At 59.8% G+C, this 54,088-nt stretch carries 59 protein-coding genes and 4 tRNA genes (1 of these 63 only partly in view); 5 read left to right on the forward strand and 58 right to left on the reverse strand.

The window, feature by feature from the left end; translation table 11 throughout:
• The 3 genes in view from pilO to pilM are tightly spaced (each overlapping or abutting the next) and all read right to left on the reverse strand, a layout consistent with a single transcriptional unit that may run on beyond the window.
• Window positions 1-870: the 5' portion of a type 4a pilus biogenesis protein PilO gene (gene pilO, locus JMY24_RS29775; RefSeq protein WP_128595932.1), read on the reverse strand. The gene continues 75 nt to the left of window position 1, outside the view; the window shows 870 of its 945 coding nt (coding positions 1-870); the start codon lies at window positions 868-870; its stop codon lies beyond the left edge, outside the window.
• Entirely contained in the window at window positions 867-1,619 is a 753-nt protein-coding gene (locus tag JMY24_RS29780; protein WP_128595933.1) for a fimbrial assembly protein, read from the reverse strand. Before JMY24_RS29780 ends, pilO begins: the two co-directional genes overlap by 4 nt.
• The gene (pilM, locus tag JMY24_RS29785) at window positions 1,616-2,608 is read right to left on the reverse strand and encodes a type IV pilus biogenesis protein PilM (protein WP_128595934.1); all 993 of its coding nucleotides are present in this window, start codon (window positions 2,606-2,608) and stop codon (window positions 1,616-1,618) included. Before pilM ends, JMY24_RS29780 begins: the two co-directional genes overlap by 4 nt.
• A 254-nt stretch (window positions 2,609-2,862) precedes the next feature.
• On the opposite strand from pilM, the gene JMY24_RS29790 reads away from it, so the two are divergent.
• Entirely contained in the window at window positions 2,863-5,256 is a 2,394-nt protein-coding gene (locus JMY24_RS29790; RefSeq protein WP_128595935.1) for a penicillin-binding protein 1A, read from the forward strand.
• A 93-nt stretch (window positions 5,257-5,349) separates the two neighbouring features.
• Here the strand turns inward: JMY24_RS29790 and cyaY are convergent, their stop codons facing one another.
• On the reverse strand, window positions 5,350-5,667 hold the full coding sequence (gene cyaY, locus JMY24_RS29795) for an iron donor protein CyaY (RefSeq protein ID WP_027800384.1): 318 nt from the start codon (window positions 5,665-5,667) through the stop codon (window positions 5,350-5,352).
• Window positions 5,668-5,702: 35 nt separating this feature from the next.
• Here cyaY and JMY24_RS29800 point away from each other — a divergent pair, with 35 nt between their 5' ends.
• Window positions 5,703-6,059 (forward strand): lipoprotein, encoded by a 357-nt coding sequence (locus JMY24_RS29800; RefSeq protein WP_128584680.1) that lies wholly within the window; start codon window positions 5,703-5,705, stop codon window positions 6,057-6,059.
• A 9-nt stretch (window positions 6,060-6,068) separates the two neighbouring features.
• Window positions 6,069-7,331, forward strand: a complete 1,263-nt coding sequence (lysA, locus tag JMY24_RS29805) for a diaminopimelate decarboxylase (protein ID WP_128595936.1) — start codon at window positions 6,069-6,071, stop codon at window positions 7,329-7,331.
• Window positions 7,332-7,415: 84 nt separating this feature from the next.
• Here the strand turns inward: lysA and msrQ are convergent, their stop codons facing one another.
• From msrQ to JMY24_RS29830, 5 genes are all read right to left on the reverse strand, one after another.
• Window positions 7,416-8,117 carry a protein-methionine-sulfoxide reductase heme-binding subunit MsrQ gene (msrQ, locus tag JMY24_RS29810; protein ID WP_193425178.1) on the reverse strand — a complete coding sequence of 234 codons (702 nt, stop codon included), beginning with the start codon at window positions 8,115-8,117 and terminating at the stop codon, window positions 7,416-7,418.
• Window positions 8,118-8,128: 11 nt separating this feature from the next.
• Window positions 8,129-9,124, reverse strand: coding sequence for a protein-methionine-sulfoxide reductase catalytic subunit MsrP (gene msrP / locus JMY24_RS29815; RefSeq protein ID WP_128595943.1), 996 nt, complete (start codon window positions 9,122-9,124; stop codon window positions 8,129-8,131).
• Between the two features lie 183 nt (window positions 9,125-9,307).
• Complete coding sequence (ccsB, locus tag JMY24_RS29820; protein ID WP_128595938.1) at window positions 9,308-10,519, reverse strand: c-type cytochrome biogenesis protein CcsB; 1,212 nt, start codon at window positions 10,517-10,519, stop codon at window positions 9,308-9,310.
• 4 nt (window positions 10,520-10,523) lie between these two features.
• A complete protein-coding gene (locus JMY24_RS29825; RefSeq protein WP_201703411.1) occupies window positions 10,524-12,722 on the reverse strand; it encodes a cytochrome c biogenesis protein ResB in 2,199 nt (732 codons plus the stop codon).
• A 116-nt stretch (window positions 12,723-12,838) separates the two neighbouring features.
• Complete coding sequence (locus tag JMY24_RS29830; protein WP_201703413.1) at window positions 12,839-13,492, reverse strand: c-type cytochrome; 654 nt, start codon at window positions 13,490-13,492, stop codon at window positions 12,839-12,841.
• Window positions 13,493-13,709: 217 nt separating this feature from the next.
• On the opposite strand from JMY24_RS29830, the gene yihA reads away from it, so the two are divergent.
• Window positions 13,710-14,363, forward strand: coding sequence for a ribosome biogenesis GTP-binding protein YihA/YsxC (gene yihA, locus JMY24_RS29835; RefSeq protein ID WP_201703415.1), 654 nt, complete (start codon window positions 13,710-13,712; stop codon window positions 14,361-14,363).
• 264 nt (window positions 14,364-14,627) lie between these two features.
• Window positions 14,628-15,626 (forward strand): porphobilinogen synthase, encoded by a 999-nt coding sequence (gene hemB / locus JMY24_RS29840; RefSeq protein ID WP_128595939.1) that lies wholly within the window; start codon window positions 14,628-14,630, stop codon window positions 15,624-15,626.
• A gap of 163 nt (window positions 15,627-15,789) precedes the next feature.
• On the opposite strand, the gene dsbD is transcribed toward hemB, so the two are convergent.
• The 49 genes from dsbD to JMY24_RS30085 all read right to left on the reverse strand — a co-directional run bounded on the left by dsbD (window position 15,790) and on the right by JMY24_RS30085 (window position 53,872).
• Window positions 15,790-17,649, reverse strand: a complete 1,860-nt coding sequence (dsbD, locus tag JMY24_RS29845; protein WP_128595940.1) for a protein-disulfide reductase DsbD — start codon at window positions 17,647-17,649, stop codon at window positions 15,790-15,792.
• Entirely contained in the window at window positions 17,642-17,974 is a 333-nt protein-coding gene (gene cutA, locus JMY24_RS29850) for a divalent-cation tolerance protein CutA (protein ID WP_128595941.1), read from the reverse strand. Before cutA ends, dsbD begins: the two co-directional genes overlap by 8 nt.
• A gap of 367 nt (window positions 17,975-18,341) precedes the next feature.
• Entirely contained in the window at window positions 18,342-18,734 is a 393-nt protein-coding gene (rplQ, locus tag JMY24_RS29855) for a 50S ribosomal protein L17 (RefSeq protein WP_006052227.1), read from the reverse strand.
• A gap of 169 nt (window positions 18,735-18,903) precedes the next feature.
• The gene (locus tag JMY24_RS29860; RefSeq protein ID WP_006052226.1) at window positions 18,904-19,881 is read right to left on the reverse strand and encodes a DNA-directed RNA polymerase subunit alpha; all 978 of its coding nucleotides are present in this window, start codon (window positions 19,879-19,881) and stop codon (window positions 18,904-18,906) included.
• A gap of 124 nt (window positions 19,882-20,005) precedes the next feature.
• Window positions 20,006-20,629, reverse strand: a complete 624-nt coding sequence (gene rpsD, locus JMY24_RS29865; protein ID WP_020070587.1) for a 30S ribosomal protein S4 — start codon at window positions 20,627-20,629, stop codon at window positions 20,006-20,008.
• Between the two features lie 156 nt (window positions 20,630-20,785).
• Entirely contained in the window at window positions 20,786-21,190 is a 405-nt protein-coding gene (gene rpsK / locus JMY24_RS29870; RefSeq protein ID WP_006052224.1) for a 30S ribosomal protein S11, read from the reverse strand.
• A 28-nt stretch (window positions 21,191-21,218) separates the two neighbouring features.
• Window positions 21,219-21,584, reverse strand: a complete 366-nt coding sequence (gene rpsM / locus JMY24_RS29875) for a 30S ribosomal protein S13 (RefSeq protein WP_012434566.1) — start codon at window positions 21,582-21,584, stop codon at window positions 21,219-21,221.
• 41 nt (window positions 21,585-21,625) lie between these two features.
• The gene (gene rpmJ / locus JMY24_RS29880) at window positions 21,626-21,742 is read right to left on the reverse strand and encodes a 50S ribosomal protein L36 (protein ID WP_004199844.1); all 117 of its coding nucleotides are present in this window, start codon (window positions 21,740-21,742) and stop codon (window positions 21,626-21,628) included.
• Window positions 21,743-21,762: 20 nt separating this feature from the next.
• Window positions 21,763-21,981: a translation initiation factor IF-1 gene (infA, locus tag JMY24_RS29885; protein ID WP_004521905.1), complete on the reverse strand. Its 219-nt coding sequence runs from the start codon at window positions 21,979-21,981 to the stop codon at window positions 21,763-21,765.
• Between the two features lie 8 nt (window positions 21,982-21,989).
• Window positions 21,990-23,336 (reverse strand): preprotein translocase subunit SecY, encoded by a 1,347-nt coding sequence (gene secY / locus JMY24_RS29890; RefSeq protein ID WP_128584688.1) that lies wholly within the window; start codon window positions 23,334-23,336, stop codon window positions 21,990-21,992.
• A 46-nt stretch (window positions 23,337-23,382) separates the two neighbouring features.
• A complete protein-coding gene (gene rplO, locus JMY24_RS29895; protein WP_013340733.1) occupies window positions 23,383-23,817 on the reverse strand; it encodes a 50S ribosomal protein L15 in 435 nt (144 codons plus the stop codon).
• A gap of 29 nt (window positions 23,818-23,846) precedes the next feature.
• Window positions 23,847-24,029, reverse strand: coding sequence for a 50S ribosomal protein L30 (gene rpmD, locus JMY24_RS29900; RefSeq protein ID WP_007180126.1), 183 nt, complete (start codon window positions 24,027-24,029; stop codon window positions 23,847-23,849).
• 10 nt (window positions 24,030-24,039) lie between these two features.
• Window positions 24,040-24,558 carry a 30S ribosomal protein S5 gene (rpsE, locus tag JMY24_RS29905; RefSeq protein ID WP_006052219.1) on the reverse strand — a complete coding sequence of 173 codons (519 nt, stop codon included), beginning with the start codon at window positions 24,556-24,558 and terminating at the stop codon, window positions 24,040-24,042.
• A gap of 14 nt (window positions 24,559-24,572) precedes the next feature.
• Window positions 24,573-24,938 (reverse strand): 50S ribosomal protein L18, encoded by a 366-nt coding sequence (rplR, locus tag JMY24_RS29910; protein ID WP_006052218.1) that lies wholly within the window; start codon window positions 24,936-24,938, stop codon window positions 24,573-24,575.
• 12 nt (window positions 24,939-24,950) lie between these two features.
• Entirely contained in the window at window positions 24,951-25,481 is a 531-nt protein-coding gene (gene rplF / locus JMY24_RS29915) for a 50S ribosomal protein L6 (RefSeq protein WP_006052217.1), read from the reverse strand.
• 18 nt (window positions 25,482-25,499) lie between these two features.
• Window positions 25,500-25,895, reverse strand: coding sequence for a 30S ribosomal protein S8 (rpsH, locus tag JMY24_RS29920; protein WP_006052216.1), 396 nt, complete (start codon window positions 25,893-25,895; stop codon window positions 25,500-25,502).
• A gap of 14 nt (window positions 25,896-25,909) precedes the next feature.
• Window positions 25,910-26,215: a 30S ribosomal protein S14 gene (gene rpsN / locus JMY24_RS29925; protein ID WP_006052215.1), complete on the reverse strand. Its 306-nt coding sequence runs from the start codon at window positions 26,213-26,215 to the stop codon at window positions 25,910-25,912.
• Window positions 26,216-26,222: 7 nt separating this feature from the next.
• Entirely contained in the window at window positions 26,223-26,762 is a 540-nt protein-coding gene (gene rplE / locus JMY24_RS29930; RefSeq protein ID WP_006052214.1) for a 50S ribosomal protein L5, read from the reverse strand.
• Between the two features lie 17 nt (window positions 26,763-26,779).
• Window positions 26,780-27,088: a 50S ribosomal protein L24 gene (gene rplX, locus JMY24_RS29935; RefSeq protein WP_006052213.1), complete on the reverse strand. Its 309-nt coding sequence runs from the start codon at window positions 27,086-27,088 to the stop codon at window positions 26,780-26,782.
• Between the two features lie 9 nt (window positions 27,089-27,097).
• On the reverse strand, window positions 27,098-27,466 hold the full coding sequence (gene rplN, locus JMY24_RS29940) for a 50S ribosomal protein L14 (RefSeq protein WP_006052212.1): 369 nt from the start codon (window positions 27,464-27,466) through the stop codon (window positions 27,098-27,100).
• 289 nt (window positions 27,467-27,755) lie between these two features.
• Window positions 27,756-28,028 carry a 30S ribosomal protein S17 gene (gene rpsQ / locus JMY24_RS29945; protein WP_007180129.1) on the reverse strand — a complete coding sequence of 91 codons (273 nt, stop codon included), beginning with the start codon at window positions 28,026-28,028 and terminating at the stop codon, window positions 27,756-27,758.
• On the reverse strand, window positions 28,025-28,219 hold the full coding sequence (rpmC, locus tag JMY24_RS29950) for a 50S ribosomal protein L29 (protein WP_007180130.1): 195 nt from the start codon (window positions 28,217-28,219) through the stop codon (window positions 28,025-28,027). The genes rpsQ and rpmC overlap by 4 nt, the downstream gene beginning before the upstream one ends.
• Before the next feature lie 10 nt (window positions 28,220-28,229).
• Window positions 28,230-28,646 carry a 50S ribosomal protein L16 gene (gene rplP / locus JMY24_RS29955; protein ID WP_013340739.1) on the reverse strand — a complete coding sequence of 139 codons (417 nt, stop codon included), beginning with the start codon at window positions 28,644-28,646 and terminating at the stop codon, window positions 28,230-28,232.
• A gap of 2 nt (window positions 28,647-28,648) precedes the next feature.
• On the reverse strand, window positions 28,649-29,455 hold the full coding sequence (rpsC, locus tag JMY24_RS29960) for a 30S ribosomal protein S3 (RefSeq protein WP_020070582.1): 807 nt from the start codon (window positions 29,453-29,455) through the stop codon (window positions 28,649-28,651).
• A gap of 11 nt (window positions 29,456-29,466) precedes the next feature.
• The gene (gene rplV / locus JMY24_RS29965) at window positions 29,467-29,796 is read right to left on the reverse strand and encodes a 50S ribosomal protein L22 (protein ID WP_011490054.1); all 330 of its coding nucleotides are present in this window, start codon (window positions 29,794-29,796) and stop codon (window positions 29,467-29,469) included.
• 10 nt (window positions 29,797-29,806) lie between these two features.
• Window positions 29,807-30,082 carry a 30S ribosomal protein S19 gene (gene rpsS, locus JMY24_RS29970; protein ID WP_004199273.1) on the reverse strand — a complete coding sequence of 92 codons (276 nt, stop codon included), beginning with the start codon at window positions 30,080-30,082 and terminating at the stop codon, window positions 29,807-29,809.
• A gap of 10 nt (window positions 30,083-30,092) precedes the next feature.
• Entirely contained in the window at window positions 30,093-30,920 is an 828-nt protein-coding gene (rplB, locus tag JMY24_RS29975) for a 50S ribosomal protein L2 (RefSeq protein ID WP_025601735.1), read from the reverse strand.
• Window positions 30,921-30,922: 2 nt separating this feature from the next.
• Complete coding sequence (gene rplW, locus JMY24_RS29980) at window positions 30,923-31,237, reverse strand: 50S ribosomal protein L23 (RefSeq protein WP_007180135.1); 315 nt, start codon at window positions 31,235-31,237, stop codon at window positions 30,923-30,925.
• On the reverse strand, window positions 31,234-31,854 hold the full coding sequence (rplD, locus tag JMY24_RS29985) for a 50S ribosomal protein L4 (protein WP_007180136.1): 621 nt from the start codon (window positions 31,852-31,854) through the stop codon (window positions 31,234-31,236). The genes rplW and rplD overlap by 4 nt, the downstream gene beginning before the upstream one ends.
• Window positions 31,854-32,513: a 50S ribosomal protein L3 gene (gene rplC, locus JMY24_RS29990; RefSeq protein WP_007180137.1), complete on the reverse strand. Its 660-nt coding sequence runs from the start codon at window positions 32,511-32,513 to the stop codon at window positions 31,854-31,856. Before rplC ends, rplD begins: the two co-directional genes overlap by 1 nt.
• Window positions 32,514-32,714: 201 nt before the next feature.
• A complete protein-coding gene (gene rpsJ / locus JMY24_RS29995; protein ID WP_006998489.1) occupies window positions 32,715-33,026 on the reverse strand; it encodes a 30S ribosomal protein S10 in 312 nt (103 codons plus the stop codon).
• 127 nt (window positions 33,027-33,153) lie between these two features.
• Window positions 33,154-34,344, reverse strand: coding sequence for an elongation factor Tu (tuf, locus tag JMY24_RS30000; protein ID WP_012434572.1), 1,191 nt, complete (start codon window positions 34,342-34,344; stop codon window positions 33,154-33,156).
• A gap of 47 nt (window positions 34,345-34,391) precedes the next feature.
• Window positions 34,392-36,494, reverse strand: a complete 2,103-nt coding sequence (gene fusA, locus JMY24_RS30005; RefSeq protein ID WP_128586188.1) for an elongation factor G — start codon at window positions 36,492-36,494, stop codon at window positions 34,392-34,394.
• 134 nt (window positions 36,495-36,628) lie between these two features.
• Window positions 36,629-37,099 (reverse strand): 30S ribosomal protein S7, encoded by a 471-nt coding sequence (rpsG, locus tag JMY24_RS30010; protein ID WP_006053291.1) that lies wholly within the window; start codon window positions 37,097-37,099, stop codon window positions 36,629-36,631.
• A 178-nt stretch (window positions 37,100-37,277) separates the two neighbouring features.
• Window positions 37,278-37,658, reverse strand: coding sequence for a 30S ribosomal protein S12 (gene rpsL / locus JMY24_RS30015; RefSeq protein ID WP_006998493.1), 381 nt, complete (start codon window positions 37,656-37,658; stop codon window positions 37,278-37,280).
• Window positions 37,659-37,880: 222 nt separating this feature from the next.
• Entirely contained in the window at window positions 37,881-39,728 is a 1,848-nt protein-coding gene (recQ, locus tag JMY24_RS30020; protein ID WP_128595944.1) for a DNA helicase RecQ, read from the reverse strand.
• Window positions 39,729-39,927: 199 nt separating this feature from the next.
• A complete protein-coding gene (rpoC, locus tag JMY24_RS30025; RefSeq protein ID WP_128586189.1) occupies window positions 39,928-44,166 on the reverse strand; it encodes a DNA-directed RNA polymerase subunit beta' in 4,239 nt (1,412 codons plus the stop codon).
• A 21-nt stretch (window positions 44,167-44,187) separates the two neighbouring features.
• Window positions 44,188-48,294: a DNA-directed RNA polymerase subunit beta gene (gene rpoB, locus JMY24_RS30030; protein WP_020071564.1), complete on the reverse strand. Its 4,107-nt coding sequence runs from the start codon at window positions 48,292-48,294 to the stop codon at window positions 44,188-44,190.
• 379 nt (window positions 48,295-48,673) lie between these two features.
• Window positions 48,674-49,051: a 50S ribosomal protein L7/L12 gene (gene rplL / locus JMY24_RS30035; RefSeq protein WP_094781735.1), complete on the reverse strand. Its 378-nt coding sequence runs from the start codon at window positions 49,049-49,051 to the stop codon at window positions 48,674-48,676.
• A gap of 63 nt (window positions 49,052-49,114) precedes the next feature.
• Window positions 49,115-49,618, reverse strand: a complete 504-nt coding sequence (gene rplJ, locus JMY24_RS30040; RefSeq protein ID WP_013340748.1) for a 50S ribosomal protein L10 — start codon at window positions 49,616-49,618, stop codon at window positions 49,115-49,117.
• A gap of 302 nt (window positions 49,619-49,920) precedes the next feature.
• Window positions 49,921-50,619 (reverse strand): 50S ribosomal protein L1, encoded by a 699-nt coding sequence (gene rplA, locus JMY24_RS30045; protein WP_128595945.1) that lies wholly within the window; start codon window positions 50,617-50,619, stop codon window positions 49,921-49,923.
• Window positions 50,620-51,051, reverse strand: coding sequence for a 50S ribosomal protein L11 (gene rplK / locus JMY24_RS30050; protein ID WP_007180146.1), 432 nt, complete (start codon window positions 51,049-51,051; stop codon window positions 50,620-50,622).
• A gap of 161 nt (window positions 51,052-51,212) precedes the next feature.
• On the reverse strand, window positions 51,213-51,770 hold the full coding sequence (gene nusG / locus JMY24_RS30055; protein WP_007180147.1) for a transcription termination/antitermination protein NusG: 558 nt from the start codon (window positions 51,768-51,770) through the stop codon (window positions 51,213-51,215).
• Between the two features lies 1 nt (window position 51,771).
• On the reverse strand, window positions 51,772-52,152 hold the full coding sequence (secE, locus tag JMY24_RS30060; RefSeq protein ID WP_015003929.1) for a preprotein translocase subunit SecE: 381 nt from the start codon (window positions 52,150-52,152) through the stop codon (window positions 51,772-51,774).
• A gap of 36 nt (window positions 52,153-52,188) precedes the next feature.
• Window positions 52,189-52,264 (reverse strand) — tRNA-Trp (locus JMY24_RS30065).
• A gap of 64 nt (window positions 52,265-52,328) precedes the next feature.
• Window positions 52,329-53,519, reverse strand: a complete 1,191-nt coding sequence (gene tuf, locus JMY24_RS30070; RefSeq protein WP_012434572.1) for an elongation factor Tu — start codon at window positions 53,517-53,519, stop codon at window positions 52,329-52,331.
• A gap of 63 nt (window positions 53,520-53,582) precedes the next feature.
• A tRNA-Thr gene (locus tag JMY24_RS30075) sits at window positions 53,583-53,657 on the reverse strand.
• A 15-nt stretch (window positions 53,658-53,672) separates the two neighbouring features.
• Window positions 53,673-53,746 (reverse strand) — tRNA-Gly (locus JMY24_RS30080).
• A gap of 40 nt (window positions 53,747-53,786) precedes the next feature.
• Window positions 53,787-53,872, reverse strand: a tRNA-Tyr gene (locus tag JMY24_RS30085).
• Window positions 53,873-54,088: the final 216 nt, after the last annotated feature.

Raw genomic sequence — 54,088 nt, forward strand, 5'->3', positions numbered from 1 at the left:
CGTGACGCGCTCGTCGCCGATCTGCTGCCCGGACGCGACAGTAGTCGCGCCCTCGGGCGTATCGAACAATGCGAGACCGCGTGCGCGATCGTGCAGCAATCCGACAAGACGAAGTTGTGCCTGTCCGGGCAGCTCGATCGTCGCTTGCATCTGCGCGGGAGAGAACGGATCGAAGAACACCACATCTTCTTCGTCATCCGAATCAAGGCTCGCGTCGGCAAGCTCCTGCATCGTCAGGCTGGCAGGCGCCGGGCGTAAGCCGCTGTACACGCGCAGTGCCGCGCTCACCGAAAGCGCAGACCCGTCCCGCTTGATGACGACGTCGACGGGAACCATCAGCACCGGCAGTTCGGTCAGTCCGCGCATAAACGACATCAGGTGAATGAAGTCAGTGCGCGCGGCAAGCTGCAGCGGGCGCTCGCTCTGAGCGCCCGTACCGCTCGCGGCACCGGGCTCGACGGCCAGCAACACCACGCCGTTCTGCGCGGCGAGTTCTGAAACCACGCGCACGTCGTCGGCCGAAGTCCATTGCTTCGGCGCACGCGAAACGGTGACCATGGCCGTGGTGGCCGTGCCTGCCGCCGCGGCTTCACGGCGCAGCGACGGCAATTGCGCAAGCGCACGCCTTGCCTGGGCCAGATGCTCCGCGCTTGCCTGCAGTGCGGCGCGGCTCGCTGCCAGACGCCCTAAATCGGCCACGATCCAGCCATGCGCCCCAAGGCTGAACACGACGAGCGCAATCAACAAAGCAATCGCCCAGCGGCGACGCGGGCTCCACGTGTGAAGCGGCGCGCGCAGACGTCTGATTAAATGCGACAGCGACACGCGCGGCTGTGGCACCCCGCCGAACCCGGCAAAAGTCGTACTCATTTCGAACCTCCAATGTGATCGGCCTTTGCTTTTTGCGATGCCGCGGCGCTAGCGCCTTTGTCCGCCGTATGTGCAGCGCCCTCCCAATGCAGGCGAGCGCCGAACTCGATTGCGGCAGCCGCTCCTGCGTTTGCATTTGTATTTGAATTCGCACGCGGTGACGAGCGATGCGACTCGCTCATTTCCGCACCGGTAACGCCGGGAATCGCACCGAGACGCTTAAGCCACTGCGCGGAATCGATATGCGCTCGCGATGTCGCCACCAGTTCCGTCTCGCGCTCGTGCTGGCGAAGCTGCTGCAATAACACGCCGTCGCCCGGTTCGAAACTCAGCGCGTCGAGCAGGTCGCGCAGATAAGTGAGCGGCTCGGACAAACGCTTTGCGCGAGCGGCTTCGTCGCGTTGCTCGTCGCGCGCCCGTAGCAGACTCGCATGCTCGGCCAGCGGCGCGGCGAGTTGCGCAAGCGATTGCTCAATCGACGCACGCTGCGCATCGAGCCGCGCCTTTTCTATCGCCTGATATCCGGCTAGCGCGAAGACCGCTGCGAAGCCGGCCAACGCTGCAATAGCCCATGTCAGTAGACATCGCCGGCGGGTAAACCGCGCCTTGCGCTGTCGATGAGGCAGCAAATTGAAGCCGCCGAGCCATGGCTTGACCGGACGAACGGCGTGCAGCCGACGCATGTCGTGCTCGACATGCAGTTGCGCCGCTGCGTGAAAGCGCCCTGCATCGAAAACGGCGGCGCTCATTCGAATACCCCGCGCAACGCAAGTCCGAACGCGACCGCGCCCGCCGCTTCATGCAGAAGCGGATCGTTCACTTCACGTGCAACTGCACCCAGCGCCGCGCACTCGAACGGCAATACAGTGCAGCCCAGAATGTCCGCGATATCCGCAATCGAGAAGCCAACGCCCTCCAGCAGTTCCACCTCGCCGCTCACGAGCGCGCAGTCGAGCACCGGACCATGCACGAGGTCGCGCAACGCGTCTGCGAGATCCGAATGTTCCGGCGCGGGGTAACGCATCTCGGCTGCGATGGTGTCGTCGACGAGACGCCAGGCATGCACGCCGTCCGTGCCGATCCATAACGCGACATACGGTTCGTGCGGATCGAGTTCGTGACTCGCGGCATAGCGCATGGCCCGCAGCGCAGCATGCGGTTCGCCGTCGATCGCCGTGAGTGAGATGCCGGCGGAGGCCGCGCATTCGATCCGCGCTTCGAGATGCTGACGCCCGGTCGCAGCAATCGTCACGGAGCGAACGGGCGACGGCCTGTCGTCGACGAACCAGTCGACGGCCAGCGCATGGCGCTCGAGTCCTGCAATGCGTTCCACTTCGTTCATTACAGCCGGCTCGAGTTCGGCGAGCTCGTGCCCGCCGTCTTCCGCGCAGCCGCTTTGCGCCGCGAGCCGCGCTAGCGGCACGGTGGCGGTCAACGTCGCTGACGCGGGCACGGCCATCGCGCATCGCAACGCCTGTGACGCGCACGAGTGAGGCATATCGGCAAATGCGTCACGCAACGCGCGAGCGACTGACTGGCGGTCAGCGATCTCGGTGCCGGCCATCGCATTGGCGGGAAGCGGCACTGTGCACGCATATTCGATTTGCAACGAAGCGCATGCGCGCGCACGCTGACTCACGACGACGAGCCGCACGTTCTGCGTACCCACGTCGATACCGGCAGCGAAACGCTGCACCCCTGATTGCACGGCTTCCAGCCATGAATTTCTTAACGTCATACCGCCCTCCCTGAGACTCACGCGGCGAACCATTCGAACGCGAGTAGCGAGGAAGAATTGTGCGTAAGCACGCCCCTGAGCGACACTCAGCCAAACGGCTAACGTTACGTGCCGGCCGCCCCGACGATCGTCAAAGCAGCTACAGTGAAGCCTCATTTCACGCGGTGCAGAGACTTGTAAAGAACTGTCGGTAAGCATGCCGAAAGCTGAAAAGCTGGGCGGCTATAATCGCGGGACTGTTTTTTGGTGCCTATATGCAATCCACGTCTCCCACGTCTCCGCCGCCCGCGCCGCAGAAGCGCAAACGCCCGTTGTGGCTCAAGCTCCTGCTGGGCTTTTTCGGGTTGATCGTCGCGGGCATTGTGTGCGTGCTGCTGGTGCTCGGCTATGCGCTCGTCGTCGCCACGCCCAACTTGCCCTCGCTCGACGCACTCACCGACTACCGGCCGAAAGTGCCGCTGCGCATCTATACCGCCGACCATGTGCTGATCGGCGAGTTCGGCGAAGAACGGCGCGACATCGTCCGCATTCAGGATGTGCCCGACAGCCTGAAGAAAGCCGTGCTCGCAATTGAAGACGCGCGCTTTTACGACCATGGCGGCGTCGACCTGACCGGCATCGCGCGCGCCGGCATTGTCGCGCTGACCAACGGCCATGCGACGCAAGGCGCGAGCACGATCACGATGCAGGTAGCGCGCAACTTCTTCCTTTCGAGCGAGAAGACCTACACGCGCAAGATTTACGAGATGCTGCTCGCCTACAAGATCGAGTCGAAGCTCACGAAAGATCAGATTCTCGAGGTCTACATGAATCAGATCTATCTGGGCCAGCGCGCGTACGGTTTCGCGAGCGCGGCGCGGGTGTACTTCGGCAAGGATATGAAGGATCTGACGCTCGCGGAGTCCGCAATGCTGGCCGGCTTGCCGAAAGCGCCGTCCGCGTATAACCCGGTGGTGAATCCGAAGCGCGCGAAGGTGCGTCAGGAGTACATTCTTCAGCGCATGTACGAGTTGCATTACATCAACCAGCAGCAGTACGACGAAGCGAGCCGTCAGGCGCTCGTCGTAAAGGGCGCGGGCAAGGAATTCAGCGTGCACGCCGAGTACGTGGCGGAAATGGTGCGCCAGATGATGTACGCGCAATACCGCGAGGAAGCGTACACGCGCGGTCTCAATGTGGTCACGACGATCGACTCCGCGGATCAGGACGTCGCCTATCGCGCATTGCGCAAAGGCTTGATGGACTATGAGCGGCGCCACGGCTATCGCGGCCCGGAAGCGTTCATCAACCTGCCGTCCGACGCGGACGACCGCGAGCAAGCCATCGACGACGCATTGCTCGAACATCCCGATAACGGCGAAATCATTGCGGCAGTCGTGACGGCGGCGAGCCCGAAGCAGGTGCAGGCGACGTTTATCGACGGCAATGTGGCGACGGTTCAGGGCGACGGACTGCGCTTTGCACAGTTTGCATTGAGCGCGCGCGCGCAGCCGAACCAGCGCGTGCGGCCGGGTGCGGTCATTCGCCTAGCCAAGAACGACGACGGTGAGTGGGCAATTACGCAATTGCCACAAGTCGAAGGTGCGTTTGTTTCGGTGGTGCCGCAAGACGGTGCGATTCGCGCGCTCGTCGGTGGCTTCGACTTCAACAAGAACAAGTTCAACCACGTCACGCAGGCATGGCGTCAGCCGGGCTCGAGCTTCAAGCCGTTCATTTATTCGGCGTCGCTTGAAAAAGGACTTGGACCTGCAACCGTAATCAACGACGCGCCGCTATTCTTCAGCGCAGCGGAGACAGGCGGCCAGGCGTGGGAACCGAAGAACTACGGCGGCGGCTTCGACGGCCCGATGACCATGCGCACCGCGTTGCAGAAGTCGAAGAACCTGGTGTCGATTCGCATCCTCAACCACATTGGTACGAAGTACGCGCAGCAGTACATCACGCGTTTCGGGTTCGATGCGGACCGTCATCCGGCTTACCTGCCCATGGCACTCGGCGCGGGTCTCGTCACGCCGCTACAAATGGCGGGTGCATTCTCGGTATTCGCGAACGGCGGCTATCGAATCAACCCGTATCTGATTGCGGAGGTCACCGATCCGCGCGGCGTCGTAGTCGCGCATGCGCAACCGCTCGTCGCCGAGCAAAGCGCACCGCACGCGATCGAACCGCGCAACGCCTATGTGATGAACAGCCTGTTGCAAAGCGTCGCGCAGCGAGGCACGGGCGCCAAGTCGAACGCGCTCAAGCGCACCGACCTCGGCGGCAAGACGGGCACGACGAACGATTCGCGAGACGCGTGGTTCGCCGGTTATCAGCACACGCTCACCGCGATCGCGTGGATCGGCTACGACAACCCGCGCAGTCTGGGCGACAAGGAAACCGGCGGCGGCCTCGCGTTGCCGGTCTGGATCGAGTACATGGGACGCGCGCTCAAAGGCGTGCCGGATTACAAGATGCCGATGCCCGACGGAGTGGCCGAAGTCGGCTCAGAACTGTATTTCGACGAGTTCACGCCGGGCCACGGTTTCGTTTCGACGGTCGGCATCAGTCAGGCGGCACTCGACGAATCAAGCGCTGCGTCCGCCGCACCGGGACAGGTCGGCGAGCAGGAGAAGCAGGACATCATGAATCTGTTCCGCGGGCACTGACGCAGCGACCTGCGTGCTGCAAAAAAAGCCGCCGCGCTTCAACTGCGCGGCGGCTTTTTTCGTTTGATATGCGTTCAACAGCTCGATGTTGGTTCAGGCTTCGAAATGCACCGGCTCGCCGGCCTGCTGCGTTGCGTACTCCGACAGCGCCGCGAAAAATTCGTTGCCGCTGCGCGTGTCGCGCCACTCGCCGTCGACGAAACGGTAGTGGAAACCGCCCGCTTTCGCGGCAATCCAGATCTCGCTCATCGGCGGTTGCAGATTCACGATGATCTTCGAGCGATTCGCAAATTCGAGGGTCAGCACGTTGCCGCTGCGCTCGAGTTCGATGTCGGCCTCGGTGTCGTCCAGCGCGCGTTCGATGGCGGCTAGCGCGGCCTCCGCACGGGTCAGGTAATCACTATCGGACATGCTAAACTCCATCGATTATTTATTCAGGGACAGTCATGCGAGTCGTATCTCGGATGCGCGCGGCGGCGCCCGGCCGCGCGATTGTAGCGGGTTTAGCCATTCTCGCAGGTTGCGCACTCGGTGGCTCGCTTGCCGGCTGTGGACAACGCGGTTCGCTCTATTTGCCCAGCGTGCCGCCTTTGCCGGCCAAGCCTATCGACCGCACGCAGCCGCCGTCTCCTGACGAAGTACAACCCGGCGCCGAAACCGCGTCCGACGCAGACTCCATTCCTGACACGTCCGGCACGCCGCTCTCGCTCGCGCCCGCAAACGAACTCTCGGCGTCTCCTTCAAGTGCGGGTTCTGCTGCTTCGGCTTCGCAGCCCGCTTCCGCCGCCACTCCCGTTCAATAAGACTTCCGCATGACTCGACCTGCATTTGACTACGTCAACGGCGTGCTTCACGTCGAAGGCGTGTCCGCCGTTTCGCTCGCCGAACAATTCGGCACGCCGCTTTATGTGTACTCTCGGGCCGCGCTCACCGACGCGTGGAACGCGTACGCGGGCGCGTGCGCCGGCCGTCGCGCGAGCGTGCACGTGGCTGTGAAGGCCAATAGCAATCTCGGGGTGCTGAACGTGTTCGCGCGTCTCGGCGCGGGCTTCGACATCGTATCGGGCGGTGAACTGGCTCGCGTGCTGGCAGCCGGTGGCAAAGCGGAAAACACCGTGTTTTCCGGCGTCGGCAAACACTCGAACGAAATGCGCGAGGCGCTCGCGGCGGGCGTCAAGTGCTTCAATGTCGAATCCATTCCGGAGCTCGATCGCCTGAACGCGGTGGCCGCCGAAATGGGCAAGAAAGCGCCGGTTTCGCTGCGCGTGAATCCCGACGTCGATGCGAAGACGCATCCGTACATCTCCACGGGGCTGAAGTCGAACAAGTTCGGCGTCGCGTTCGAAGAGGCGCGCCCCACGTATCAGGCGGCAGCGGCCATGGCGAACCTCGAGGTTGTCGGCATCGACTGCCATATCGGCTCGCAGATAACAGAAGTGGCGCCTTATCTGGACGCAGTGGACAAGCTTCTGGAACTGGTCGAACAGATCGAGAAGGATGGCATTGCCATTCGTCATATCGACGTGGGCGGCGGCCTCGGCATCACTTACGACGACGAAACGCCGCCGGACATCGGCGAGTTCGTACGCACGGTGCTCGATCGCATCGAGGCGCGGGGTCACGGCCATCGCGAAGTGTATTTCGAGCCGGGCCGCTCGCTAGTTGGGAATGCCGGCGTACTGCTCACGCGCGTCGAATTCCTGAAGCCGGGCGCTGAGAAGAATTTCGCTATCGTCGACGCGGCCATGACCGAACTCGCCCGCCCGGCGATGTACGAGGCGTATCACGCCATCGACGCCGTCGTTGAGCGCGACGTGCCCGCGCATGTGTACGACGTCGTCGGACCGGTGTGCGAAAGCGGCGACTGGCTGGGGCGCGAACGGCTCCTCTCCGTGGAGCCGGGCGACCTGCTCGCGATTCGCTCGGCGGGCGCCTACGGCTTCGTGATGAGTTCGAACTACAACACCCGCCCGCGTGCAGCGGAGGTGATGGTTGATGGTACACAAGCGCATGTAGTCCGCGCGCGAGAAGAAGTCCATCAGCTGTTTGCAGGCGAAACAGTTTTGCCGGCGTAACCAGCGTCGCAAATCGGCTGCATATAAAAAAGGCGATGCCGTTGCGGCATCGCCTTTTTCGTTAGCGCTTACGCTTGCGCGTAGTTAGCGCGGCTTCAGCTTGCTCCGCTCGCGTAGCCACACAATCAGACGCCAACCCAGCAGCGCCAGCATGATCGCGCCGTAGATTTTCGGCAGGATCAGGTCGTGCTTGCCCGCTTTCATCCACCAGAAATGCAGAATCGCCAGCGCGCCGATTGCATAGATCGCGCGGTGCAACGTCTGCCAGCGGCGGCCGAGCTTACGCACCATTGCGCGCGGCGACGTTGCGGCCAATGCGATCAGCAGCACGAACGCTGCAAAGCCCACAGTAATGAACGGCCGCTTGCCGATGTCCTTGACGATCTCCGCGACGTCGAACCATTTGTCGAACCAGAGATATGTCGCGAAATGCAGCGTCGCGTAGAAGAACGCGTACAAGCCAAGCATGCGGCGAAACCGCACGAACGCTGCGATGCCCGTGATCCGGCGCAGAGGTGTCACGGCCAGCGTGATGCAGAGAAACACGAGCGTCCACAGGCCCGTTGAGCGCGTGATGAACTCGATCGGGTTCGCGCCGAGCCGGTCGGTCATGCCGAACAGCACGATCCGGACAAGCGGATACCACGCCGCGATGAACACCGCAATTTTCGCGGGCACGACCCAGCGCGAGCCAGCGGCGGGACGCTTTGCCGGCGCTGTAGCACGTGCATTGTCTCGCGGCGCATTGCGCCCGGTGCGAGTGACTGAATGGGTATCGGAAGCCATCGTCATGTCGCTCAGAAATTCTTCTTCAGGTCCATGCCCTGATAAAGAGACGCCACCTGATCGCCATAGCCGTTGAACAGCAACGTCTTGCGCTTGGGCGTGAAAAAGCCGTCTTCGCCGATGCGCCGCTCGGTCGCCTGACTCCAGCGCGGATGGTCGACATTCGGGTTCACGTTCGAATAAAAACCGTATTCGCTCGACGCATAAGTGTTCCAGCTCGTCGCCGGCTGTTTTTCGACAAAGCGGATTTTCACCAGCGACTTCGCGCTCTTGAAGCCGTATTTCCACGGCACCACCACGCGAACCGGCGCGCCGTTCTGGTTCGGCAGCACCTGACCGTACACGCCCATGGTGAGCAGCGTGAGCGGATTCATCGCCTCATCCATGCGCAAGCCTTCCGAATATGGCCAATCGAGTATCGGCGTGGAAAGTCCCGGCATCTGCGACGGGTCGGCCAACGTAATGAACTGAACGTATTTCGCGTTGCCCGTCGGCTGCACGCGCTTGATCAGCTCTGCGAGCGGCACGCCGATCCACGGAATCACCATCGACCACCCTTCGACGCAACGCAGCCGATACACGCGCTCCTCGAGCGGCGCGAGCTTCAGCAGTTCGTCGATGTCGTAGACCTTCGGGTTCTTGATCTCGCCTTCGACGCTTACCTTCCACGGCCGCGGGCGCAGTGTTCCAGCGTTGTGCGCCGGATCGGACTTGTCGGTGCCGAACTCGTAGTAGTTGTTGTACGTGGTGATGTCCTTGAACGGCGTGATCTTGTCCAGCGCGACGAACTTCGTGTTCGTTCTGGCCGCCAGTTTCTGCGCTTTCGGATCGTTCGAGGTGTAAGCCGCCAGCGCTTCGCCGTTCACGCCGATCAGACTGCCGAGCGCCAGCGCGCCTGCCGCCTGCAACACGCGCCGCCGATTCTCGAAAATGTGCTGCGGCGTGATTTCGCTACGAGCGATATCGTCGCCGATGAGTTGAATCCTGTCGCTTCGCTTGATCCACATCATGCTGCTCCTTGCCGGCCGCCGTTTCAGACATCTAACGGGGCCATGGTGATGATCGCTCGTCGGGCCATCCATGCGTACTCTTATGACGAACACATTCGGCGCGCAAATATTCCGTCGGCCATAAAAAAACCGCCGGTGCGAAACACGCGGCGGTTCTTTGTCGGTTTGGAACAGCGGATATTACAGCTTGCCGTAACTATGCAAGCCCGACAGGAACATGTTCACGCCAAGGAACGCAAAGGTCGTCACGAGCAGGCCGGTCAGCGCCCACCACGCGGCGACCGCGCCGCGCAGGCCCTTCATCAGACGCATATGCAGCCAGGCCGCGTAATTCAGCCAGACGATCAGCGCCCACGTCTCCTTGGGGTCCCAGCTCCAGTAGCCGCCCCAGGCTTCCGCCGCCCAAAGCGCGCCGAGAATCGTCGCAATCGTGAAGAACGCGAAGCCGACGGCGATCGACTTGTACATGACGTCGTCGAGCACTTCGAGCGCCGGCAGGCGGTCGGCCAACATGCCGCGCTCCTTCGCCAGATAAGCGACTGCGACCATTGCCGACAACGCAAAGCTTCCGTAGCCGATGAAGTTCGCCGGCACGTGGATCTTCATCCACCAGCTTTGCAGAGCCGGAACGAGCGGCTGGATCTGCTGCGCGTCGCGGGCGACCGAATACCACATCAGAAAACCGACGGCGGCGCCGATCACCAGCAGCACGAACGCACCGAGCGCGCGCGTGTTGTAGTGCTGTTCATAGTAGAGATAGAACAGCGCGGTGATCAGGCTGAACAGCACGAACACTTCGTAGAGGTTCGAAATGGGAATATGGCCTACGTCCGCGCCGATCAGATACGACTCGTACCAGCGCACCATCAGACCGACGAAGCCCATCAGAACGGCGGCCCAGGTCATTTTCGAGCCGATCGCGGCGCCAGTGGGCGAGCGCGAGAGCAGGCCGATCCAGTAGAAAACCGTGGCGAACACAAAAAGCGCACTCATCCACAGAATCGCGGACTGGCTCGACAGGAAATACTTCAGGAAGAAGGCGTTGTCCGCCCGGCTCAGATCGCCGTGATAGATCTGGATGGCCAGCAGCGACAGCGCCGCAATGCCCACCATCAGCGGACGCACGGGTTTCCAGCGCCAGCCGAGCACGACGAAGACCGGCACCGCGCACACCAGCACCAGTTTGTCGTAGTAATTCATGAACGGGTAATAGCGCGACAGCGCGAACCCGGCGCCCGCGACCATGGCGAGGGCGAATAGCCAGTCGGCGATGCCAAGCCGTTTCAGGAACGGCCGCTCGTCGTATTGGGCAACGTTGAACGCTTCGTCCGCGGACACCTTGGAGGGCCGGGCGGATGAAGGAGAAGATGAGGAAACCTGAGTCAAGTCCATGGTATTACCGGGTCGAACCTTGTGAGCTTGCGGACGGCGTGCCGGCGTTGCCGGACGATACATCGGTGAGCTTCGCGCCCAGCGCGGCGCCGACTGCGTCGCGCGTCTGAACAAATTCTTTTTCGAAGTCGAGCGTTTTGCGCGCGCTCGACATGGCCATCACGACATTTGTGCCGTGCTCAGTATCTTTGAGCCAGAACCAGAGGCGCCGTTCGCGGACGTAGAACATCGAAAAGATGCCCAACACGAGGAGCAGGCTGCCAAGATACACGACTTTTTTGCCGGGCGCGCGCGTCAGCTGAAATACCGAGGCTTGCACCTGCTTGAATGAGTCGAGCTGCAAATAGACCGGCGATCCATACAGAAAGCTGTCGGATATCGCATTGATCGAGCTTTGTACGAAGCGGCTCGAATCCGCGTTGGCCTGCGCTTCTGGCTCGCCGAGTTGCTGGCGTGACAGTTGCCAAAGATCCCACATCGAGCCTTCGAGCATGCGCAGCAACAGGCCTGCAGCCTTTTCCTGCTCACCTTTCGGCACCGAATGGTCGATGAATCCGGCGATGGCCTGGAAGCCGCCTATTGGCTGCCCGTTCGGCATTTTGACGGTGTTGTCCGCGCCGGCAAAAAGGGTCAGCACGCGCAGCGCGCTTTCTTCCAGGTGCTGCTGCAATTCAGTGTTCGCTTCGGGCACCGAGCGCTGCGCGAAGCGGTGAGCGGCTTGCGCGCGCATTTCCGGGTTTTCCAGCGTTGCGCGCAGGTTCATCCAGTCCTTGACGGTCCCACCGCTGTCGGCGGGAATGCGCAGATAGCGGAACGGATCGTCGGGATTCAGGCGCATGCCCGCGAGGAAGAATCGTTCCCCGGCAACCGCCACCGGCAGCATGTAGTTGTTGTACTCGCGCGCCTGACCGTCCTTGTCGCGCACCTTGTACTGCACCGAGGGGCCGACGTTATGCAGATCGAGCGGCTTGGAGGTCTTTGCGCCCGAGCCGAGGCGCTCGTCGAATGCTTCCTTCAGCGAGCGATGGGCGGCGACGCCGCGCGCGTCCGTCTGGCCGCTGCCATTCGAGATGTTCTCGACGTTGATCGCGCGGAAGTCGGTGAACTCGACCGTCTGCCCGTCGGCAAGCGACGTGGCCGAACTCAACGGCGCATTGCCTCCGATCGACCCGCCGAACGGCGCGGTTTTCGCGCTGGCGCCCGTCATCGGGTAGGCCGTCATCTGCATTTGCGAGCCGCCGTCCTGGAAGCTCGATTGATAGATCGACACGCCGTCGTATTCAAACGGCTTGTTCACCTCGATGCGAGCCGGCACGCGCGCGCCGGTCTTGTGATCTACCACGACGATGTCGCTAGCGAACAGCTTCGGCATGCCCGTGGAGTAATAATCGACAATGAACTTCTGCAACTCGATCGAAAACGGCAGGTCCTGAATCAGCGAGCCGTCCGGCTGGTTGAGGATCGCGGTGGACACGTGCTGCCCTTCCGGCACCCATGCGTAACCGCGGAATGTCGGGTTCGATTGCGACAGGCGATGTTCCGGCGGGATGTCATTGATGACGGTGTTCGCGCGGATCGGCGATTTGTCGAACAGCCACATTTGCAGCTTGATCGGCAGATTGCTGTCGAGCAGGCCACCGAGGCAAATCACCACGATCGCAATGTGCGCGGAGATGTAGCCGAGCTTGGTCAACGCGCCGCGCTTGGCCGCGATCAGCGTGGCGCCGTCGGACTCGCGCGTAACGAACTTGTAGCCTAGCTTGGCGGACAGTTTGGCGAGCACCGCCGCCGTCTGCGCACGCGTGCCGTGCACCGCGAATTCGCCCTTGTGATGGAACGCGCGCAGGCTGGCTTCGCGGACCTTGTCTTTCCAGCTCTTCGTGTCGGCGATCATTTTGGGCGCGTTGCGGATCACGCACAGCGACACCGACACCATCAGAAAGCCGAGGATCAGCATGAACCACCACGAGCTGTAAACCGTGTAAAGGCTCAGCGCGCGGAAGATATCGGCCCAGAATGGGCCGAACTGGTTGACGTAGTTGGGATAGGGATCGTCCTGCGTGAGGACGGTGCCGATAATGCTGGCGATCGACAGAATCACGAGCAGCGCAATGGCAAAACGCATCGAACTCAATACTTCGACGACGCTGCGCACGATGCGATTGCTCGACTTCGACTGCAAACCCGACGTGGTGACGCTCATTCATACTCCGACTGAACAGCAAAAAAGGGTGAAGGGCGACCGTTGACACGACGCCCCCACCCTTTTCTTGTTTTTTACCGGCCTCGGCGGGCCGGTTGCAGTTGCGCGCGGACCTCTTAGTGCAGGCCCGCGATGTAATCGGCCACAGCTTTGATCTCGCTGTCCGACAGACGCGATGCGACAGCATGCATCGCCTCGTTGTTATTGCGCGCTCCGGGGCCCTGCGTGAACGCGTTCAACTGCGCCACCGTGTATTCAGCCCATTGGGCCGACAAGCGCGGATATTGCGACGGAATGCCTTGACCCGTGGGTCCGTGGCAACTCGCACAGGCCGGCACGCCCTTGTCCGCAATGCCGCCTCGATAAATCTTCTGCCCGAGCGGCACCGTGTCCTTGTTGTGCGCATAGCCGGGCTTCGGAGCCTGCGCCGCAAAATAGGCAGCGACGTTGACCATATCCTGGTCGGACAGCGCTGCCGCCATAGCCGTCATGATCGCATTGTTGCGCGCGGGCTGCTTGGCGCCGGGCTGCGGCTTGAAATCCTTGAGTTGCTTGACGAGATAGTCGGGATGCTGACCCGCCAGCTTTGGGTATGCGCCGCCGGCACTATTGCCGTCTGCGCCGTGACATGACGCGCAAACCTGCACTGCGATTGCCTGCCCCCGATTGACGTCCGGCTTTGCCGGATCTGCTGCTCGTGCCTGAATTGCCAAACCTGAAAGACCTGCTGCTACATGAAAAACCATCAGAGCCTTGCACAGTCGATTCATTCGCACACCCTGTCTCGTCTTGTGGGATTTTAGAGGTTTTGCACAATACGACGGCGACCCGAGTGACCGCCAGGAGCCGCCGAGGCACGCGGGCTGGCCCCCTCAGGTTTTCAGTAAACCATCGTATTGTACAATAACTCGCTAATCGCTAAGACGCCAGTCGGGCTTGACCCGTCCCCACTCCGGGTTCCCCGGCGTCTCGAAATCCGGCCTGATCATGTCCTTCCTGCTCCACCAATCCCGCTTTTTCACGACCGTCAATCACCTTCGTGATCTGCCGGCCACCGCTCAGCCCGAGATTGCTTTTGCCGGGCGCTCGAATGCGGGCAAGTCGACAGCCATCAATATCCTGTGCAATCAGAAGCGGCTTGCATTCGCGAGTAAGACGCCGGGGCGCACCCAGCACATCAATTACTTCTCCGTCGGCAAGGCGGACGAGCCCACGGCCCATCTCGTCGATCTGCCTGGCTACGGTTATGCGGAAGTGCCTGGCGCAGCCAAGGCTCACTGGGAAGCGCTGCTTTCCACCTACCTGCAAACGCGTTCGCAATTGCGCGGCATGATCCTCATGATGGACTCGCGCCGGCCGCTGACCGATCTGGATCGGCGAATGATCGAGTGGTTCGCTCCTACCGGCAAGCCGATCCACACGCTGCTCACCAAATGCGACAAATTGACGCGCCAGGAAAGCGTAAATGCGTTGCGCGCGACACAGAAGGGTTTTGCTGAATATCGTGCGGCGGGTTACCAGGGCGAACTGACGGCGCAACTCTTCTCGGCGCTCAAGCGGGTAGGTATCGACGAAGCGCACGAACTGATTGAAAGCTGGCTGATTCCCGAAATGAAGGGCGAAACGGACGCTGCGCAGTAACCGCGCGACGCGTTTTCCTGGAGCCTGAACGCGCTCTTTGTGCCGCCCATAAAAAAACCCGCCGCTTTAACGGCGGGTCAAACAGCCTAATCGAAAAACGACAGGCACCCGCTCAGGGAGGAGAAGCGGGGAGGTCAGCGCCAAGCGCCTTGCTCGATCGGTATGATATACCATTGTCTTGAAAAGTTTCCGTGAGTGGGCGCCGGCTCCCGAGCACCACTCGCGTCACTGCCCCACGTCAAGACATCCACGATCTTCAATTCCATGAGCTTCTACCCGCACTTCCGTCCTCGCCGCATGCGCCGCGACGACTTCTCGCGCCGCCTGATGCGCGAGAACATTCTCACCACCAACGATCTGATTTACCCCGTCTTTGTTGTCGAAGGCACCAACGTGCGGCAAGCCGTGCCGTCGATGCCTGGCGTCGAGCGGGTTTCGGTCGACTTGCTGATGAAAGTCGCCGAGCAGTGCGTCGAGCTTGGCGTGCCAGTGCTGTCGCTGTTTCCGGCGATCGAGCCGTCGCTGAAAACGCCCGATGGCCGTGAAGCCACCAACGCCGCGGGTTTGATCCCGCGCGCGGTGCGCGAGTTGAAAAAGCACTTCCCCGATCTGGGCGTGCTCACCGACGTCGCGCTGGATCCGTACACGAGCCACGGCCAGGACGGCGTGCTCGACGAAAACGGCTACGTGATCAACGATGAAACCGTCGATATCCTGATCGAACAGGCACGCGCGCAGGCCGAAGCCGGCGTCGATATCGTCGCGCCCTCGGACATGATGGACGGCCGGATCGGCGCCATCCGCGAAATGCTGGAAAGCGAGGACCATGTCCACACGCGCATCATGGCTTATGCGGCCAAGTTCGCGTCCGCGTTCTACGGCCCGTTCCGCGACGCCGTCGGCTCCGCGACGAACCTCGGCAAGAGCAACAAGATGACGTACCAGATGGACCCCGCCAACTCCAACGAGGCCTTGCGCGAGGTGCAAGCGGACATCAACGAAGGCGCGGACATGGTGATGGTCAAGCCGGGCATGCCGTACCTGGATATCGTGCGCCGCGTGAAGGACGAGTTCCAGTTCCCGACCTACGTCTATCAGGTGAGCGGCGAATACGCGATGCTGAAGGCAGCGGCTCAGAACGGCTGGCTGGATCACGACAAGGCGATGATGGAATCGCTGCTCGCCTTCAAGCGCGCGGGCGCGGACGGCATTCTGACCTATTTCGCGCTGGATGCAGCGCGGATTCTTCGCTCGCAGAAGTAGTTCGCGCCGCGCTTGGCGGCAACGAGCTCGTCTGGCTGGGCCGCGTGCATTCATGTGTGAGGTCAGCAGGGCGCAGAAAGTAGAACGGAGGCGGACTTTCGGTCACGCCTCCGTTTTTTTTTGCACTCGCGCTTGAGTCCGCTCGTTCATGCGGTCATTGCAATCACGCCTGAGGTCGGCTCGCCCGTTCGAGCGTGCGCAGAAATTTGTCGGCCGACTCATAACCGACGACGCGCAGTACCTCCTTGCCGCCGCGGTCGAAGAAGATAATTCCCGGTGGGCCGAAAAGGCCGAAGCGCTTCAGCAGCGCCTGATCGTCGGTATTGTTGGCCGTTACGTCGGCGCGCAGCAGGTTCATCTCCTTCAATTTCGCCTGGACGCGCGGGTCGCTGAAGGTGAATTTCTCCATCTCTTTGCAACTGACGCACCAGTCGGCGTAAAAATCGAGCATGGCCGGCTGCGCGGCAGCTTTGACGGCCTGGTCCAGTCCGACGGATGAGCGCACCGGTTGAAACGCCAGATCGCCCTGCGACGCATTCTGGGGCGAGCCAGCCGCACGATCCGGCACCGGCGCGCCGGCGCGCGTTGCCAGCACCGCCAACGGACGCAATGGATCTGACGACCCCGCCGCAAGGCCGACAAGCAGCACCGCCGCCCAAACGGCCAAGGCGGCGCCGATACCGCGGCCCAGCTGGCGCCATATCGACGCTTGCGCCAAAGGCGCCGAAAACAGGCCCAGCGACGCCGCGGCGATCAAGAGCCAGAGCGCAGTCAGGAGCATGGCAGCCGTTGCTCCAAGCACCGGCCAGACGATCCAGAGCGCCGCTGCGAGCAGCACGACACCAAACAGCACTTTGACGCCGTCCATCCACGCGCCGGCGCGCGGCAGCAAGGTTCCGGCGCCAAATCCGATGATAAGCAACGGCACCCCAAGCCCAAGTCCCATGGAAAACAGCGCGGCGCCACCGAGCACGGCGTTCCCCGTGTGCGCGATGAAGGCGAGTACCGCGAAAAGGGGCGCGGTCATGCAGGCACCCACGACCAGCGCAGACAGCGCGCCCATCGCAGCAACGGCTGCAAACTTGCCGCCCGAGCGTCGCGCCGACGCATGTGAAACGCCATCCTGCCAGCGCTGCGGCAATGCGATATCAAAACCCCCGATCAGCGTGAGCGCAAAAGCGGTCAGTAGCACGCCGAACGCACCCAATACCCATGGGTTCTGCAACCACGCGCCCAGACTTTGCCCAACGAGCCCGGCGGCGATTCCGAGCGCGGTGTAGACGAGCGCCATTCCGATTACATAGGCGAGAGATAGCGCCAAGCCCCTCGCGCGCGTGACCCGTGCGCCCTCGCCGATGATGATTGCCGAAAGAATGGGAATCATCGGATATGAGCACGGCAGCAGGCTCAGCACCATGCCCGCGACGAAGTAAAGTCCGATGATCGTGAGGAAACCGCCGCCCTGCAGCAACGATTGCGCGTAGTCGGCGTTGGTGGCCCGCTCGTACCATGGCGTATCGCTCGGAGCAGATTGCTGCGCAGCTGCGCTGCCCGCCGATTGCAGCGCGGCGCCGCTTACATGGTAGACGCGCTCCATCGGCGGATAACAGATGCCGGCGTCCGCACAGCCTTGAGATGTCACGGCCAGATCGAACCCTCCTGCCGCCTGCTTGACCGGAATGCGGATCGTCAGCTCATTGCGATAGGTCTCGACGTTCTTGTTGAACGTCTGGTCGAATTTAATATGGCCCGCCGGCAACTGCGGCTCGCCGATTGTCGCGTTTCCACTTCGAGTCGCGAACGCGAAACGCTCGCGGTACATGTAGTAGCCGTCAGCAATTTTGTACGTGACGTCGACTTCGCCCGGCTTTTCTGCCGCGCTGAACTTGAACGCTACCGCCGGATCGAGGAAATCGTCTGCCGCACGGGCGAGGGTGCAGAACTGCGCGAAGATCAGGCTGGCAAGGAGAAGGAATGCGGCACGAAGCGCATGGCGCGCGCGCCCGTCGAGACAGTTAAACATGTAGAGGGCGTTGCGTTTCTGCAAGGATCCACTGACCATAGGCGGCCGAGGCCATGGCTTGCCACGACAGAACTTCCGGCGTGTCGTACGGATGGTGCGTCTGTATGTACTGCTCAAGCTCAAGTGCGCGCGCGGTGCTCGTCTTGAACAACAACTGGATTTCTTGTGCCGTTTCGACGCGACCCTGCCAGTGGTAGCTCGATTGCACGGCGCCGAGCTGCGTTACGCAGGCGCACAGCCGGGCGGCGAGCGCGTCTGCGGCGAGCCTGTCGGCAACGGCCGCGTCGGGCACCGTCGTCAGAATCAAGGTAATACTCACGCTCACAGAAAGCTCCAGCAAGGCACGGTTCGGGTGCCAATATCGTATCACCTAGCCTTGAAGTGCCGCAGGCAGCTCGGGGCCGCGCGTGCGGCATTTGGTCACCGCGGACTGACTGACTCCCTCGTTGCACTTGGATTCCGAAGCGGAAACTGGGCTGGTGGCCGCTTGGTGGCATTCATACGCGGCTGCGGCCGCTTAGTCACGCGTGCTTAGGCCCGCCATCGCCCTTCTCGATCGCCTTTTCTTGCGAAGCTCCGCTTCACGGCAACATTTGCCTCGCCAAAAAACAAAACCCCACGCTCCGAAAAACGTGGGGTTCGTCAGCATTCTGTAGCCAAGCTTGATGCCTGGCTTTTTGGTGCCTTGAAGCTTACTCGGCTTCTTGCACTTCAACTTCTTCAACTTCCGGACGGTCGAGCAATTCAACCAGAGCCATCGGTGCATTGTCGCCGACGCGGAAGCCGAACTTCAGCACGCGCAGGTAGCCGCCCGGACGGGTTGCGTAGCGCGGGCCGAGGACTTCAAACAGCTTCGTGACCGAGTCACGATCGCGCAGGCGGTTGAATGCCAGACGACGATTTGCCAGCGACGGCTTCTTGCCAAGCGTGATCAGCGGCTCGACAACTTTACGGAGTTCTTTCGCCTTCGGCAGCGTGGTCTTGATGACTTCGTGCTCGATCAACGAGTTGGACATATTACGGAGCATTGCCAGACGGTGGCTGCTCGTGCGGTTGAGTTTCCGCAGACCATGACGGTGACGCATGTTGATTCCTTCGATTCAGAGTTTTGGTCCAGCTCTTCTATCGCGCTCGATCTACTACAAGTAGCGAGTGCACGGGCCGGTAGTGAAAAAAGCAAGACGCGGATTTTAAAGGAAAATCCGCGTCTTTGCCAGTGCAGCGACGGGTTCTGTCCCGAGACGAAGCGCCGACTTACTTGTCCAGCCCAGCGGGCGGCCAATTTTCGAGCTTCATGCCGAGCGTCAAACCACGCGACGCCAGTACTTCCTTGATTTCGTTCAGCGACTTGCGGCCCAGATTCGGCGTTTTGAGCAACTCGTTTTCCGTGCGCTGGATCAGATCGCCGATGTAGTAGATGTTCTCGGCCTTCAGGCAGTTCGCGGAACGAACCGTCAATTCGAGATCATCGACCGGACGCAGCAGGATCGGATCGATCTGCGGCGCGCGCGACGGCGCTTCAGCCGTTGCTTCGGTGCCTTCCAGTGCAGCGAACACCGACAGTTGATCAACCAGAATGCGAGCCGATTGACGGATCGCTTCTTCCGGCGAGATCACGCCGTTCGTTTCGATGTTCATCACAAGCTTGTCGAGGTCGGTACGCTGTTCGACGCGAGCGCTTTCAACGGCGTAGCTCACGCGGCGAACCGGCGAGAACGACGCGTCCAGCACGATACGGCCGATGATCTTGGCCGACTCTTCGCCGTAACGACGCACATTGCCGGGCACGTAACCGCGGCCCTTCTCGACCTTGATCTGGACGTCGAGCTTACCGCCCTTCGACAGATGCGCGATCACGTGATCAGGGTTGATCACTTCGCAATCGTGCGCGAGTTCGATGTCGCCAGCGGTAACAACGCCTTCGCCTTCCTTGCGCAGCGTAACCGTCACTTCGTCACGGTTATGCAGCTTGAACACCACGCCCTTCAGGTTCAACAACAGGTTGACCACGTCCTCTTGCACACCGTCGAGCGTCGAATACTCATGTACGACGCCTGCGATCGTCACTTCGGTCGGCGCGTAGCCGATCATCGACGACAACAGCACGCGCCGGAGCGCGTTACCCAAGGTGTGGCCGTAACCGCGTTCAAACGGTTCCATGACCACTTTCGCGTGGCTTTCGCCCAGCGATTCAACTGCGATGATCTTGGGCTTCAACAAACTGGTTTGCATAGGTTTTCCTTTTCAATACCCTCGGCTCGTTACACCGATAAGGCTGACCGGTAACAACCTGAAAATAAACAGCCGAGACTCCCCCTTGCGCAACGCAATCGGGGTGCCCCGGCCGTTAATCCGATTACCGCGAATACAATTCGACGATCAGGCTTTCGTTGATATCGCCAGCGATGTCGCTGCGTTCCGGCTTCGACTTGAACGTGCCTTCGAACTTCTTCGAATCGACAGCGACCCAGCTGGGCATGCCGCCCTGCTCAGCCAGCGACAGCGCTTCGAGAATACGCGCTTGTTTCTTCGATTGTTCGCGCACCGCGACGACGTCGCCTGCCTTCACTTGCATCGACGGAATATTCGACACGACGCCGTTCACCGTGATCGCCTTGTGGCTCACCAGCTGACGCGCCTCAGCACGCGTCGAGCCGAAGCCCATGCGATACACGACGTTATCCAGACGCGACTCGAGCAATTGCAGCAGGTTTTCACCCGTGTTGCCCTTCAGACGGTCGGCTTCAGCGAAGTAACGGCGGAACTGGCGCTCGAGGACACCGTAGATGCGCTTCACTTTTTGCTTTTCGCGCAACTGCGTGCCGTAGTCGGACGTACGTGCACCCGAGGTGCGGCCATGCTGGCCAGGCTTGCTGTCAAGCTTGCACTTGTCAGCGAGCGAACGACGGGCGCTCTTCAGGAACAGGTCAGTGCCTTCACGGCGGGACAGCTTGGCCTTAGGGCCGATATAACGTGCCACGTTGATTCCTTCGTTGATTGATCACGCGAATGCAGGCACTCGCGCTAGTCCGAACCCTTTGGGTCGAACAGTGGGCTTAGTCAATTCAATAGCGCAAGCAGCCTGTTTCGCCGGTTACTAGATCCGGCGGCAACAGGCGCTAGCGAAAACAGCGTCTTAGATACGACGACGCTTCGGCGGACGGCAGCCGTTGTGCGGGACCGGAGTTACGTCGGAGATCGCGGTGATCTTGATGCCAAGACCATGCAACGCGCGCACCGCCGACTCACGGCCAGGACCGGGGCCCTTGATCCGCACTTCGAGGTTCTTCACGCCGTATTCCATCGCCACGCGGCCAGCCGATTCGGCTGCCACCTGGGCTGCAAACGGGGTCGATTTACGCGAACCCTTGAAGCCCTGACCACCCGACGTTGCCCAAGCAAGTGCATTGCCTTGACGATCGGTGATCGTGATGATGGTGTTGTTGAACGACGCGTGAACGTGAACCACGCCCTCGGCGACGTTCTTCTTGACCTTCTTGCGAACGCGTTGCGCCGCGGAGTTGTTCGAAGCCTTAGCCATTACGTTTTCCTGTAACTGTCAGTTCCGCTTACTTCTTCAGCGATTGCGCTGCACGACGCGGACCCTTGCGCGTACGGGCATTCGTACGCGTACGTTGGCCGCGCAGGGGCAAGCCCTTACGATGCCGCACGCCACGGTAGCAGCCGAGATCCATCAGGCGCTTAATGTTCATCGTCGTTTCACGGCGCAGATCGCCTTCAACGATGAACTTGCCGACTTCTTCACGCAGCTTTTCGAGGTCTGCGTCGTTCAGGTCTTTGACCTTCTTCGAAAATGCCACACCAGCAGCGACGCAAATGTCGCGCGAGCGCGTGCGGCCTACACCGTAAATTGCCGTCAGGCCGATTTCGGTATGCTGGTGATTCGGGATGTTAACCCCTGCGATACGAGCCATTGTTTTTCCTCAAACAAAAAGCGCAGCAAAAAGCGCGGCGTTCAGCCTTGACGCTGTTTGTGGCGCGGATCAGAGCTGCAAATCACGCGCACAACGCCTTTGCGCTTGATGATCTTGCAATTGCGGCAAATGCGCTTAACCGATGCCATCACTTTCATGATATTACCCTTTTTTCAAATCACTTCGCCCGGAACACGATCCGCGCACGCGACAGATCGTAAGGCGTCAATTCAACCGTCACCTTGTCGCCCGGCAGGATTCGGATGTAGTGCATCCGCATCTTGCCGGATATGTGTCCCAATACGACATGGCCGTTTTCCAGCTTCACCCTGAAGGTAGCGTTAGGCAGGTTTTCGATGACTTCACCCTGCATCTGGATAACATCGTCTTTGGCCATAAGTCCTTTCAACGCATCGGGACGCCGCCGCCTTTGAAATTAGCTTTCTTCAGCAGCGATTCATACTGTTGCGACATAACGTACGACTGCACCTGCGCCATGAAATCCATTGTGACGACGACAATGATCAGCAGCGACGTTCCACCAAAATAAAACGGCACGTTCCAGCGCAGCACTAAGAACTCGGGCAGCAGACAAACAAACACGATGTAGATCGCACCGGCCAGCGTCAGACGCGTCAGGATGCGGTCGATATATCGCGCCGTTTGATCGCCCGGGCGGATGCCAGGAACGAATGCGCCACTCTTCTTCAGGTTGTCGGCCGTTTCCCTGCTGTTGAACACCAGTGCGGTGTAGAAAAAACAGAAGAAAACGATCGCCAACGCGTACAGCAACACGTACACGGGTTGGCCGGGCTTGAGGGCTTCGGCCACATTATGCAGCGTGTCTGCGAACCAGCCGGAACGCGACCCCGAACTAAACCAGTTCAGGATGGTTGCCGGGAAGAGAATGATCGACGATGCAAAGATCGGCGGAATCACGCCCGACATGTTCAACTTCAGCGGCAAATGCGAGGATTGACCGCCGTAGATCTTGTTACCGACTTGCCGCTTCGCGTAATTCACAAGGATCTTGCGCTGGCCGCGTTCGATGAACACCACCAGATACGTTACAGCAGCAATCAGCGCGACGACGATAATCGCCGAGATGATGCTCATCGAGCCGGTTCGCACCAGTTCGAAAAGACCGCCGATTGCATTCGGGAAACCCGCTGCAATACCGCCGAAAATGATGATCGAGATACCGTTGCCGAGTCCGCGCTCCGTGATCTGCTCACCAAGCCACATCAGGAACATCGTGCCCGTTACCAGCGTCACGACCGTCGTCAGCCGAAACACCATTCCTGGATCAATCACCAGAGCCGGCTGATTTTCCAATGCCACGGCGATGCCGAATGCCTGGAACGTCGCCAGCAAGACCGTGAAGATACGCGTGTACTGCGTGATCTTCCGCTGCCCCGCCTGCCCTTCCTTTTTCAGCGCTTCCAGCTGCGGCGAAACAATTGCCAGCAACTGCATGATGATCGACGCCGAGATATACGGCATGATCCCGAGCGCGAAAATCGTGAACCGCGAAAGTGCGCCACCCGAGAACATGTTGAACATGCCAAGGATGCCGCCCGACTGGCTCTGGAACAACTTCGCCAGCTGGTCCGGGTCGATACCCGGCACCGGAATGTGCGCGCCGATACGGTAGACGATCAGCGCCAGCAGCAGAAACACTGCCCGCCGACGCAGATCGCCGAACTTCGCCGCGCTGCGACCGGGTTTTGCGAGACTCGGGCTGTTAGCCAAGTACCTTCTCCGATGCAAATGCTAGTGACGGCAAATAACTTGCGCGTTACTCGGCAAAAGAGCCGCCGGCTGCTTCAATAGCAGCGCGCGCACCCTTCGTCGCACCCAGACCCTTCACAACGATCTTGCGCTTGAGCTCGCCCGTCGCGATGATCTTGGCGCTCTTGATCAGCTCGCCAACCAGACCGGCTTGCTTCAGAGCCAACAGATCGACTTCGTCGACCGGCAGCTTTTCCAGATCGGAGAGACGCACTTCACCAACGAATTCCTTCGTCAGCGAGGTGAAGCCACGCTTCGGCAGGCGACGTTGCAACGGCATTTGACCGCCTTCGAAGCCAACCTTGTGAAAGCCGCCCGAACGCGACTTCTGACCCTTGTGACCACGGCCGGCGGTCTTGCCGAGGCCGGAGCCGATGCCTCGACCAACGCGACGCTTTGCGTGCTTCGCGCCTTCAGCCGGCTTCAGGTTATTCAATTCCATTATCAACTCCTTGAGTCCCGGTCAGCCGCTTAGCTGATGACCTTAACGAGGTACGAAACCTTGTTGATCATGCCGCGTACGGCCGGCGTGTCCTGCAACTCGCTAACCGAGTTGAGTCGGCGCAGACCGAGGCCACGCACCGTTGCACGGTGCGTTTCGCGGGTGCCGATCAGGCTCTTGACGAGCTGGACCTTGACAGTTTTATCAGACATGGTGTCCACCTTAGCCCAGAATATCTTCGACGGACTTGCCGCGCTTCGCCGCGATGTCACCCGGCGTGGACTGCTTGCGCAGACCGTCGAGCGTTGCACGAACGAGGTTATACGGGTTCGTCGAACCGTGGCTTTTGGCCACAACGTTCTGCACGCCCATCACGTCGAACACTGCGCGCATCGGACCGCCAGCGATCACACCGGTACCGTCCTTCGCCGGAGCGAGGAGGACCATCGATGCGCCATGCTTGCCGTGCACTTCGTGTTGCAGGGTACCGTTCTTCAGCGGCACCTTGAACATGTTGCGGCGGGCTTGTTCCATCGCCTTCTGAACAGCGACAGGCACTTCCTTCGCCTTGCCCTTGCCCATACCGACGCGGCCATCACCGTCGCCGACCACGGTCAGTGCGGCGAAACCGAGAATACGGCCACCCTTCACAACCTTGGTCACGCGGTTGACCGAAATCATCTTTTCGCGCAGGCCGTCGTCGCGTTCGTCAGCCTGAACTTTCGCTTGCATCTTTGCCATGACGAATTCTTCCCTTAGAACTTGAGTCCGGCTTCGCGCGCCGCATCAGCCAGCGCTTTCACGCGGCCGTGGTAACGGAAACCCGAACGGTCGAAGGCGACGGATTCGATGCCGGCAGCCTTAGCCTTTTCTGCGATGCGCTTACCGATCAGCGTGGCAGCAGCGACATTGCCGCCCTTGCCCGTTTGATCAGCCAGTTGCGCACGCACTTCGGCCTCGAGCGTCGACGCGCTGGCGAGCACCTTGGTGCCGCACGGCGAGAACACTTGCGCATAGATGTGCGTGTTCGTGCGATGCACGGCGAGACGCGCGACCTGCAGCTCAGCGATCTTGATACGCGTCTGACGAGCGCGGCGCAGGCGAGATTGAGTCTTATCCATGATTGCGCACCCTTACTTCTTCTTCGTTTCTTTGAGGATCACGACCTCGTTGGCGTAGCGCACACCCTTGCCCTTATAGGGCTCCGGCGGACGATAGCCGCGCACTTCTGCAGCGACCTGGCCAACTTTCTGCTTGTCGATCCCCTTGATCACGATTTCGGTTTGCGACGGGGTTTCAGCCTTCACGCCTTCCGGCATCTGGTGCACCACGGGGTGCGAGAAACCCAGCGACAGGTTCAACTTGTCGCCTTGCGCCTGTGCGCGGTAACCGACGCCAACCAGCGTCAGCTTGCGCTCGAAACCCTTCGTCACGCCGTTCACCATGTTCGCCACCAGTGCGCGCATCGTGCCCGACATCGCATTCGCTTCGCGGCTTTCGTCAACCGGCTCGATCTTCAGAATGCCGTTGTCGTTCACCACTTTCACGAGGCGGTTAGCCGCCTGCGTAATCGTACCCAGCGGGCCCTTGACGGTAATGCGATCGTCGCTCAGGGCCACTTCTGCGCCTTGCAGCGCGATCGGGCTTTTACCTACTCGAGACATGTTTCTCTCCTTTCGGCCTTAAGCGACGTAGCAGATGACTTCGCCGCCAACGCCCGTTGCACGCGCCTTGCGGTCCGTCATCACGCCCTTCGGCGTCGACACGATTGCCACGCCGAGGCCATTCATGACCACGGGGATGTCGTTACGGCCGCGGTACACACGCAGACCAGGCTTTGAGACGCGTTCAATGCGCTCAATCACCGGACGGCCAGCGTAGTACTTCAACACGATATTCAATTCAGACTTCGCACCTTCGGACTTCACTGCGAAATCATCGATATAGCCTTCGTCCTTCAGGACCTGCGCAATCGCAACCTTGACTTTCGACGAGGGCATAGTCACCGAGACTTTCTCAACCATCTGCGCGTTGCGGATGCGAGTCAGCATATCGGCGATAGGATCACTCATGCTCATTTACGTTTCTCCTATTACCAGCTCGCCTTGGTCAGGCCAGGGATCTCGCCGCGGAACGCGATTTCGCGAATCTTGTTACGCGCCAGCCCGAATTTACGGAACGTACCGCGCGGACGACCAGTAATCGCGCAACGATTGCGCTTACGGGTCGGGTTAGAGTTGCGCGGCAGTTGTTGCAGTTCCAGACGTGCTGCGTAATGCTCTTCGTCCGACTTGCTCATATCGCCAATGATCGCCTTCAACTCTGCACGCTTGGGCGCGTACTTAGCAGCGAGGCGAGCACGCTTCTTTTCACGTTCGATCAGTGCCAGTTTAGCCACGGTAACCTCAGTTTCTGAACGGGAACTTGAAGCTGGCGAGCAGAGCCTTTGCTTCGTCGTCGGTCTTCGCAGTCGTCGTGATGCTGATGTTCAGCCCACGCAGTGCGTCGATCTTGTCGTAGTCGATTTCGGGGAAAATGATCTGCTCTTTCACACCGATGTTGTAGTTGCCGCGACCGTCGAACGCACGACCCGACACGCCACGGAAGTCGCGCACACGGGGGAGCGCAACCGTCACGAAACGGTCCAGAAATTCGTACATTGCCTGACCACGCAACGTGACCATTGCACCGATCGGGTAGCCCTGACGGATCTTGAAGCCAGCGATTGCCTTGCGTGCCTTCGTGATCACCGGCTTCTGGCCTGCGATCTTCGTCAGGTCGCCAACGGCGTTTTCGATGATCTTCTTGTCAGCAACCGCTTCGCCAAGGCCCATGTTCAGGGTGATCTTGGTGATGCGCGGCACTTCCATCACGGACTTGTAACCGAACTTTTCGATGAGGCCGGGTACAACCTTTTCTTTGTAAAACTCTTGCAAACGAGCCATTTTTTTACTCCGCAGCGTCAGGCGCTCAGCTCGGCACCAGTCGTCTTAAGGAAACGGACTTTCTTGTCTCCTTCGACCTTGATGCCTACACGCGACGCCTTGCCATTCGCGTCGACCAATGCGACGTTCGAAATTTGCAGCGGCATCGTCTTGGCTTCCACACCACCCGTCGTACCCTTCATCGGGTTCGGCTTGACGTGTTTCTTGACGAGGTTGATACCCTCGACAATGACCTTGCCTTCGCCAACGGACAGCACGACGCCGCGCTTGCCTTTATCTTTGCCGGTGATGACGATAACTTCGTCACCTTTGCGAATCTTGTTCATCGCGACTCCTTACAGCACTTCAGGTGCCAACGAAACGATCTTCATAAATCGTTCGCTGCGCAACTCGCGCGTGACAGGCCCGAAAATACGGGTGCCAATAGGTTCGAGCTTGGCATTCAACAACACTGCGGCGTTGCCATCGAACTTGATCAGCGAGCCGTCCTGACGGCGCACGCCCTTGGCGGTGCGAACCACCACGGCGTTATAAATTTCGCCTTTCTTCACGCGCCCGCGCGGCGTTGCTTCTTTGACGGTCACCTTGATGATGTCGCCAATGCTGGCATAACGACGCTTCGAGCCGCCGAGCACCTTGATGCACATGACTTCACGCGCACCCGTGTTGTCGGCCACTTCAAGCCGAGTTTCGGTCTGGATCATGGTTTATCTTTCCCAACTTAATCCGGTCACACCACCATGGCGTACCCGGTCAGTCTTGGTCCCGTCAGCCAATCGGCTGCTTGGGTTAGAACAGCAGCGACGGCAAACGAAACCCGCCATCGCAATCCGGTGAATCCTTCGGGACAGACTGGCGCCTGAACCGCTTCCCCCACCAACTTCGCCCGCGACGGGGCTCCCATAAAGAGGGAAGACCGAGATTATAACAAATAATCTCGGTCTTGCAAGCGAAATCTACTGCGATTTCAACAACTTCTACTACTTAGCGGCGTCAGATGACGCGAGCAGCCTCGACCAGGCGAGCCACAACCCAAGCCTTCGTCTTCGAAATCGGACGAGTTTCCTGGATTTCAACGAGGTCACCCTCGTTGTACGTGTTCGCGTCGTCGTGCGCGTGGTACTTCTTCGAGCGCACAACGTACTTGCCGTAGATCGGGTGCTTCACGCGGTGCTCAACCAGCACGGTGACCGTCTTGTCCATCTTGTTGCTGACGACCTTGCCGACCAGCGTCCGCTTGAGCGAGGTTTTTACGCTATCGTTCATTTCTGGTTCGCCTTCTCAGTCAGGACGGTCCGCACACGTGCGATGTCGCGACGAACCTTTTTCAGCTGGCTCGTGTTCGTGAGCTGCTGGGTCGCGAGTTGCATGCGCAGGCCGAATTGCGCCTTCAGCAGGTCCGACAGCTCCTTGTTGAGCGCGGCCTGGTCTTTCTGGTGAAGTTCGGAAGCCTTCATCATTTGCTCCTTAGGCGCCGAGCTGACGCACGATGAAGGTCGTCTTGAGCGGCAGCTTAGCTGCAGCCAGACGGAACGCTTCGCGTGCCAGCTCTTCGGTTACGCCGTCCATTTCGTACAGCATCTTGCCCGGTTGAATCTCTGCGACGTAGTACTCAGGGTTACCTTTACCGTTACCCATACGTACTTCAGCCGGCTTGTGCGAGATCGGCTTGTCCGGGAAGATGCGGATCCAGATGCGGCCACCACGCTTGATGTGACGCGTCATTGCACGACGTGCCGCTTCAATCTGGCGCGCGGTCAGGCGACCACGACCGATAGCCTTCAGGCCGAACTCACCGAACGACACCGCGTTACCGCGGGTAGCGACACCGGTGTTACGACCTTTCTGCTCTTTGCGATACTTTCTGCGTTTCGGTTGCAGCATCGTTATTCTCCAGTCTTCCCGTCGCCGCCGGCACCGCCAGCACGACGAGGAGCGCCACGGCGTGCACCTGCCGGGCCACCACCTTCACCATCGCGACGCGGACGGCGATCGCCACCCGGACGTGCGTTGCGGCGCGGACGCTTTTCTTCGGCGACTTCTTCAACCACAGGTGCGTCGTTGCGGCCGAGCGTATCGCCCTTGTAGACCCACACCTTCACGCCGATGATGCCGTACGTCGTCTTCGCTTCCGAAGTTGCGTAGTCGATATCTGCACGCAGCGTATGAAGCGGAACGCGACCTTCGCGATACCATTCCGTACGGGCGATTTCGATACCGTTCAGACGGCCAGCGCTCATGATCTTGATGCCTTGAGCACCGAGACGCATTGCGTTTTGCATCGCACGTTTCATCGCGCGGCGGAACATGATCCGGCGCTCGAGCTGTTGCGTGATCGAGTCGGCGATGAGTTGCGCATCGGTTTCCGGCTTGCGGATTTCTTCGATGTTGACGTGGACCGGAACGCCCATGCGGCGTTGCAGTTCCGACTTCAGCAGTTCGATATCCTCGCCCTTCTTACCGATGACCACACCCGGACGCGAGCTATAAATCGTGATGCGCGCGTTTTTCGCCGGACGCTCGATAACGACGCGACCAACCGAAGCGTTCTTCAGCTTCTTCTTCAGGTATTCACGAACACCGATGTCTTCCTGCAACATCGCCGCGAAATTGTTGTTGTTCGCGTACCAACGCGACGCCCAATTGCGGCTGACGGCCAAACGGAAGCCAGTCGGATGAATTTTCTGTCCCATCGTATGACCCCTTAATTCCCGACCGTCACAGTGATGTGACAGGATTGCTTCTCGATGCGGTTACCGCGGCCTTTAGCGCGCGCGGTAAAACGCTTGAGCGACGCAGCCTTGTCGATGTAGATGCTCGTGATCTTGAGCTCATCGATATCGGCGCCTTCGTTATGCTCCGCATTCGCGATCGCCGACAGCACGACCTTTTTCACGATTCCCGCAGCCTTCTTCGGCGAGAACGTCAGAACGTTCAGCGCCTTGTCGACCGGCAAACCGCGGATCTGGTCAGCCACAAGGCGCGTTTTCTGCGCCGAGATGCGGGCACCGCGATGAATTGCTTTCACTTCCATCTTGAGCCCCTTATTTCTTAGCCTTCTTGTCGGCTGCGTGACCCTTGAACGTACGGGTCAGTGCGAACTCGCCAAGCTTGTGGCCGACCATGTTTTCCGAGATGTACACCGGAACGTGTTGACGGCCGTTATGAACGGCGATCGTCAGACCGATGAAATCCGGGAGGATCGTCGAGCGACGCGACCAGGTTTTGATCGGCTTCTTATCCCGCGAAGCTGCTGCCGCCTCAACTTTCTTCAGCAAATGGGCGTCGCAGAACGGACCTTTTTTTACAGAACGTGCCATTGCCTACTCCTTAACGCTTGTGACGGCGCTGGACGATCATGCTCGTCGTGCGCTTGTTGCTGCGGGTGCGATAACCCTTAGCAGGCGTGCCCCACGGGCTCACCGGATCGCGACCTGCAGCCGTCTTGCCTTCACCACCACCGTGCGGGTGATCGACCGGGTTCATTGCAACGCCGCGCACCGTCGGGCGGATACCGCGCCAGCGGTTTGCGCCAGCCTTACCGATTTGACGGAGGCTATGCTCTTCGTTGCCAACTTCACCGATCGTCGCGCGGCACTCGACGTGAACGCGGCGGATTTCACCTGAGCGCAGGCGGACCTGTGCGTAGATGCCTTCACGAGCCAGCAACATCGCCGACGTACCAGCCGAACGCGCCATTTGCGCACCCTTGCCCGGCAGCATTTCGATGCAGTGAATCGTCGTACCGACCGGAATGTTGCGGATCGGCAGCGTGTTGCCTGCGCGGATCGGCGCTTCAGAACCGGACATCAGCTGCTGGCCGACGGTAAGACCCTTCGGAGCAATGATGTAACGGCGCTCGCCGTCTGCATACAGAACCAGCGCGATGTTCGCGCTACGGTTCGGATCGTATTCGAGACGTTCGACCTTCGCTGCGATACCGTCCTTGTTGCGACGGAAATCGACGACACGGTAGTGATGCTTGTGACCACCACCCTTGTGACGCGTGGTGATGTGGCCATTGTTGTTACGGCCGGCGGTCGAGGATTGCGAGTCGAGCAGCGGTGCGAACGGCTTGCCCTTGTACAGATCCTTGTTGACCACCTTGACCATCGCGCGGCGACCCGGCGAAGTCGGCTTAACTTTAACGATTGCCATGATTACTTGGCCTCCGCTTCAAAGTTGATTTCCTGGCCGGGCTTCAGGCAGACGTACGCCTTCTTCACGTCTTTGCGCTTGCCCATGAAGCGGCCAAAGCGCTTGGCTTTGCCCTTCGAGACCAGCACGTTGACGGAATTGACTTCCACCTTGAACAGCAGCTCGACTGCAGCTTTCACTTCCTGCTTCGTGGCATCGGGCGCGACTTCGAACACGACTTGCTCGTTCTTGTCGGCCACCAGCGTCGCCTTTTCGGAGATCACCGGCGCGAGCAGGACCTGCATCAAACGATGATCGTTTTTGCGAATCTCGCTCATGACAGCAACTCCTCGATCTGGGCGACCGCAGCCTTCGTGATCAGGATCTTCTTGAAGTAGATCAGCGACAGCGGGTCGGCGTAACGCGGCTCGACAACCGCCACATGGGCGAGGTTGCGCGACGCGAGGTACAGGTTTTCGTCAACCGTGTCGGTAATCACCAGCACGGAGTCGAGACCCATCGCCTTGAATTTTTCGGCCAGCAGCTTGGTCTTCGGCGCCTCGAGCGTCAGCTCGTCGACAACCGAGATACGGCCTTCGCGGGCCAGCTGCGAGAAGATCGAGCAGAGACCTGCGCGATGCATCTTCTTGTTGACCTTGTGCGAAAAGTTTTCTTCCGGCGAATTCGGGAAGATCCGGCCACCGCCGCGCCACAACGGGCTCGACGACATACCGGCACGGGCACGGCCCGTACCCTTCTGGCGCCACGGCTTCTTGGTCGTGTGCTTGACTTGCTCACGATCCTTCTGCGCGCGGTTGCCGCTGCGGGCATTCGCTTGATACGCAACCACCACCTGGTGAATCAGGGCTTCGTTGTAATCGCGGCCGAACACGACGTCCGACGCGCTAACGCCTGCACCTTCCTGACCATTGGCATTCAGGAGCTTAAGTTCCATTATTTCGCTCCTTTCACGGCACGCGTCTTCACGGCCGGCGTAACGAATACCTTGCCACCCTTCGCACCCGGAACGGCGCCCTTGACCAGCAACAGCTTGCGGTCAGCGTCGATACGAGCGATTTCGAGGTTTTGCACCGTTACCGTGTCGTCACCCATGTGACCGGTCATGCGCTTACCCGGGAAAACACGACCCGGATCCTGCGCCATACCGATCGAACCCGGCACGTTGTGCGAGCGCGAGTTACCGTGCGAAGCACGGCCGGATGCGAAGTTGTAACGCTTGATGGTACCGGCGTAGCCCTTACCGATCGACACGCCTTGCACGTCGACCTTCTGGCCTACTTCGAACAGGTCGGGACCGACCACGGTGCCGTTCGACAACTCGGCAGCCTTGGCAGCATCGATCTGGAATTCTTTGAGGATTTCACCGGCTTGAACACCGGCTTTGGCGAGATGACCGGCCAACGGCTTCGTCACACGCGATGCACGGCGCGTACCGAATGCAACCTGCACGGCCGTGTAGCCGTCGGTTTCAACAGTCTTGATCTGCGTCACGCGGTTGTCGGACACGTCCAGCACGGTAACGGGAATCGAATCCCCTTCTGCCGTGAAGATACGGGTCATGCCAACCTTGCGACCTACGAGTCCAAGGCTCATCGTTTTCTCCATTCCCGACTGCGATTGGTCGGGGCTAATTTACAAAATGCCGGCGCCGTTTCGGGCATGAATCCATGCTGCAGCACACCGACTTTTTTGCGCAAATGCGCGAAAAGCCTTGCATTATAGCGAGGCTTTTCGTTTTCTGCAAGCAATCAAAGACTTAGCGTTGCCTGCTACGCCGGGCAACGCTTAAGGGCCTTATTGCAGCTTGATTTCGACGTCCACGCCAGCCGGCAAGTCCAGCTTCATCAGTGCGTCGACGGTCTTGTCCGTCGGATCGACGATGTCCATCAGGCGCTGGTGCGTGCGGATTTCGAGCTGATCACGCGACGTCTTGTTGACGTGCGGCGAACGCAGGATGTCGAAGCGTTGAATGCGGGTCGGCAGGGGCACCGGACCACGAACGATTGCGCCAGTCCGCTTTGCCGTGTCGACGATTTCAGCAGCCGATTGGTCGATCAAGCGATAGTCGAAAGCCTTCAGGCGAATGCGGATTTTCTGGTTCTGCATGACAATTCCTTGGAAAAGAGCGAGGCGGTATTGCGCCGCCAGATAGCAAAAGAACGTAGAGCCGGGCGCCCACTCAGAGCTGGCGCCCGGCTCCGGGCACCACGTACTGCAAAGTCAATCCGCGATTTTACTCGAGAATCTTGGCAACGACACCTGCGCCGACGGTACGGCCGCCTTCGCGGATAGCGAAACGCAGACCTTCTTCCATCGCGATCGGGTTGATCAGCTTCACCGTGATCGACACGTTGTCGCCCGGCATGACCATTTCCTTGTCCTTCGGCAACTCGATCGAGCCCGTCACGTCCGTCGTACGGAAGTAGAACTGCGGACGATAGTTGTTGAAGAACGGCGTGTGACGGCCGCCTTCGTCCTTGCTCAGCACGTACACCTCAGCCGTGAAGTGCGTGTGCGGGTTGATCGAACCCGGCTTGGCCAGCACCTGGCCACGCTCCACGTCTTCGCGCTTCGTGCCGCGCAGCAGGATACCGACGTTGTCGCCCGCCTGACCCTGGTCGAGCAGCTTGCGGAACATTTCCACGCCCGTGCACGTCGTCTTCACCGTCGGCTTGATACCGACGATTTCGATTTCCTCGCCGACCTTCACGACGCCACGCTCCACGCGACCCGTCACCACCGTGCCGCGACCCGAGATCGAGAACACGTCTTCCACCGGCATCAGGAACGCACCGTCCACTGCGCGCTCCGGCGTCGGGATGTACGTGTCCAGCGCGTCGGCCAGATTCATGATCGCCACTTCGCCGAGTTCGCCCTTGTCGCCCTCGAGCGCCAGCTTCGCCGAACCCTTGATGATCGGCGTGTCGTCGCCCGGGAAGTCGTACTTCGACAGAAGCTCGCGCACTTCCATCTCGACCAGCTCCAGCAGCTCGGCGTCGTCCACCATGTCGCACTTGTTCAGGAACACGATGATGTACGGCACACCGACCTGACGCGCCAGCAGGATGTGCTCACGCGTTTGCGGCATCGGGCCGTCAGCGGCCGAGCACACCAGGATCGCGCCGTCCATCTGCGCGGCGCCCGTGATCATGTTCTTCACATAGTCAGCGTGGCCCGGGCAGTCAACGTGTGCGTAGTGGCGATTAGCCGTTTCGTACTCGACGTGCGCCGTGTTGATCGTGATACCACGTGCCTTTTCTTCCGGCGCCGCGTCGATCTGGTCGTATGCCTTCGCTTCGCCGCCGAACTTCTGCGTCAGAACCGTCGTGATCGCTGCCGTCAGCGTGGTCTTGCCGTGGTCAACGTGACCGATCGTGCCGACGTTCACGTGCGGCTTGGTCCGTTCGAATTTACCTTTAGCCATGTTTCTCTTCTTTCAAAAAGTTAATCGTTGAATGACTTGCCGCGCAATTACTTCGACTTCGCGTTGATGATCGCTTCGGACACGTTACGCGGTGCTTCGGAGTAGTGCTTGAACTCCATCGTATACGTTGCGCGACCTTGGGTCAGCGAACGCAGCGACGTCGAGTAGCCGAACATTTCCGACAGCGGCACTTCGGCGCGAACAATCTTGCCACCGCCGACCATATCGTCCATACCCTGAACGATACCGCGACGGCCCGACAGGTCGCCCATCACGTTGCCCATGTAGTCTTCCGGCGTTTCGACTTCCACAGCCATCATCGGTTCGAGGATGACCGGTTGAGCCTTGCGCATTGCTTCCTTGAACGCCATCGAGCCGGCCATGCGGAACGCATTTTCGTTCGAGTCAACGTCGTGGTACGAACCGAACGTCAGGTGAACCTTGACGTCGACAACCGGGAAGCCTGCCAGCACGCCTGCCTTCAGCGTTTCCTGAATACCCTTGTCCACCGCCGGGATGTATTCGCGCGGAATCACGCCGCCCTTGATCTCGTCGAGGAACTCGTAACCCTTGCCTTGCTCGTTCGGCTCGAGCGTGATGACCGCGTGGCCGTACTGGCCGCGACCACCCGACTGCTTGACGAACTTGCCGTCAACGTCTTCTGCCTTGCCACGAATCGTTTCACGGTAAGCAACCTGCGGCTTGCCGACGGTCGCTTCCACGCCGAATTCGCGCTTCATACGGTCAACCAGAATTTCCAGGTGGAGCTCGCCCATGCCCGAAATAATGGTTTGGCCCGATTCTTCGTCCGTTTGAACGCGGAACGACGGATCTTCTTGTGCCAGACGGTTCAGCGCCAGACCCATTTTTTCCTGGTCAGGCTTCGTCTTCGGCTCAACCGCCTGCGAAATCACCGGCTCCGGGAAAATCATGCGTTCGAGCACGATCGGGTTTTGCGGATCGCACAGGGTGTCGCCGGTCGTCGCGTCTTTCAGGCCGACTGCCGCGGCGATGTCGCCCGCGCGAACTTCCTTGATTTCTTCGCGCTGGTTCGCGTGCATCTGCAGAATACGACCCAGACGTTCCTTCTTGTCTTTGGTCGCGTTCAGCACGGTGTCGCCCGAATTCACGACGCCCGAGTACACGCGGAAGAAAATCAGCTGGCCGACGAACGGGTCGGTCATGATCTTGAATGCCAGAGCCGAGAACTTTTCGTCGTCAGCAGCGCGGCGCTCGCCTTGCTCACCGTTTTCCAGCTCGCCGGTAACCGGCGGGATGTCGATCGGCGACGGCAGGAAATCGAGCACGGCGTCCAGCATGCGTTGCACGCCCTTGTTCTTGAACGCGGTGCCGCACAGCATCGGCTGGATTTCGCAAGCGATCGTACGGTCACGCAGACCCTTGATGATTTCCTCTTCCGTCAGTTCGCCCGACTCGAGGTACTTGTTCATCAGATCTTCGCTCGATTCAGCCGCCGCTTCGACCATCTTTTCACGCCATTCATTGCACGTGTCGGCGAGTTCAGCCGGAATTTCTTCGTACGAGAACTTCGTGCCCTGGGAAGCTTCATCCCAAATGATCGCCTTCATCTTCAGCAGATCGACGACGCCCGTGAAGTTTTCTTCTGCGCCGATAGGCACCACGACCGGAACCGGGTTTGCCTTCAGACGCAGCTTCAGCTGGTCGTAAACCTTGAAGAAGTTCGCGCCGGTACGGTCCATCTTGTTGATGAACGCGAGACGGGGAACCTTGTACTTGTTAGCCTGACGCCACACGGTTTCCGACTGGGGCTGCACGCCGCCCACAGCGCAGTACACCATGCACGCGCCGTCGAGCACGCGCATCGAGCGCTCAACTTCAATCGTGAAGTCGACGTGGCCCGGGGTGTCGATGATGTTGATGCGGTGCTCAGCGCGGTCGCCGGCCATGCCTTTCCAGAACGCCGTCGTAGCAGCCGACGTAATCGTGATGCCGCGTTCCTGCTCCTGCTCCATCCAGTCCATGGTGGCAGCGCCGTCGTGAACTTCACCAATCTTGTGGTTCACGCCCGTGTAGAACAGGATGCGCTCGGTCGTCGTCGTTTTGCCGGCGTCGATGTGAGCGCTAATACCGATGTTACGGTAGCGCTCGATAGGTGTCTTGCGAGCCACTTTGATCCTCTATTGGGATGACGCGATGCGAGAAAATACCCATCGCGCTGTAACACAAACGGGCGAGGCGCTTTGTAAGCGCACCCGCCCGGAATTTCTTTCCGTTTTGTCTGCTAAACCCGGATTCGGGAAGCTTAGAAACGGAAATGCGAGAACGCCTTGTTGGCTTCTGCCATCCGGTGAACTTCGTCGCGCTTCTTCATTGCGCCGCCACGGCCTTCGGCCGCTTCGGAAAGTTCACCTGCCAGACGCAGGGCCATCGACTTCTCGCTGCGCTTCTTCGCGGCTTCACGCAGCCAACGCATCGCCAATGCCATACGACGCGACGGGCGCACTTCGACCGGAACCTGATAGTTCGCACCACCAACGCGGCGGCTCTTGACTTCGACCACCGGCTTGACGTTGTTGAGCGCTACCGTGAACACTTCCAGCGGGTCCTTGCCACCCTTGGTCTGGATCTGTTCGAAAGCGCCGTACACAATGCGCTCGGCAACCGACTTCTTGCCGGAGAGCATCAGCACGTTCATGAACTTAGCTACATCAACGTTACCGAACTTCGGATCCGGCAACACTTCCCGCTTGGGGACTTCGCGACGACGCGGCATGTTTCTTCCTTTGACTTTTCAGTTGGAGCTGTTTTAGCCCCGCGGCCACCAACTAACCCGATTCATCTCTAACGACTTACCAGCCCGGTCGGGTGACCACTTACTCGACAGCACCGGCGATTCCGGCACCACCGCTATTACCGCCTTTGCAGGCGACCTGTACTACCTGACCGGCCAATTACTTGCCAGCTTTTGCACGCTTCGCGCCGTACTTCGAGCGAGCCTGCTTACGATCCTTGACGCCCTGGGTATCCAGCGAGCCGCGAACCATGTGGTAACGCACACCCGGCAAGTCCTTCACACGGCCGCCACGAATCAGCACGACCGAGTGTTCCTGCAGGTTGTGGCCTTCACCACCGATGTACGAAATGACTTCGAAACCGTTCGTGAGGCGCACCTTCGCAACCTTACGCAGTGCCGAGTTCGGCTTTTTCGGCGTCGTGGTGTACACACGGGTGCACACGCCTCGACGCTGGGGGCAGTCCTGCAAGGCCGGGCTCTTGCTCTTCGTCGTTTCCGACGCGCGGCCTTTGCGAACCAGTTGATTGATGGTTGGCATTGTCTATTCCTGAAATTGAACAAAATCGACGCATATGTTTCCGGGCAAAGCAGAAACGATTGCGCATCGAACTTCCGGCTTCGATTGCAAGTACGTGGACGGAGTCCGCGCGCGAGCATCCCAAAGACCGGAACCTAGCATAATATTCCGAAAAGGCTAAGGGAGTCAACAGGTTGCGATGTTTCGCAGACCTGCGCACCTTAGCGGGCGACGGCGTCTGGCCTAATCAGCGGCGACGACTTCCAGCAGTTCGTCCCCGAAACGATCGAGCTTGCGCGCTCCCATGCCCGGAATGGCGCGCAAATCCTCAATCGAATCGGGACCGTTGCGAGCAATCTCCGCAAGCGTCGCGTCGTGGAAAATCACATACGCGGGTACGCCGTCGCTTTTCGCGGTTTCTGTGCGCCATGCGCGTAACCGATCCCAGCGCGCGCGTTCCCGCGGACCCATGCCGATCGTGGGATCCGCTCGTTCGCTGGTTCGACCGGACGACTGGCGGGTACGCGTGGGCTTTACATACCGGCGCATCGTGACGTTCTGCTCGCCTTTTAGAACGGGCTTGCTCGCCTCGGTGAGAACCAGCGAGCCGAACCCTTCGTGATCGACTGTCAGATAGCCGAACGCCACGAGCTGGCGAAACACCGCGCGCCACTCCGGTTCGCCGAGCGCCGCGCCGATACCGAATGTGGTCAGTTTTTCATGCCCGCGCTGCAGGATCTTTTCACTGCGATTGCCGCGCAGAATGTCTATGAGATGACCTGCGCCGAAGTGAAAACCGCTCGCCCGCTGCGCGCGAAACACACACGACAGCGCCATCTGCGACTCGCGCGTCGCGTCCCACGTGTCGGGTGGCTCAAGGCAGTTGTCGCAATTACCGCAAGGCTTGCTCGATTCGCCGAAATACGCGAGAAGGCGCACGCGCCGGCACGTCGCCGCTTCGCACAGACCCAGCAACGCATCCAGCTTGCCGGTCTGGACGCGCTTGTGTGCGTCGTCCGCGTCAGACTCGTCGATCATCTTGCGCTGCTGGACGACGTCGCCGAGACCATAGGCCATCCATGCATTGGCCGGCATGCCGTCGCGGCCGGCGCGACCGGTTTCCTGGTAATACCCTTCGACGCTCTTCGGCAAATCGAGGTGAGCGACAAAACGCACGTCCGGCTTGTCGATGCCCATGCCGAACGCGATGGTCGCACACATCACAATGCCTTCCTCGCGCTGAAACATCTCCTGATGTTTCTGGCGCGTCTCGAATTCCATGCCCGCGTGATACGGCAACGCGCGCATACCCTTTTCCTTCAACCATTCGGCCGTCTCTTCGACCTTGCGCCGGGACAGGCAATAGACCACCCCAGCGTCGGTTGTACCATCCGCCCGCGTGTGTTCAGCGCGAATAAAGTCGAGCAACTGCGTACGCGCATTGTCCTTTTCGACGATGCGATAACGGATATTCGGCCGGTCGAAACTCGAGACGAAGATGCGCGCGTCGTCGAGTGCAAGGCGGTGAATAATCTCGTCGCGCGTGATGGCGTCCGCGGTGGCCGTCAGCGCGATACGCGGCACATTCGGAAAGCGCTCGTGCAGTACCGAGAGCTGAATATATTCAGGGCGGAAGTCGTGCCCCCATTGCGAGACGCAATGCGCTTCGTCGATCGCGAAGAGTCCGATGCGAGTACGCTCCAGCAACTCCTGGAAGCGCGGCGTCATCAAACGTTCGGGCGCCACATAGAGGAGATCTATGTCGCCGTCCCGCAAGGCGCGCTCGGTGGCCATTGCTTCGGCGCTCGAAAGCGTGGAGTTCAGGTAAGCGGCGCGCACGCCGACTTCCGTGAGCGCGGCGACTTGATCCTGCATCAGGGCGATCAACGGCGAGACGACGATACCCGTGCCGAAGCCGCCCTCGCGTCGCACCAGCGACGGGATCTGATAACACAGCGATTTGCCGCCGCCCGTCGGCATCAGCACGAGACAGTCGCCGCCGCCGGCGACGTGTTCGACAATTTCGCCTTGCTGTCCTCTGAACGCGGGGTAACCAAAAACTTCGTTGAGGATTTCGAGCGGACGGGACATGAATTTGAGAGAAGCAGCGTAAAGCGGGTGACACGAATTTTACCAACGCATTCGCGCTGCGCCCGCGCTTTGCAACAACGTTAGCCATCTGGCCTACGAATGGACAAGAACGCGTAACAAAGCGGCGCAAAAAAAGCCGCTCAGTCGAAACTGAGCGGCTTCGCTGGCTAGAACCCCAAGCGGCTTGCGCCGCCGGGACTTACTCGCCTGAGTGCTGCTGTTCGGCGGCCGGGGTTTCCGGCGTACCGAATTCGAACGACTCTTCCGCTGCGATCTGATCGAAACGCTCGCGGTCGGACAGTTCCTTGCTCTTGCGTGCCTTGTGGAACGCGAGACCCGTACCGGCCGGAATCAAACGGCCGACGATCACGTTTTCCTTCAAACCACGCAGGTCGTCACGCTTGCCCATAATCGCCGCTTCGGTCAGCACGCGGGTCGTTTCCTGGAACGACGCCGCGGAGATGAACGAATCGGTCGACAGCGACGCCTTCGTGATACCGAGCAACACGTTTTCGTACGTTGCCGGACGCTTGTCTTCCGCGATCATACGGTCGTTTTCGTCGAGCATATCCGACCGCTCGACCTGTTCGCCCGGGATGAAACGCGTATCGCCGTTGTCCGTAATCTGCACGCGGCGCAGCATCTGACGAACAATCACTTCAATGTGCTTGTCGTTGATCTTCACGCCTTGCAGACGGTACACGTCCTGCACTTCGTCCACGATATAACGCGACAGCGCTTCAATACCCTGCAAACGCAGGATGTCGTGCGGATCGGCCGGACCGTCCACGATCATTTCGCCCTTGTTGACGACCTGACCATCGTGAACCAGAACCTGCTTTTCCTTCGCGATCAGGAACTCGTGCTGCTCACCGTCGAGGTCCGTGATAACGAGACGCTGCTTACCCTTCGTGTCCTTACCGAACGACGTCGTGCCGGTGACTTCCGCGAGAATGCCGGCGTCCTTCGGTGAACGTGCTTCGAACAGCTCGGCCACGCGCGGCAGACCGCCGGTGATGTCACGCGTCTTCTGCGACTCGACCGGGATACGTGCCAGCACTTCACCGACCTGCACTTGCTGACCGTCCTTTACGGTAATCAGCGCGCCGACCTGGAAGCCGATCTGCACCGAGTGCTCGGTGTTCGGGATCTTGACTTCTTCGCCGTTCGCATCGAGCAGCTTGACCTGCGGACGTACCGTCTTCGCCGCTTGCGAACCGCGACGCTTCACGTCGATCACCACCAGCGTGGACAGACCCGTCACATCGTCGATCTGCTTCGCAACCGTCACGCCTTCTTCGACGTTTTCGAACTTCACCGTACCGCCCCACTCGGTGATGATCGGACGCGTCAACGGGTCCCACGTCGCCAGTTGCGTGCCGGCCTTGATCTGCGCGCCGTCCAGCTGCAACAGCGTCGCGCCGTACGGCACCTTGTGACGTTCGCGCTCGCGACCGTGGTCGTCGGTGATCATCGCTTCGCCCGAACGCGAGATGACGATCTGCTCGCCCTTCGCGTTGGTGACGTAACGCATCGTCGACGTGAAACGCACCGTACCGTTCGACTTGGCTTCAACCGACGAAGCCACTGCCGCACGCGACGCCGCACCACCGATGTGGAACGTACGCATGGTCAGCTGCGTGCCCGGCTCACCGATCGACTGAGCAGCGATCACACCGACTGCCTCACCGACGTTCACGAGCGAGCCGCGGCCCAGGTCGCGGCCGTAGCAGGCTGCGCACAGACCGTAACGCGTTTCGCAAGTAAGCGGCGTACGCACGCGCACTTCGTCGATGCCGAGGCGTTCGATTTCCTCGACCGCATCTTCGTCGAGCAGGCTGCCCGCTTCGTACAGCGTTTCCTGCGATTCCGGATTGACGACGTCAGCCACCGCCACGCGACCGAGAATACGATCACGCAGTGCTTCGACGACTTCACCGCCTTCGACCAACGCCTTCATGGCAACGCCGTTGGACGTACCGCAATCGTCCTCGACCACCACCAGATCCTGCGTCACGTCGACAAGACGTCGCGTCAGGTAACCGGAGTTTGCCGTCTTCAGTGCCGTATCAGCCAGACCCTTACGTGCGCCGTGGGTCGAGATGAAGTACTGCAACACGTTCAGACCTTCACGGAAGTTCGCCGTAATCGGCGTCTCGATGATCGAGCCGTCCGGCTTCGCCATCAGGCCACGCATACCGGCCAGCTGACGAATCTGAACCGCGGAACCACGAGCGCCCGAGTCCGCCATCATGTAGATGGAGTTGAACGATTCCTGACGCGTTTCGTTGCCGTCGCGATCGACCACCGGTTCCGTCGAGAGCTGCTCCATCATCGCCTTGCCGACCGCTTCCGACGTTGCCGACCAGATGTCGACCACGTTGTTGTAGCGCTCTTGCGACGTGACGAGACCCGACATGTACTGACGGTCGTATTCCTTTACCTTCTTCGCGGCGTCGCCGACGATGGTTTCCTTCTGCGGCGGCACGAGCATGTCGTCGACGCAGATCGAGATACCAGCGCGAGTGGCCAGACGGAAACCCGACTGCATCAACTGGTCGGCGAAAATCACCGTTTCACGCAGACCGCATTTGCGGAATGCGGTGTTGATCAGACGCGAGATTTCCTTCTTCTTCAGCGGCTTGTTCAGCACCGAGAACGGCAGGCCCGGCGGCAAAATTTCCGACAGGATTGCACGGCCGACGGTCGTCGCGTACAGCGAGATCTTCGGCACGAACGCCGGCGCACCTTCCGACTTGTCTTCGTTGTGGACCATTTCGGTGATCCGCACGTTGACGCGCGAGGCGAGCTCGACTTCCTTGTTCTCGTATGCACGCAGCGCTTCCGAGACGCCCGTGAACGTCAGGCCTTCGCCCTTCGCGTTCACGGCTTCACGGGTCGCGTAGTACAGACCGAGCACGATATCCTGCGACGGCACGATCGACGGATCGCCGTTAGCCGGGAACAGGACGTTGTTCGACGCCAGCATCAGCGTGCGTGCTTCCATCTGCGCTTCGAGCGACAGCGGAACGTGAACAGCCATCTGGTCACCGTCGAAGTCGGCGTTGAACGCCGCGCAAACGAGCGGGTGCAGCTGGATTGCCTTACCTTCGATCAGCACCGGCTCGAAAGCCTGAATGCCAAGACGGTGCAGCGTAGGCGCGCGGTTCAGCATGACCGGATGCTCGCGGATCACCTCTTCGAGGATGTCCCACACCACCGGCGTCTGGTTCTCGACTTCCTTCTTCGCAGCCTTAATGGTGGTAGCAACACCCATCACTTCGAGCTTGTTGAAGATGAACGGCTTGAACAGTTCGAGCGCCATCAGCTTCGGCAGACCGCACTGATGCAGCTTGAGCGTCGGGCCGACCACGATCACCGAACGGCCCGAGTAGTCAACGCGCTTACCGAGCAAGTTCTGACGGAAACGACCGCCCTTACCCTTGATCATGTCAGCGAGCGACTTCAGCGGACGCTTGTTCGCGCCGGTCATTGCCTTACCACGACGACCGTTGTCGAGCAGCGAATCGACGGCTTCCTGCAGCATCCGCTTTTCGTTGCGGACGATGATTTCAGGCGCCTTCAGTTCGAGCAGACGCTTCAACCGGTTGTTACGGTTGATCACGCGGCGATACAGGTCGTTCAGGTCCGACGTCGCGAAGCGGCCGCCATCCAGCGGCACCAGCGGACGCAGTTCCGGCGGCAGCACCGGCAGCACTTCGAGCACCATCCAGTCAGGCTTGATGCCCGAACGCTGGAAAGCCTCGAGCACCTTCAGGCGCTTCGCGTACTTCTTGATCTTCGCTTCCGAACCCGTGTTCTTGAGTTCGGTACGGAGCATTTCAACCTGTTCGTCGATGTTGATCGCGCGCAGCAACTCGCGAACGCCTTCCGCGCCCATTTCGGCACGGAATTCGTCACCGTATTCTTCGACCTTGTTGTAGTAATCCTCTTCGGTCATGATCTGCCGCGCTTTCAGCGGCGTCATGCCCGGGTCGATCACCACATATGCTTCGAAGTACAGCACGCGTTCGATGTCGCGCAGCGTCATGTCGAGCACCATGCCCAGACGCGACGGCAGCGACTTCAGGAACCAGATGTGCGCAACCGGCGAGGCCAGTTCAATGTGGCCCATCCGTTCGCGACGCACCTTCGCCAGCGTCACTTCGACGCCGCACTTCTCGCAGATCACGCCACGGTGCTTCAGGCGCTTGTACTTGCCGCAAAGGCATTCGTAGTCTTTGATCGGCCCGAAAATCTTCGCGCAGAACAAACCATCGCGTTCCGGCTTGAACGTCCGGTAGTTGATGGTTTCCGGCTTCTTCACTTCACCGAACGACCACGAACGGATCTTGTCCGGCGAGGCCAGACCGATCTTGATCGCGTCAAAAACTTCAGGTTGTTGGACTTGCTTGAATAGATCGAGCAAAGCTTTCATCGCTTCTCTCCAGTAGTCCGATTAGTTGCGGTCGAGGTCGATGTCGATACCGAGCGAGCGGATTTCCTTCACCAACACGTTGAAGGATTCCGGCATGCCTGCATCGATCACGTGATCGCCCTTGACCAGGTTCTCGTACACCTTGGTCCGGCCTGTCACGTCGTCCGACTTCACCGTCAGCATTTCCTGCAGCACGTACGATGCGCCGTACGCTTCGAGCGCCCACACTTCCATTTCACCGAAACGCTGGCCACCGAACTGCGCCTTACCGCCCAACGGCTGCTGCGTAACGAGCGAGTACGGGCCCGTGGAACGCGCGTGCATCTTGTCGTCGACCAGGTGGTGCAGTTTCAGGTAGTGCATGTAGCCGACAGTCACCGTACGTTCGAACATTTCGCCGGTGCGGCCGTCGTACAGACGAACCTGATTCTTCGACGGCGTCATGCCGAGGTTCTTCGCGATGTCGTCCGGGAATGCCAGATCCAGCGCGCGCGACATTTCTTCTTCCGTCGCACCGTCGAACACCGGCGTTGCGAACGGCACGCCTTCGCGCAGGTTCTTCGCCAGTTCGACGATTTCGTCGTCGGTGAAGCTGTCCAGCTCTTCGGCGCGGCCCGACTCGTTGTAGATCTTGGTCAGGAATTCGCGCAGTTCAGCGATCTTCGCCTGACGCTGCAGCATTTCGCCGATACGCCAGCCGAGACCCTTCGCGGCCCAACCCAGATGCACTTCGAGAACCTGACCCACGTTCATCCGCGACGGCACGCCGAGCGGGTTCAGAACGACGTCAGCCGGACGGCCGTCGGCCATGTACGGCATGTCTTCGATCGGCACGATCTTCGACACGACACCCTTGTTACCGTGACGGCCGGCCATCTTGTCGCCAGGCTGCAAGCGGCGCTTGACTGCCAGATACACCTTGACCATCTTCAGCACGCCCGGCGGCAGTTCGTCGCCTTGCGTGAGTTTCTTGCGCTTTTCTTCGAACGCCAGATCGAACTGGTGACGCTTCTGTTCGATCGAGTCCTTGATAGCTTCGAGCTGTGCCGCTGCTTCTTCGTCCGCGAGGCGGATGTCGAACCAGTGGTAATGATCCAGATCTTGCAGGTAAGCCTGTTCGATCTTCGTGCCCTTTGCCAGCTTCTTCGGACCGCCGTTCGCGACCTTGCCGTCGAGCATACGTGCGAGACGCTGGAACGCGTCGCCTTCCACGATGCGCAGCTGGTCGTTCAGGTCGAGGCGATAACGCTTCAGTTCATCGTCGATGATCTGTTGCGCACGCTTGTCGCGCTGAATGCCTTCACGCGTGAACACCTGGACGTCGATCACCGTGCCGCTCATGCCCGACGGCACGCGCAGCGACGTGTCCTTCACGTCCGAAGCCTTTTCACCGAAGATCGCGCGCAGCAGCTTTTCTTCCGGCGTCAGCTGGGTTTCGCCCTTCGGCGTGACCTTACCGACCAGCACGTCGCCTGCTTCGACTTCCGCGCCGATGTAGACGATGCCCGACTCGTCGAGACGGCCGAGTTGCACTTCAGCCAGGTTCGAGATGTCGCGCGTGATTTCTTCCGGTCCGAGCTTCGTGTCGCGAGCCACGACATTCAGTTCTTCGATGTGGATCGACGTGTAACGGTCGTCGGCAACCACCTTCTCCGAGATCAAAATCGAGTCTTCGAAGTTGTAGCCGTTCCACGGCATGAACGCGACCAGCATGTTCTGGCCGAGAGCCAGTTCACCCAGATCGGTCGATGCACCGTCAGCCAGCACGTCGCCACGCGACACGATGTCGCCGACCTTCACGATCGGGCGCTGGTTGATGTTCGTGTTCTGGTTCGAACGCGTGTACTTGATCAGGTTGTAGATGTCCACGCCGACGTCGCCAGCAACGGCTTCATCGTCGTTCACGCGAATCACCATACGGCCTGCGTCGACGTAATCGACCACACCGCCGCGGAATGCCTGAACGGTCGTACCCGAGTCGACCGCAACCGTGCGCTCGATGCCCGTACCGACCACGGCCTTTTCAGGACGCAGACACGGTACAGCCTGACGCTGCATGTTCGAGCCCATCAACGCGCGGTTCGCGTCATCGTGCTCAAGGAACGGAATCAGCGATGCAGCCACCGACACGATCTGCGACGGCGCCACGTCCATGTACTGGATGCGGTCCGGCGTGACCATCAACGTTTCGCCCGCTTCACGCGACGAAACGAGTTCGTCGGTCAGCGTGCCGTCTTCAGCCACTGCCGCGTTCGCCTGAGCGATCACGTAACGGCCTTCTTCGATCGCCGACAGGTAATCGATCTGGTCGGTCACCTTGCCGTCCACAACCTTGCGATACGGCGTTTCGAGGAAGCCGTATTCGTTCAGGTGCGCGTACAGAGCGAGCGAGTTGATCAGGCCGATGTTCGGACCTTCAGGCGTTTCGATCGGGCAGACACGACCATAGTGCGTCGGGTGCACGTCGCGGACTTCAAAGCCTGCGCGCTCACGCGTCAAGCCGCCCGGGCCAAGGGCCGAGACACGGCGCTTGTGGGTGATTTCCGACAGCGGATTCGTCTGGTCCATGAACTGCGACAGCTGCGACGAACCGAAGAACTCGCGAATCGCCGACGAAATCGGCTTCGAGTTGATCAGGTCGTGCGGCATCAGGTTTTCGCTTTCGGCCTGGCCGAGGCGTTCCTTCACAGCACGTTCGACACGCACGAGACCGGCGCGGAACTGGTTTTCCGCCAGTTCGCCGACGCAACGCACACGGCGATTGCCCAAGTGGTCGATGTCGTCGACTTCGCCCTTGCCGTTACGCAGTTCGACCAGGATCTTGATCGTGGCGAGGATGTCGTCGTCTTGCAGCGTCATCGGTCCGACGATCTCGTCGCGGCCCACGCGACGATTGAACTTCATACGGCCCACCTTGGACAGGTCGTATGCGTCTTCGCTATAGAACAGTCGGTTGAACAGCGCCTCGACCGCTTCTTCGGTCGGCGGTTCGCCCGGGCGCATCATGCGGTAGATTGCGATGCGAGCGGCCATCTTGTCCGCGGTTTCGTCGATACGCAGCGTCGACGAGATGTACGGACCCTGGTCCAGATCGTTCGTGTAGAGCGTCTGGATGTCTTTGATCTTCGACTCGCGCAGCTTCTCGAGGACGGTTTCGGTAATTTCGTCGTTCGCGTTGGCAATGACTTCACCGGTGTCGCCGTCGACGACGTTTTTCGCCAGCACGCGGCCAAGCAGATAGTCTTCCGGGACCGAGATGAACTTGGTCTTCGCGTTGTCCAGATCGCGAATATGCTTCGCGTTGATCCGCTTGTCCTTCTGAACGATCACGTTGCCATCACGGTCCGTGATGTCGAAACGCGCGACTTCGCCACGCAGACGCTCCGGCACGAACTCCATTTGCGCGCCTTCCGGCATCAGCGTGAAGTTATCGAACACGAAGAAGTTTGCGAGGATCTGTTCCGGGGTGAGGCCGATTGCCTTCAGCAGGATCGTGACCGGCATCTTGCGGCGACGGTCGACGCGGAAGTACAGCACGTCCTTCGGGTCGAACTCGAAATCGAGCCACGAACCGCGGTAAGGAATGATACGTGCCGAAAACAGGAGCTTGCCCGAGCTGTGCGTCTTGCCCTTGTCGTGTTCGAAGAACACGCCAGGCGAACGGTGCAGCTGCGAAACGATCACACGCTCCGTGCCGTTAATGACGAACGAACCCGTCGGCGTCATGAGCGGAATTTCGCCCATGTACACTTCCTGTTCCTTCACTTCCTTGACGACCGGCTTGCTCGGCGATTCCTTGTCGAGCAGCACCAGGCGCACCTTGGCGCGCAGTGCCGAACAGTACGTCAAACCGCGCTGCTGACATTCCTTGATGTTGAATGCCGGCGGCGACAGCATGTAGCTGACGAACTCGAGACGTGCGAACCCGTTGTGCGAAACAATGGGAAAGACGGATGTGAACGCGGCCTGCAGGCCTTCCGGCTTGCGTTGCGTGGAGGACGTGTCTGCTTGCAGAAACGTGCTGAATGATTCAAGCTGGGTAGCCAGCAGGAAAGGTACTTGGTGAACGATGGGGCGCTTCGCAAAACTCTTGCGAATACGCTTCTTCTCGGTGAAGGAATATTGCATACGATCTCCGAATCACGGCGGGCATTGTTGTCGAGGCAGGATACCTTGATGAGACAACCCGAGTGTTCACCGACTGAGACCCGATGGCCGTCCGATGGCTTGAACGAGCCTAGAAGCTTGGTGGTTGGCCTCTACCAACCGCTGGCTGACGGCAGCGGATGCCTGTCGCATGGAACCTTAACCGCTACCCGACCAAACTTGCCTTCTGCAGTCGCTTCAGAAGACAAAGAGAAGCGCCGGTCGATGTTGCCGATAGGCGGTTTTCTTTGGCTTCTGGGAGTCGCATTATTGCCAAACAGCGATGCAAAAACGCGCCCCCCACAAAGCACAAAAAGGCCGGCGGTGGAAAACCGCCAGCCTTCGCACAGCGCGCTGAAACTTACTTGATTTCAGCCTTCGCGCCGGCTTCTTCCAGCTTCTTCTTGGCTTCTTCAGCAGCAGCCTTCGGTACCGCTTCCTTCACAGGCTTCGGTGCACCGTCGACCAGATCCTTCGCTTCCTTCAGGCCGAGACCCGTCAGTTCACGAACTGCCTTAATGACGGAAACCTTGTTCGCGCCAACTTCAACCAGGTTGACCGTGAATTCGGTTTGCTCTTCAGCTGCAGCAGCGCCGCCGCCTGCACCTGCGGGGCCTGCCACTGCAACAGCAGCTGCCGACACGCCAAACTTTTCTTCGAACGCCTTAACCAGCTCGTTCAGTTCCAGAACCGACATCGAGCCTACGGCTTCGAGGATGTCTTCTTTTGCGATTGCCATTTGAAATACTCCTAAATTGAATTCGGATACAGCTAGCGATCAATTACGCTCGGCTGAAGTGCATTACGCAGCGGATTCTTCGCCTTGTTTCTTTTCTGCCAGCGCGGCCAGAGCGCGCGCGAAGCCAGAAACAGGTGCTTGCATAACGAACAACAGCTTGGAGAGCAGCTCCTCGCGGCTCGGGATGTTGGCCAGCGCTTGCACGCCCGCCTTGTCCATCACGTTGCCTTCGTAGGCGCCAGCCTTGATGACCAACTTGTCATTGCTCTTGCTGAAGTCATTGACGACCTTAGCAGCAGCAATTGCATCTTCCGAGATGCCGTAGATCAGGGGGCCAGTCATCTGCTCTGCCAGCGGAGCGAACGGGGTACCTTCGACAGCGCGACGCGCCAGCGTGTTTTTCAACACGCGAAGGTAAACCTGTTGCTCACGCGCTTTCGCGCGCAGCTTGGTCAGATCGCCAACCGTGATCCCACGATACTCAGCCAGAACCACGGTCTGGGCTTTCGCGACTTGCGCGGCAACCTCAGCGACGACGGCCTGCTTGCTTTCTTTGTTGAGTGGCACGGTTAACCTCCAGATTCGATACACGCGGCGTGCGCCTTGTGTACCGCATTCAATAACGGCGTCCGACCAGTCAGGAGTATTTCGACCGCTCGACACCCGCACTGCTGCAAGCATCTAACGGCTTCATCACTACAAAACCTTTTCGGGTTCGCCATCTGCGTTGGCTTTACATTAAGAGTCCGCCTACCTGCTGCGAACCCGCCAACGGTCTTTGACAACCGGTTGCGCGATGCCAACTACTGTCATCTCGCAACCGCCCAAAGCCCATAAACGCCCCGACTTTCATCGAGGCGATGAATTACTTACTGTGCAGCGAGCGACGTCTGATCGACGCGAACGCCGACGCCCATCGTGCTCGACAGTGCAACCTTACGCAGGTAAACACCCTTGCTCGTCGCCGGCTTAGCCTTCTGCAGCGCGTCGATGAGAGCGCTCAGGTTGCTACGCAGAGCCGTCGGCTCGAACGAAGCACGACCGATGGTGGCGTGAATGATACCGGCCTTGTCGACACGGAATTGCACTTGACCAGCCTTGGCATTCTTCACCGCCGTTGCGACGTCCGGCGTGACCGTGCCAACCTTCGGGTTCGGCATCAGGCCGCGCGGGCCGAGGATCTGACCGAGCGTACCGACCACGCGCATCGTGTCCGGCGAAGCGATCACGATGTCGAAGTCCAGCTTGCCAGCCTTGACCTGTTCAGCCAGGTCTTCCATACCGACGACTTCAGCGCCGGCTGCGCGAGCCTGTTCAGCCTTTTCGCCCTGTGCGAACACGGCGACGCGAACCGACTTGCCCGTACCTGCCGGGAGGACGACCGAACCGCGAACTACCTGGTCCGATTTCTTCGCATCGATGCCGAGTTGCACTGCCACGTCGATCGATTCGTCGAACTTCGCGCTTGCGCACTCCTTAACCAGCGACAGAGCGTCGTCGATCGGGTACAGCTTCTGACGGTCAACCTTTGCTGCAAAAGCCTGCAGACGCTTAGAAAGCTTAGCCATTTACACGCCCTCCACGGTGATGCCCATCGAGCGGGCGCTACCAGCGATAGTACGAACCGCTGCGTCCAGATCAGCTGCCGTCAGATCGGGCATCTTGGTCTTGGCGATGTCTTCAGCTTGAGCGCGGGTGATCTTGCCGACCTTGTCGGTGTGCGGCTTGCTCGAACCCTTGTCGATCTTCGCTGCCTTCTTGATCAGAACCGTTGCCGGCGGCGTCTTCAGGACGAATGTGAAGCTCTTGTCAGCAAACGCGGTAATCACGACCGGAATCGGCAAACCCGGTTCCAGTGCTTGAGTCTGCGCGTTAAACGCCTTGCAGAACTCCATGATGTTCAGACCGCGCTGACCCAGTGCCGGACCGACCGGCGGCGACGGGTTGGCTTTACCTGCAGGAATCTGCAGCTTGATAAAGCCGATGATTTTCTTTGCCATGTTGAAAACCTCGTTGGAACGTCACATTGCAAGCGAACGTTCAGTGAGTAGTAGCGCGCGTTCGCCGGAAACCCGGCTACTTGCGCTCCTCAACGGCCATTACGCGGGCCGTAAGCGCGAAATACGAAACGCGCCGACCGGCGCGCTGCGTAAAATCTGGATTACAACTTCTCGACTTGGCCGAATTCCAGCTCGACCGGCGTAGCGCGGCCGAAGATTGTAACGGAAACACGAACGCGCGACTTTTCGTAGTTCACTTCTTCGACGCTGCCGTTGAAATCGGTGAAAGGACCGTCCTTCACGCGAACCATCTCGCCCACTTCAAACAGGGTCTTCGGACGCGGCTTCTCCACGCCTTCCTGCATCTGCGACATGATCTTCTCGACTTCGCGCGGAGAGATCGGACTCGGCCGATTACGCGCACCGCCTACGAAGCCCGTGACCTTCGCCGTGTTCTTCACGAGGTGCCACGTCTCATCCGTCATTTCCATCTCAACCAGCACGTAACCGGGGAAGAAACGACGCTCAGTCACCGATTTGTGACCGCCTTTCACCTCGACAACCTCTTCGGTTGGGACGAGGATCTGACCGAACTGGTCTTGCATGCCAGCGCGTTCAATGCGCTCCTGAAGTGCACGTTGCACGCTCTTCTCCATACCGGAGTAGGCGTGCACGACGTACCAACGTTTGCCGCTCGGAGATGCCGGAGTATCGCTCATATCATTTCCAACCCAGAATCACCGAGAAAATCGCCCATTCGATGGATTTATCACTAACCCACAGAAAGATCGCCATCACGAACACGAAGCCGAACACCACCAACGTCGTTTGAGTCGCCTCTTTGCGAGTCGGCCAGACGACCTTGCGGACTTCCTTGTACGAATCTTTGGCGAAAGCGATGAAACCCTTGCCAGGCGCGGAGAGAAGACCGACTGCAACACCCGCGATTGCACCAACAGCCAAGGCGGCTCCGCGGACGTACCATTCCTGACCATTAAGCCAGAAGAACCCCACGAACCCGGCCAAGACCAGCAATACGCCCGCGACGAGCATCAGCTTGTCGCCGGATGTATTTACAGTTTCGACGGAAGGATTCGCCATAACACCTTAACGAAGCGCCACAGTTGACGCGAGAGTTGGCAGGGGCAGAGGGAATCGAACCCCCAACCTTCGGTTTTGGAGACCGACGCTCTGCCAGTTGAGCTATACCCCTAAACCATTTGGGGTTGACGACACCGCCAACCCCGAAACTACAGATTAACGAGAACTATCTGGCGTTACTCGAGAATCTTGGCAACGACACCTGCGCCGACGGTACGGCCGCCTTCACGGATAGCGAAACGCAGACCTTCTTCCATCGCGATCGGGTTGATCAGCTTCACCGTGATCGACACGTTGTCGCCCGGCATGACCATTTCCTTGTCCTTCGGCAACTCGATCGAGCCCGTCACGTCCGTCGTGCGGAAGTAGAACTGCGGACGATAGTTGTTGAAGAACGGCGTGTGACGGCCGCCTTCGTCCTTGCTCAGCACGTACACCTCAGCCGTGAAGTGCGTGTGCGGGTTGATCGAACCCGGCTTGGCCAGCACCTGGCCACGCTCCACGTCTTCGCGCTTCGTGCCGCGCAGCAGGATACCGACGTTGTCGCCCGCCTGACCCTGGTCGAGCAGCTTGCGGAACATTTCCACGCCCGTGCACGTCGTCTTCACCGTCGGCTTGATACCGACGATTTCGATTTCCTCGCCGACCTTCACGACGCCACGCTCCACGCGACCCGTCACCACCGTGCCGCGACCCGAGATCGAGAACACGTCTTCCACCGGCATCAGGAACGCGCCGTCCACTGCGCGCTCCGGCGTCGGGATGTACGTATCCAGCGCGTCGGCCAGATTCATGATCGCCACTTCGCCGAGTTCGCCCTTGTCGCCCTCGAGCGCCAGCTTCGCCGAACCCTTGATGATCGGCGTGTCGTCGCCCGGGAAGTCGTACTTCGACAGAAGCTCGCGCACTTCCATCTCGACCAGCTCCAGCAGCTCGGCGTCGTCCACCATGTCGCACTTGTTCAGGAACACGATGATGTACGGCACACCGACCTGACGCGCCAGCAGAATGTGCTCACGCGTTTGCGGCATCGGGCCGTCAGCGGCCGAGCACACCAGGATCGCGCCGTCCATCTGCGCGGCGCCCGTGATCATGTTCTTCACATAGTCAGCGTGGCCCGGGCAGTCAACGTGTGCGTAGTGGCGATTAGCCGTTTCGTACTCGACGTGCGCCGTGTTGATCGTGATACCACGTGCCTTTTCTTCCGGCGCCGCGTCGATCTGGTCGTATGCCTTCGCTTCGCCGCCGAACTTCTGCGTCAGAACCGTCGTGATCGCTGCCGTCAGCGTGGTCTTGCCGTGGTCAACGTGACCGATCGTGCCGACGTTCACGTGCGGCTTGGTCCGCTCAAACTTACCCTTGGCCATTTTCGACTCCTAAGAGGATTTTTCCGTACGTTGCGCCGGGCGCAAACAATCACCGAGTACTTCTGGTGCCCATGGGCAGGATCGAACTGCCGACCTCTCCCTTACCAAGGGAGTGCTCTACCACTGAGCCACATGGGCGCTACTTTTGTATGCTGGAGCGGGTGAAGGGAATCGAACCCTCGTCGTAAGCTTGGAAGGCTTCTGCTCTACCATTGAGCTACACCCGCAAGGATCATGGATTCCCAACAACTACTGCAACTTGCATTCTGGTGGAGGAGGTTGGATTCGAACCAACGTAGGCGTAAGCCAACAGATTTACAGTCTGCCCCCTTTAGCCACTCGGGCACCCCTCCGCAGAGAACTGATGATTATGGGGGAACAACCGCTCAATGTCAAGCCTTGCTCGACTGCTCCAAACCCAAACGCTCTCACTTATATGGTAGTGATCGCAGTGCTGCCGTAAACGCAGAAACCCCACCCTTTGTGGGGTGGGGTTTCTGATGCTGCTGGGGAGCCTGACGATTACCTACTTTCACACGGGCAATCCGCACTATCATCGGCGTGGAGTC

Origin of the sequence: Paraburkholderia kirstenboschensis (assembly GCF_904848585.1) — a bacterium.
GTDB lineage: Bacteria > Pseudomonadota > Gammaproteobacteria > Burkholderiales > Burkholderiaceae > Paraburkholderia > Paraburkholderia kirstenboschensis.

Bases quoted from the DNA above. Each gene is read 5' to 3' on its own strand.
- JMY24_RS29800 (WP_128584680.1), top strand. From the start codon at position 5,703: ATGCGAGTCGTATCTCGGATGCGCGCGGCGGCGCCCGGCCGCGCGATT.
- rplL (WP_094781735.1), bottom strand. From the start codon at position 49,051: ATGGCAATCGCAAAAGAAGACATCCTCGAAGCCGTAGGCTCGATGTCG.
- cyaY (WP_027800384.1), bottom strand. From the start codon at position 5,667: ATGTCCGATAGTGATTACCTGACCCGTGCGGAGGCCGCGCTAGCCGCC.
- rplD (WP_007180136.1), bottom strand. From the start codon at position 31,854: ATGGAACTTAAGCTCCTGAATGCCAATGGTCAGGAAGGTGCAGGCGTT.
- rplP (WP_013340739.1), bottom strand. From the start codon at position 28,646: ATGCTGCAACCGAAACGCAGAAAGTATCGCAAAGAGCAGAAAGGTCGT.
- rplO (WP_013340733.1), bottom strand. From the start codon at position 23,817: ATGGAATTGAATAACCTGAAGCCGGCTGAAGGCGCGAAGCACGCAAAG.
- msrQ (WP_193425178.1), bottom strand. From the start codon at position 8,117: ATGGCTTCCGATACCCATTCAGTCACTCGCACCGGGCGCAATGCGCCG.
- rpsE (WP_006052219.1), bottom strand. From the start codon at position 24,558: ATGGCAAAGATGCAAGCGAAAGTTCAGGCTGACGAACGCGACGACGGC.
- rpsQ (WP_007180129.1), bottom strand. From the start codon at position 28,028: ATGAACGATAGCGTAAAAACCTCGCTCAAGCGGACGCTGGTCGGCAAG.
- secE (WP_015003929.1), bottom strand. From the start codon at position 52,152: ATGGCGAATCCTTCCGTCGAAACTGTAAATACATCCGGCGACAAGCTG.
- rplR (WP_006052218.1), bottom strand. From the start codon at position 24,938: ATGGATAAGACTCAATCTCGCCTGCGCCGCGCTCGTCAGACGCGTATC.
- JMY24_RS29780 (WP_128595933.1), bottom strand. From the start codon at position 1,619: ATGAGCGCCGCCGTTTTCGATGCAGGGCGCTTTCACGCAGCGGCGCAA.
- tuf (WP_012434572.1), bottom strand. From the start codon at position 53,519: ATGGCCAAGGGTAAGTTTGAGCGGACCAAGCCGCACGTGAACGTCGGC.
- rplB (WP_025601735.1), bottom strand. From the start codon at position 30,920: ATGGCAATCGTTAAAGTTAAGCCGACTTCGCCGGGTCGCCGCGCGATG.
- recQ (WP_128595944.1), bottom strand. From the start codon at position 39,728: ATGTCCCGTCCGCTCGAAATCCTCAACGAAGTTTTTGGTTACCCCGCG.
- JMY24_RS29830 (WP_201703413.1), bottom strand. From the start codon at position 13,492: ATGAATCGACTGTGCAAGGCTCTGATGGTTTTTCATGTAGCAGCAGGT.
- rpsJ (WP_006998489.1), bottom strand. From the start codon at position 33,026: ATGCAGAACCAGAAAATCCGCATTCGCCTGAAGGCTTTCGACTATCGC.
- rpoC (WP_128586189.1), bottom strand. From the start codon at position 44,166: ATGAAAGCTTTGCTCGATCTATTCAAGCAAGTCCAACAACCTGAAGTT.
- rpsL (WP_006998493.1), bottom strand. From the start codon at position 37,658: ATGCCAACCATCAATCAACTGGTTCGCAAAGGCCGCGCGTCGGAAACG.
- rplF (WP_006052217.1), bottom strand. From the start codon at position 25,481: ATGTCTCGAGTAGGTAAAAGCCCGATCGCGCTGCAAGGCGCAGAAGTG.
- rplW (WP_007180135.1), bottom strand. From the start codon at position 31,237: ATGAGCGAGATTCGCAAAAACGATCATCGTTTGATGCAGGTCCTGCTC.
- rplN (WP_006052212.1), bottom strand. From the start codon at position 27,466: ATGATCCAGACCGAAACTCGGCTTGAAGTGGCCGACAACACGGGTGCG.
- rpmD (WP_007180126.1), bottom strand. From the start codon at position 24,029: ATGTCTGATAAAACTGTCAAGGTCCAGCTCGTCAAGAGCCTGATCGGC.
- rpsG (WP_006053291.1), bottom strand. From the start codon at position 37,099: ATGCCGCGTCGTCGCGAAGTCCCCAAGCGGGAAGTGTTGCCGGATCCG.
- rplQ (WP_006052227.1), bottom strand. From the start codon at position 18,734: ATGCGTCACCGTCATGGTCTGCGGAAACTCAACCGCACGAGCAGCCAC.
- hemB (WP_128595939.1), top strand. From the start codon at position 14,628: ATGAGCTTCTACCCGCACTTCCGTCCTCGCCGCATGCGCCGCGACGAC.
- rpsK (WP_006052224.1), bottom strand. From the start codon at position 21,190: ATGGCTAAGGCTTCGAACAACTCCGCGGCGCAACGCGTTCGCAAGAAG.
- rpsC (WP_020070582.1), bottom strand. From the start codon at position 29,455: ATGGGACAGAAAATTCATCCGACTGGCTTCCGTTTGGCCGTCAGCCGC.
- lysA (WP_128595936.1), top strand. From the start codon at position 6,069: ATGACTCGACCTGCATTTGACTACGTCAACGGCGTGCTTCACGTCGAA.
- JMY24_RS29825 (WP_201703411.1), bottom strand. From the start codon at position 12,722: ATGAGCGTCACCACGTCGGGTTTGCAGTCGAAGTCGAGCAATCGCATC.
- rplV (WP_011490054.1), bottom strand. From the start codon at position 29,796: ATGGAAGTGAAAGCAATTCATCGCGGTGCCCGCATCTCGGCGCAGAAA.
- msrP (WP_128595943.1), bottom strand. From the start codon at position 9,124: ATGTGGATCAAGCGAAGCGACAGGATTCAACTCATCGGCGACGATATC.
- rplK (WP_007180146.1), bottom strand. From the start codon at position 51,051: ATGGCAAAGAAAATCATCGGCTTTATCAAGCTGCAGATTCCTGCAGGT.
- JMY24_RS29790 (WP_128595935.1), top strand. From the start codon at position 2,863: ATGCAATCCACGTCTCCCACGTCTCCGCCGCCCGCGCCGCAGAAGCGC.
- nusG (WP_007180147.1), bottom strand. From the start codon at position 51,770: ATGAGCGATACTCCGGCATCTCCGAGCGGCAAACGTTGGTACGTCGTG.
- rplX (WP_006052213.1), bottom strand. From the start codon at position 27,088: ATGAACAAGATTCGCAAAGGTGACGAAGTTATCGTCATCACCGGCAAA.
- rpoB (WP_020071564.1), bottom strand. From the start codon at position 48,294: ATGCAATATTCCTTCACCGAGAAGAAGCGTATTCGCAAGAGTTTTGCG.
- rpsM (WP_012434566.1), bottom strand. From the start codon at position 21,584: ATGGCTCGTATCGCAGGGGTTAACATCCCGAATCACCAGCATACCGAA.
- yihA (WP_201703415.1), top strand. From the start codon at position 13,710: ATGTCCTTCCTGCTCCACCAATCCCGCTTTTTCACGACCGTCAATCAC.
- tuf (WP_012434572.1), bottom strand. From the start codon at position 34,344: ATGGCTAAAGGTAAATTCGAACGGACCAAGCCGCACGTGAACGTCGGC.
- infA (WP_004521905.1), bottom strand. From the start codon at position 21,981: ATGGCCAAAGACGATGTTATCCAGATGCAGGGTGAAGTCATCGAAAAC.
- rpsS (WP_004199273.1), bottom strand. From the start codon at position 30,082: ATGGCACGTTCTGTAAAAAAAGGTCCGTTCTGCGACGCCCATTTGCTG.
- dsbD (WP_128595940.1), bottom strand. From the start codon at position 17,649: ATGTTTAACTGTCTCGACGGGCGCGCGCGCCATGCGCTTCGTGCCGCA.
- ccsB (WP_128595938.1), bottom strand. From the start codon at position 10,519: ATGGACTTGACTCAGGTTTCCTCATCTTCTCCTTCATCCGCCCGGCCC.
- rpmJ (WP_004199844.1), bottom strand. From the start codon at position 21,742: ATGAAAGTGATGGCATCGGTTAAGCGCATTTGCCGCAATTGCAAGATC.
- rplC (WP_007180137.1), bottom strand. From the start codon at position 32,513: ATGAGCCTTGGACTCGTAGGTCGCAAGGTTGGCATGACCCGTATCTTC.
- rpsH (WP_006052216.1), bottom strand. From the start codon at position 25,895: ATGAGCATGAGTGATCCTATCGCCGATATGCTGACTCGCATCCGCAAC.
- rplA (WP_128595945.1), bottom strand. From the start codon at position 50,619: ATGGCTAAGCTTTCTAAGCGTCTGCAGGCTTTTGCAGCAAAGGTTGAC.
- rplE (WP_006052214.1), bottom strand. From the start codon at position 26,762: ATGGCTCGTTTGCAAGAGTTTTACAAAGAAAAGGTTGTACCCGGCCTC.
- pilM (WP_128595934.1), bottom strand. From the start codon at position 2,608: ATGACGTTAAGAAATTCATGGCTGGAAGCCGTGCAATCAGGGGTGCAG.
- rpmC (WP_007180130.1), bottom strand. From the start codon at position 28,219: ATGAAGGCTTCCGAACTTCACCAGAAAGACCAGGCCGCGCTCAACAAG.
- JMY24_RS29860 (WP_006052226.1), bottom strand. From the start codon at position 19,881: ATGCAAACCAGTTTGTTGAAGCCCAAGATCATCGCAGTTGAATCGCTG.